The sequence below is a fragment of the Pseudomonas sp. GW823-FHT01D03 genome (assembly GCF_058798255.1).
The window spans coordinates 2224571-2282241 of record NZ_JBXAKK010000001.1; the positions used below are offsets into that span (position 1 = coordinate 2224571).

At 60.8% G+C, this 57671-nt stretch carries 41 protein-coding genes (1 of these 41 cut by a window edge); 14 read left to right on the plus strand and 27 right to left on the minus strand.

Annotated features, from left to right (window positions below):
- The first annotated feature begins 135 nt into the window (after positions 1-135).
- From AC1RBR_RS09790 to AC1RBR_RS09800, 3 genes are all read left to right on the plus strand, one after another.
- Positions 136-912: an AraC family transcriptional regulator gene (locus AC1RBR_RS09790; protein ID WP_492564067.1), complete on the plus strand. Its 777-nt coding sequence runs from the start codon at positions 136-138 to the stop codon at positions 910-912.
- Between the two features lie 437 nt (positions 913-1349).
- Positions 1350-1523, plus strand: a complete 174-nt coding sequence (locus tag AC1RBR_RS09795; RefSeq protein ID WP_095138741.1) for a DUF1427 family protein — start codon at positions 1350-1352, stop codon at positions 1521-1523.
- 32 nt (positions 1524-1555) lie between these two features.
- Entirely contained in the window at positions 1556-2512 is a 957-nt protein-coding gene (locus AC1RBR_RS09800) for a quinone oxidoreductase family protein (RefSeq protein ID WP_492564069.1), read from the plus strand.
- 121 nt (positions 2513-2633) lie between these two features.
- On the opposite strand, the gene AC1RBR_RS09805 is transcribed toward AC1RBR_RS09800, so the two are convergent.
- A complete protein-coding gene (locus tag AC1RBR_RS09805; RefSeq protein WP_492564071.1) occupies positions 2634-3656 on the minus strand; it encodes a purine-nucleoside phosphorylase in 1023 nt (340 codons plus the stop codon).
- 15 nt (positions 3657-3671) lie between these two features.
- The gene (locus AC1RBR_RS09810) at positions 3672-4631 is read right to left on the minus strand and encodes a nucleoside-specific channel-forming protein Tsx (protein ID WP_115985668.1); all 960 of its coding nucleotides are present in this window, start codon (positions 4629-4631) and stop codon (positions 3672-3674) included.
- Between the two features lie 454 nt (positions 4632-5085).
- Between AC1RBR_RS09810 and AC1RBR_RS09815 the strand changes: the two genes are divergently transcribed.
- A complete protein-coding gene (locus tag AC1RBR_RS09815) occupies positions 5086-15609 on the plus strand; it encodes an autotransporter-associated beta strand repeat-containing protein (protein ID WP_492564073.1) in 10524 nt (3507 codons plus the stop codon).
- 95 nt (positions 15610-15704) lie between these two features.
- Here the strand turns inward: AC1RBR_RS09815 and AC1RBR_RS09820 are convergent, their stop codons facing one another.
- The 3 genes from AC1RBR_RS09820 to AC1RBR_RS09830 all read right to left on the minus strand — a co-directional run bounded on the left by AC1RBR_RS09820 (position 15705) and on the right by AC1RBR_RS09830 (position 19725).
- Positions 15705-16943, minus strand: a complete 1239-nt coding sequence (locus AC1RBR_RS09820; protein ID WP_492564075.1) for a hypothetical protein — start codon at positions 16941-16943, stop codon at positions 15705-15707.
- A 117-nt stretch (positions 16944-17060) separates the two neighbouring features.
- Entirely contained in the window at positions 17061-18719 is a 1659-nt protein-coding gene (locus AC1RBR_RS09825) for a hypothetical protein (RefSeq protein ID WP_492564077.1), read from the minus strand.
- Positions 18720-18732: 13 nt separating this feature from the next.
- On the minus strand, positions 18733-19725 hold the full coding sequence (locus tag AC1RBR_RS09830) for a hypothetical protein (protein WP_492564078.1): 993 nt from the start codon (positions 19723-19725) through the stop codon (positions 18733-18735).
- Between the two features lie 153 nt (positions 19726-19878).
- Between AC1RBR_RS09830 and selD the strand changes: the two genes are divergently transcribed.
- Both selD and mnmH read left to right on the plus strand, forming a co-directional pair.
- Complete coding sequence (gene selD, locus AC1RBR_RS09835; RefSeq protein ID WP_456019151.1) at positions 19879-20913, plus strand: selenide, water dikinase SelD; 1035 nt, start codon at positions 19879-19881, stop codon at positions 20911-20913.
- On the plus strand, positions 20913-22016 hold the full coding sequence (gene mnmH / locus AC1RBR_RS09840; RefSeq protein ID WP_492564081.1) for a tRNA 2-selenouridine(34) synthase MnmH: 1104 nt from the start codon (positions 20913-20915) through the stop codon (positions 22014-22016). Before selD ends, mnmH begins: the two co-directional genes overlap by 1 nt.
- Positions 22017-22153: 137 nt before the next feature.
- Here mnmH and AC1RBR_RS09845 read toward each other — a convergent pair whose 3' ends face one another.
- Positions 22154-22828 carry a histidine phosphatase family protein gene (locus tag AC1RBR_RS09845; protein WP_115985664.1) on the minus strand — a complete coding sequence of 225 codons (675 nt, stop codon included), beginning with the start codon at positions 22826-22828 and terminating at the stop codon, positions 22154-22156.
- Positions 22829-23123: 295 nt separating this feature from the next.
- On the opposite strand from AC1RBR_RS09845, the gene AC1RBR_RS09850 reads away from it, so the two are divergent.
- A complete protein-coding gene (locus tag AC1RBR_RS09850) occupies positions 23124-23822 on the plus strand; it encodes a glutathione binding-like protein (RefSeq protein ID WP_492564083.1) in 699 nt (232 codons plus the stop codon).
- Between the two features lie 242 nt (positions 23823-24064).
- Positions 24065-25039: a porphobilinogen synthase gene (gene hemB, locus AC1RBR_RS09855; protein WP_041074196.1), complete on the plus strand. Its 975-nt coding sequence runs from the start codon at positions 24065-24067 to the stop codon at positions 25037-25039.
- Positions 25040-25163: 124 nt separating this feature from the next.
- Here hemB and AC1RBR_RS09860 read toward each other — a convergent pair whose 3' ends face one another.
- Positions 25164-26699, minus strand: a complete 1536-nt coding sequence (locus AC1RBR_RS09860; RefSeq protein WP_492564085.1) for an FAD-dependent oxidoreductase — start codon at positions 26697-26699, stop codon at positions 25164-25166.
- A gap of 210 nt (positions 26700-26909) precedes the next feature.
- On the minus strand, positions 26910-29114 hold the full coding sequence (locus AC1RBR_RS09865) for a TonB-dependent receptor (RefSeq protein WP_492564087.1): 2205 nt from the start codon (positions 29112-29114) through the stop codon (positions 26910-26912).
- A 277-nt stretch (positions 29115-29391) separates the two neighbouring features.
- Between AC1RBR_RS09865 and AC1RBR_RS09870 the strand changes: the two genes are divergently transcribed.
- Positions 29392-30474, plus strand: coding sequence for a DUF1615 domain-containing protein (locus tag AC1RBR_RS09870; protein WP_492564089.1), 1083 nt, complete (start codon positions 29392-29394; stop codon positions 30472-30474).
- A 7-nt stretch (positions 30475-30481) separates the two neighbouring features.
- On the opposite strand, the gene AC1RBR_RS09875 is transcribed toward AC1RBR_RS09870, so the two are convergent.
- From AC1RBR_RS09875 to AC1RBR_RS09925, 11 genes are all read right to left on the minus strand, one after another.
- Positions 30482-31174 (minus strand): anti-sigma factor, encoded by a 693-nt coding sequence (locus AC1RBR_RS09875; RefSeq protein ID WP_095138758.1) that lies wholly within the window; start codon positions 31172-31174, stop codon positions 30482-30484.
- On the minus strand, positions 31171-31707 hold the full coding sequence (locus AC1RBR_RS09880) for a sigma-70 family RNA polymerase sigma factor (protein ID WP_492564090.1): 537 nt from the start codon (positions 31705-31707) through the stop codon (positions 31171-31173). Before AC1RBR_RS09880 ends, AC1RBR_RS09875 begins: the two co-directional genes overlap by 4 nt.
- Before the next feature lie 165 nt (positions 31708-31872).
- Positions 31873-32394 (minus strand): DUF3455 domain-containing protein, encoded by a 522-nt coding sequence (locus AC1RBR_RS09885; protein ID WP_027613866.1) that lies wholly within the window; start codon positions 32392-32394, stop codon positions 31873-31875.
- 168 nt (positions 32395-32562) lie between these two features.
- Positions 32563-34197: an ABC transporter ATP-binding protein gene (locus tag AC1RBR_RS09890; protein WP_492564093.1), complete on the minus strand. Its 1635-nt coding sequence runs from the start codon at positions 34195-34197 to the stop codon at positions 32563-32565.
- 14 nt (positions 34198-34211) lie between these two features.
- The gene (locus AC1RBR_RS09895; protein WP_115985656.1) at positions 34212-35234 is read right to left on the minus strand and encodes an ABC transporter permease; all 1023 of its coding nucleotides are present in this window, start codon (positions 35232-35234) and stop codon (positions 34212-34214) included.
- Complete coding sequence (locus AC1RBR_RS09900; protein WP_492564095.1) at positions 35234-36298, minus strand: microcin C ABC transporter permease YejB; 1065 nt, start codon at positions 36296-36298, stop codon at positions 35234-35236. The genes AC1RBR_RS09895 and AC1RBR_RS09900 overlap by 1 nt, the downstream gene beginning before the upstream one ends.
- Position 36299: 1 nt before the next feature.
- On the minus strand, positions 36300-38165 hold the full coding sequence (locus AC1RBR_RS09905; protein WP_492564097.1) for an extracellular solute-binding protein: 1866 nt from the start codon (positions 38163-38165) through the stop codon (positions 36300-36302).
- Positions 38166-38350: 185 nt separating this feature from the next.
- Positions 38351-41062, minus strand: a complete 2712-nt coding sequence (locus AC1RBR_RS09910) for a TonB-dependent receptor (RefSeq protein WP_492564099.1) — start codon at positions 41060-41062, stop codon at positions 38351-38353.
- A gap of 207 nt (positions 41063-41269) precedes the next feature.
- A complete protein-coding gene (locus tag AC1RBR_RS09915) occupies positions 41270-41671 on the minus strand; it encodes an ExbD/TolR family protein (RefSeq protein ID WP_007918272.1) in 402 nt (133 codons plus the stop codon).
- Positions 41671-42378 carry a MotA/TolQ/ExbB proton channel family protein gene (locus tag AC1RBR_RS09920; RefSeq protein WP_095138764.1) on the minus strand — a complete coding sequence of 236 codons (708 nt, stop codon included), beginning with the start codon at positions 42376-42378 and terminating at the stop codon, positions 41671-41673. The genes AC1RBR_RS09915 and AC1RBR_RS09920 overlap by 1 nt, the downstream gene beginning before the upstream one ends.
- Positions 42379-42429: 51 nt before the next feature.
- Complete coding sequence (locus AC1RBR_RS09925; protein WP_492564104.1) at positions 42430-43254, minus strand: energy transducer TonB; 825 nt, start codon at positions 43252-43254, stop codon at positions 42430-42432.
- Between the two features lie 1152 nt (positions 43255-44406).
- On the opposite strand from AC1RBR_RS09925, the gene AC1RBR_RS09930 reads away from it, so the two are divergent.
- Positions 44407-45030 (plus strand): glutathione S-transferase, encoded by a 624-nt coding sequence (locus AC1RBR_RS09930; RefSeq protein WP_115985652.1) that lies wholly within the window; start codon positions 44407-44409, stop codon positions 45028-45030.
- A 135-nt stretch (positions 45031-45165) separates the two neighbouring features.
- Here AC1RBR_RS09930 and AC1RBR_RS09935 read toward each other — a convergent pair whose 3' ends face one another.
- Positions 45166-45606 (minus strand): CBS domain-containing protein, encoded by a 441-nt coding sequence (locus AC1RBR_RS09935; protein ID WP_064586891.1) that lies wholly within the window; start codon positions 45604-45606, stop codon positions 45166-45168.
- A gap of 329 nt (positions 45607-45935) precedes the next feature.
- Between AC1RBR_RS09935 and AC1RBR_RS09940 the strand changes: the two genes are divergently transcribed.
- The gene (locus AC1RBR_RS09940) at positions 45936-48296 is read left to right on the plus strand and encodes a DNA polymerase II (protein WP_492564106.1); all 2361 of its coding nucleotides are present in this window, start codon (positions 45936-45938) and stop codon (positions 48294-48296) included.
- On the opposite strand, the gene AC1RBR_RS09945 is transcribed toward AC1RBR_RS09940, so the two are convergent.
- The 3 genes from AC1RBR_RS09945 to AC1RBR_RS09955 form a co-directional block, all read right to left on the minus strand.
- Positions 48261-48731: a DUF1810 domain-containing protein gene (locus AC1RBR_RS09945; protein WP_492564107.1), complete on the minus strand. Its 471-nt coding sequence runs from the start codon at positions 48729-48731 to the stop codon at positions 48261-48263. The two genes, AC1RBR_RS09940 and AC1RBR_RS09945, sit on opposite strands and share 36 nt — an antisense overlap.
- 28 nt (positions 48732-48759) lie before the next feature.
- On the minus strand, positions 48760-49581 hold the full coding sequence (locus tag AC1RBR_RS09950) for an aldo/keto reductase (protein WP_492564109.1): 822 nt from the start codon (positions 49579-49581) through the stop codon (positions 48760-48762).
- A 178-nt stretch (positions 49582-49759) separates the two neighbouring features.
- Complete coding sequence (locus tag AC1RBR_RS09955; protein ID WP_204894876.1) at positions 49760-50908, minus strand: aldose epimerase family protein; 1149 nt, start codon at positions 50906-50908, stop codon at positions 49760-49762.
- Between the two features lie 344 nt (positions 50909-51252).
- Here AC1RBR_RS09955 and AC1RBR_RS09960 point away from each other — a divergent pair, with 344 nt between their 5' ends.
- Complete coding sequence (locus tag AC1RBR_RS09960; protein WP_492564112.1) at positions 51253-52002, plus strand: hypothetical protein; 750 nt, start codon at positions 51253-51255, stop codon at positions 52000-52002.
- A 211-nt stretch (positions 52003-52213) separates the two neighbouring features.
- Positions 52214-52999, plus strand: a complete 786-nt coding sequence (locus AC1RBR_RS09965) for a sulfite exporter TauE/SafE family protein (protein ID WP_064586898.1) — start codon at positions 52214-52216, stop codon at positions 52997-52999.
- A 40-nt stretch (positions 53000-53039) separates the two neighbouring features.
- Here the strand turns inward: AC1RBR_RS09965 and AC1RBR_RS09970 are convergent, their stop codons facing one another.
- Positions 53040-53513 carry a GNAT family N-acetyltransferase gene (locus AC1RBR_RS09970; protein ID WP_492564114.1) on the minus strand — a complete coding sequence of 158 codons (474 nt, stop codon included), beginning with the start codon at positions 53511-53513 and terminating at the stop codon, positions 53040-53042.
- A 209-nt stretch (positions 53514-53722) separates the two neighbouring features.
- Between AC1RBR_RS09970 and AC1RBR_RS09975 the strand changes: the two genes are divergently transcribed.
- Positions 53723-54295, plus strand: coding sequence for a DUF4174 domain-containing protein (locus tag AC1RBR_RS09975; protein WP_492564116.1), 573 nt, complete (start codon positions 53723-53725; stop codon positions 54293-54295).
- Positions 54296-54382: 87 nt separating this feature from the next.
- Here AC1RBR_RS09975 and AC1RBR_RS09980 read toward each other — a convergent pair whose 3' ends face one another.
- The 3 genes from AC1RBR_RS09980 to ampC all read right to left on the minus strand — a co-directional run.
- On the minus strand, positions 54383-55003 hold the full coding sequence (locus AC1RBR_RS09980; RefSeq protein ID WP_236177401.1) for a retron system putative HNH endonuclease: 621 nt from the start codon (positions 55001-55003) through the stop codon (positions 54383-54385).
- Positions 54996-56363 carry an AAA family ATPase gene (locus AC1RBR_RS09985; protein ID WP_492564119.1) on the minus strand — a complete coding sequence of 456 codons (1368 nt, stop codon included), beginning with the start codon at positions 56361-56363 and terminating at the stop codon, positions 54996-54998. The genes AC1RBR_RS09980 and AC1RBR_RS09985 overlap by 8 nt, the downstream gene beginning before the upstream one ends.
- 491 nt (positions 56364-56854) lie before the next feature.
- On the minus strand, positions 56855-57671 hold the 3' portion of the coding sequence (ampC, locus tag AC1RBR_RS09990) for a class C beta-lactamase (protein WP_492564121.1). 350 nt of this gene lie beyond the right edge of the window; 817 of the gene's 1167 nt are visible here — the last part of the coding sequence; the start codon falls outside the window, past its right edge; its stop codon occupies positions 56855-56857.

Sequence of the window (57671 nt, forward strand, 5' to 3'; positions counted from 1 at the left end):
AAGCCCGTATTCCTCCCTGTGGTATTAGAAGGATCGCGGCGCGTCGGGAAAATTCACTCGGATTGTCCGACGGTATCTATCGTTGTCGACGCTGTGACCGACTGGTTACCATGCGCCTTCCGCCAACCCCAATGAATGCTCGCCATGGCCCTCGCCGCACCCCCTGATCTCACGGATACCGATGTGCCGGTGCAACCGCTGGCGCGTACCTATCCGCGTGGGTTGTTCATCGAGCCGCACGAGCATGTCTGGGGTCAGTTGCTGTATGCGATGAGCGGGGTGATGTGGGTCGAGACCCCGCACGAGGCGCTGGTGGTGCCGCCGCAGCGCGCGGTGTGGTTGCCGCCCGGGGTGCCGCACGGGATTCGCGTTGTCTCGGACTTGCAAATGCGCAATATCTACCTGCGCCCGGCGCTGGCGGCGACGCTGGATCCGACGGTGCAGGTGATCGAGGTCGGTGGCCTGTTGCGTGAGTTGATCGTCGGGCTGGTGGAGCAGGGCGACAGCGGTGAGCCGGCTTATTACGACGCCTTGGTCGGGCTGGCGTTGCTGGAGCTCAAGCGCGCCCGGCGCTCACAATTGAAGATCCCGCTGCCGGACGATTCCGACCGGCGTCTGATGAACTTGTGTCAGGCAGTGATGGCGGCGCCGTCGCTGGACATTCCGTTCGAGCAGCACGCGGAAAACGCCGGGGCCAGTGTGCGGACGCTGGCGCGGCTGTTCAAGGACAGCCTTGGCATGGGCTTCGCCGAATGGCGGCGGCAGGTGCAACTGGCGACGGCGGTGGCGGAGTTGATTCAGGGCGTGCCGGTGAGCGCGATCGCTCGCGAGCTGGGATATTCGCCGAGCAGTTTCAGTGACATGTTCCGCCGCGAGCTGCGTGTGGCGCCTTCGCAATTTACGATCACCTGAACGCAACCCCTGTGGGAGCGGGCTTGCTCGCGAAAGCGGTGTGTCTGTGAAGCATAAGGTGACTGACCCGCCGCCTTCGCGAGCAAGCCCGCTCCCACATTTTTACCGTGTTGTACTCAGGATTACGGGACACCGTTTTCCCACACCGACCAGTGTTTCAGGATGTCTGCACCAGCGGACTGCCTGTGCGATAGAGGTTCTCCAGCTCCGGCTCCCCTGACACCGCAAAACAACTGTGGGAGCGGGCTTGCTCGCGAAAGCGGTGTGTCTGTGAAGCATAAAGGGACTGACCTGCTGCCTTCGCGAGCAAGCCCGCTCCCACAGGGGACGGCAGTGAACGCGGGGAATTGGCCGAAATTCAGAAGTCCTTGGCCGATACCTCTGCCGATCCTTCCCTAGACTTTGCCCATTCCTTTCACGCGGCGGAGTTTCCTCCCATGAACTACCTGATTTCGCTGGGCATCGGTCTCGGTGTCGGCCTGCTCTATGGCGCGCTGGATTTTCGTTCCCCGGCACCTCCGGCGATTGCGCTGGTGGGGCTTCTGGGCATGCTTGCGGGTGAGCAGCTGTGGCCGATGGGCCGGCAATTGGTCGCCGGTTGGCTGTCTTGAATGTCCTTTTTTTTCCTTTGGTGGATGTCCTCATGAAAGCACTGCAATTCGATAAAACCGGCGACCTGTCTTCCCTGCATTTCGTCGACGTACCGACCCCGGTGCCCGGCGCTGATGAAGTGCTGGTCGAGATCAAGGCGGCCGGTCTGAACCCCAGCGATGTGAAGAACGTGCTCGGGCGGTTTCCGTACACCACGTTGCCACGGATTCCCGGGCGTGATTTTGCCGGTGTCGTGGTCGAGGGGCCGCAGGCGTTGCTCGGTCAGGAAGTCTGGGGCACCGGGCGCGAGTTGGGCTTTTTCGCCGATGGCTCGCACGCGCAGTTCGTCAAGCTGCCGGCCAATGGCGTGGCGCACAAACCGTCGCACTTGAGTTTCGCCCAGGCCGCCAGCCTCGGCGTGCCGTACACCACGGCGTGGGATGCGCTGGAGCGTAGTTCGGTAAAGGCTGAAACCCGTTTGCTGGTGATCGGCGGCGGTGCGGTGGCCACGGCGGCGTTGGCGTTGGCCAAGGTACGCGGGGCGCAGATCCTCGCGGCCGCGCGTAGGCCGGAGCAGGTCAAGGAGTTGCAGGCGCAGGGCTTCCAGGCGATTCAGCTGGAGAAACCCGAAGACCTCGGCGCACAGGTCAACGCGGTGTATCGCGGCGGCGCTGACGTGATCTTCGACACCACCGGTTTCTGGCTGCCGGCCTCGGTCGCGGCATTGGCAGCGTTCGGGCGCATCGCGATCATCGCCGCACCGGTCGACGGCCATGTGCAATTGCCGGCGCTGGCGCTGTACCGCAAGGGCGGTTCGGTGGTCGGGATCAATTCGCTGCTGTACGGCGTGCAAGCCTGCGCAGCGATGCTGGAGCAATTTGGGCGGTTCTTTGATGAGGATCTGTTGCCGTTGCCGCAGGGGTTGGTGGAGGTGCCATTGGCGGAGGGGGTGGACAGCTACGCGCAGGTGAATCAAGGCAGTGGCGACAAGATAATTCTCATCCCCTGACACCACAAAACAACTGTGGGAGCGGGCTTGCTCGCGAAAGCGGTGTGTCAGCGAAGCAAATATTGACTGACACAGCGCATTCGCGAGCAAGCCCGCTCCCACATTTTTTACCGTGTTGTACTCAGGATTGCGGGACGCCGTTTTCCCACGCCGACCAGTTTTTCAGGATGTCTTGCACCAGCGGATTGCCGGCGCGATAGAGGTTCTCCAGCGCCGGCACGAACCCGCCCTGATCGGCGTACTTGAGCAGGTTGTCCACTTCGCTGCCGCCCGGCGCCGGACGATCAAAGTCAGAGCCTGCACGCACCACCGCCAGACGCTGCACATCCACCAGGCCTTCGCGACTGGCGCGCAACAAGGCCTCGTAGGTCGAGTTGTCTTCCTGTTGCGTGGTGCAATATTCACCCTGGTTGTCGGTCAGCAGTTTCGTCCAGACTTCGGCGCGTTCGCTCAGGCGTGTACCGGAGAACCAGGTGTTGCCCGCCAGTGTGTCGCAACGCGTGACCACTGGCGGCTGATTGGCCGGGGCTGACGGGTATTTCCGGCGCCAGGCCGCCGATTCCTTACTCTCGCTCAGTTCGACCTTATGGCTCAGGGCGAAGGCCTTGGCCTGCAATTTCGGGTTGAGTTCGAAGACTTCGGTCTTGTAGTCCAGCGGCGGTTTTTCGTTCGGTCCCTTGGTGTTGATGCCCAGGTAACCGGTCGGCCAGCTCGCCGGCGCGTCGCGCGAATCCAGCTCCCATTGGGTACCGAATTCCACCAGGTAGTGCGCCCACGCGGCGGTGCCGATGGTCCCGTGTTTGGGGCTGATGCCGGCGATCCCGGCGATCAGGAACCAGCTTTTGCGCAGGTCGAATTTCGGCGACAGCGCCAGTGCCAGGGTCGAGGCGGCGGCATTGGTCTGGCCCATGCCGGTGGTCAGCAGGCATACCTGTTGCGCGTTGCAGCGCACAGTCGGGTACTCGGCAGACAGGCCAGGCACGCGGATTTCCTGTTTCAGATCGAGGCGCTCGATCCAGTTCTGCGCCTCGGGGGCGAACATGGTGATCAGCACGACTTTCGGCTGGATCGGCGCTTCAGCCGCCCACGCCGTGGAAGAGAGCAGGGCCGCAGCGGCCAGGGTCAGACGCGTCATTGCTTGCATGAGAATCTCCTGAATTCAGAACTGGTAGCCGATGCCGGCGTAGTAACCCCAACCATTGGAGCGTGCGCGGAAATTGCCGTCGCCGAAGTTCAGCTCACTGCCGTCCTCCCAGTTGCCGCCGTTGTGGAAGTAACGGCCGACCAGGGTGAAGCGCAAGTGGGTGAACGAGTAGAGCAAGACGTTGGTCGCCACCGTGGCATTGGCGGTGCGCGCCGGGTTGTCCTTGTGGATGTCCGAGCCGAAGTCGAAGTTGGTGAAACCGATGTAGGTCAGCGACGCGCCGTTGCTGAATTTGTCGATGGGCACGATGTACTTGAGCTGCGCGCGGTAGCCGTCCCACGAATACTCATTGCTCGCGCCGTAGTTTTCCCACTGGTAGCGCCCGTACAGGTTGGCCGACAGGTTGACCCGCGAATGGGTGTCGATGTCGGTGCCGAAGCCGCTGTACAGGGTGTTGGCGCGGTTCTCTTTACGGCTGCCGTGATCGTAGATCCAGTCGAACGCCACGTACCATTCCTTGAACGGGCCGATGGCCAGGCTGCGGCCGGCGAGGTAGTCGATGGAGATGCGCGGCTCGTGCTCCATGAACACCGGTGAGCCGTGATCCCACACGCCTTTGTCGTGGCTGTTGCCGATGTTGAAGATTTTCGGAATGTCGACATAGCCGTACAGCTCGAACGGCCCCTTGCGCCCGAAGTACTCGTATTCCAGATAGATGTCGTCGGCCGGTTGCGGGCCGAAACTGATGTCTTTGCTGCCGATCAGCGTCAGGTCCTGGTTGTACCAGTCCGACAGATACGCACCTTGTTTGGGCGGGCTGGCCTCGGGGCTGAGGGTTTCGCCTTGCGCCGATTCTTCGGGAAGCGCCGGTTGCGCCAATGCGCTGTGGCTGAGAACTCCGGTAACGCCGGTCAGTAGCAAGGAAACAGCAAACGTGCGCGCAAACGGGGCGCGTAGAGGGGAAGCAGCGTGCATTCAAAGTCCTTTTTTTGCGGATCGAGGCCCGGGTTCTGCGGGTCTGTACGGTTTTGTTACGAAAAAGCGGTTATAGGCAGGTCGCAAACGTTTGCACAAGGCGTACCAGTTTCTTTTAAACGCTGAAATTCTCCTGTGGGAGCGGGCTTGCTCGCGAAGGCGTCGGGTCAACTGACACATCCTTCACCGATACACCGCTTTCGCGAGCAAGCCCGCTCCCACAGGGTTGGTCAGCCGTCGCCAGATCCAGTGTTTACTGGCCGAAACCCCCGTTCCAGACGGCCCTAGTATTAAAGTATTAACACCATTTAATCAGTGCTCCATGGCGGGGCGTCTACTAGCTTGTCACCCAGAACGCGGTTTTGTGATGACCGTCGCTGTCTTGATTCGCGTGTGGAATAAGTAGGGTTTGCACGCCTTCAAGGAAGAATTTGGCCACGACAAGGAGTAGCCCGTGGAAGCAAGGTTTGGTGTCGCCCTCGTTTCGCGTTTTTCCCCTCTTTCCCTTGCCGTGCACTTGAGCGTTGCCGGACTGTTGTTCGGCGGCGTCAGCGCACCTGCACTGGCCACATGCTCCACGGCGGGTTCCACAGTGACCTGTACCGGCGTGCCGAGTCTGCCGCTGTTTCTCAACAATTTCGCCAGTGCCACCAACGGCCTGACGGTCAACGTCAACTCCGGGGCGCAGATGAACGCGACGCTCGGCGGCCACGTGATGGACCTGACCGGGGTCAACATCAGCCTGAACAACTCCGGGACGATCGACCCGGCGCTGCTCGGGCTGGTCTCGGTGTTGAGCGGCGGCGCCTTCATCGGCACCGGCGCAACCAGTACGGTCAGCGTGCTCAACAATGCCAGCGGGATCATTCGCGGTACCGGCATGTTGCTCGGGCTCAACCTGACCAGCATCGACGGCTTGGCGATTGGCGTGAACAACGCCGCGGCCGGCACCACCAGCATCACCAACAACGGCACCATCACTTCGACCGGACTCTCGATCGGCGGCATCACCCTGGCCGATACTCCGGTGGTTGGCGTGTACGGTGGTTCGCAGGTCAACATGACCAACAGCAGCACCGGCGTGATCAACGGCCGGATTGCCTTCGAGACCTCGGCGGCGGGCAACACTTTCACCAACGCTGGTGCGATCACTGGCGGCGTGTCGATGGGCGCGGCCAGTACCAACACCTTCACGGCGGTAACCGGCTCCAGCGTCAACGTGGGTGACGGCGTACAGATCAGCGTGGGCCTCGGCGGGCTGATCGGCATCAACCTGACCTTCGCACCCACCGGTACCGTCGACGGTGGCGCAGGCGGCACCAACAGCCTGATTCTGCAGAACCCGAGCGGCGTCGGCGGCGGCATCACCGGGGTCGGCACGGCGTCCAGCGCGACCTACGTCAATTTCAACAACCTGACCATCAACAGCGGCACCTGGACCTTGCAGGGACCACTGGTCAGCGGCGCGACTACGCTCAATGGCGGTGTCGCCCAGTTCAACAACAACGCCACGTTCGGCAGCGGGGTGCTCACTTCCAACGGCGGGATCCTCCAGGCCAGCAACGCCGGGTTGAACCTCAACAACCAGATCTCCCTCGGTGCCGGTGGCGTGACCGTGCAGGGCACCAACGCGACGACCCTGAGCGGGGTGATTTCCGGCAGCGGCGGTCTGACCAAAATCGGCACAGGGCAACTGAGCCTCAGCGCCGCCAACACCTACCTGGGCAACACCACGCTCAACGGCGGCACGGTGCAGTTGGGCAACAACCTGGCGTTGAGCACCGGAACCCTCAACGTCACCGGCGCAACCACCTTGAGCGCGCCCGGCACGATCAACCTGAGTAATGCCATCAGCCTCAACGGTACCTTGACGGCCGGCGGCACGGGCGCGCTGACCCTCGGCGGCTTGATCAGCGGCAGCAGTGGCCTGACCAAAACCGGCAGCGGCAGCCTGACCGTCAGCGGCGCCAACAGCGGCTTCACCGGCACCACCACCGTCAGCGCCGGCAGCCTGCTGGTGACCAACAACAACTCGCTGGGCAGTGGTGCACTGAACACCGCCGCCGGCACCAGTCTGGACAGCACCGCCAACGTCACACTGGCCAACAACATCGGCATGACCGGCGCGCTCAACGTACTCGGAAGCAATGCGCTGACCCTCGGTGGCGTGTTGTCCGGCACCGGCGGGATTACCAAATCCGGCAGCGCCAGCCTGACGTTGACCGGCAACAACACCAACAGCGGCAACACCTTGCTCAATACCGGTAGCCTGTTGGTGGGCAGCAACACCGCGCTGGGCACGGGCGCGTTGAATACGGCCGCCGGAACCACGCTGGATGCGACGGCGGCGGTGACGTTGGCCAACGCCGTTGCGGTAACCGGGGCGCTGACCCTTGGCGGCACGCAGGCGCTGGGCCTGAGCGGCGTGGTCAGCGGCACCGGCAACCTGATCAAGAACGGCACCGCGAACCTCAGCCTCAGTGGCAACAACACCTTTTCTGGCGGCACTGCGCTGAATGCCGGTACGCTGATTGTCGGTTCCAACACCGCGCTGGGGACGGGTGCCTTGACCACGGCGGCAGGCACTACGCTCGATGCCAGCACGGCCGTTGCGCTGACCAACGCAGTCTCACTCGGCGGCAACTTGAACGTCGGTGGCAGCGCCAACCTGACCCTCGGCGGCATCGTCAGCGGCAGCGGCGGGCTGACCAAGAATGGCGCGGCCAATCTGATTCTCAATGGTGCCAACACCTTCCTCGGTGCCGTGGCTTTGAACGCGGGCACGATTACTGCCGGCGCGAATGCGGCGCTCGGCAGCGGCAACGTCACCGTCGGCGGCGTGGCGACTCTGGACAGCAATGCGGCGGTGACGCTGAACAACAACGTCATTCTCAATAACAGTCTGGGGATTGGCGGCAGCAACGCGCTGACCCTCGGTGGCGTGATCAGCGGCACCAGCCAACTGGTAAAAAACGGCGCCGCCAATCTCACCCTCAGCGGCACCAATACCTACAGCGGCGGCACCACGCTGAATGCCGGTAGCCTGACCGTCGGCAACGGCGCGGCACTGGGCACCGGCGCCTTGTCGGTGGAAGGTGCGGGCACACTCAACAGCAGTTCGGCCGTGACCCTGAACAACAATGTCATTCTCAACGCTAATCTGACTGCTGGCGGCGCCAATGCACTGACCCTCGGCGGGGTGATCAGCGGCGGCAACGGCCTGATCAAGACCGGGGCATCGAGTCTGACCCTGACCGGCAACAACACCTACACCGGCACCACAGCACTGAATGCCGGGTCACTTATCGTCGGCTCCAACACCGCACTCGGCACCGGCACACTCAACGCGTCGAACGGCACCACTCTCGATGCCAGCACCGCCGCGACCCTGGCCAACAACGTCAACCTCGCCGGCACGCTGGCCGTGGGTGGCACGAATGCGCTGACCCTTGGCGGTGTGGTCGCCGGCATCGGTGGGCTGACCAAGAACGGCGCGGCCGACCTGACCCTCAATGGCGCCAACACCTATTTCGGTAACACCGCGCTGAACACCGGCAAACTGACCGTCGGCAGCAACAGCGCGCTGGGCGCCGGTACGCTGAACGCGGCGGCCAACACCACGCTGGATGCAAACACGGCGGTCAGCCTGAACAATGCCGTGGCACTCGCCGGTGCCTTGAACATCGGCGGCACGGCGAATATGACGCTGACCGGTCTGGTCAGCGGCGCCGGCAGTCTGGTGAAAGACGGCGCGGCCAACCTGATTCTCAATGCGGCCAACAACTACCTCGGCGGCACCACCCTTAACGCCGGTACGCTGACCGTTGGCAACAGTTCGGCGCTGGGTTCCGGCGCTTTGACTGTCGCTGGCGCTGCCACACTGGACAGCAATTCGCCGCTGGTCAGCCTCAACAACGCGGTCGCCTTGAATGCGGCGCTGACCGTGGGTGGCACACAGAATCTCACCCTTGGCGGCGTCACCAGCGGCACCGGCCAGTTGATCAAGAACGGCGCGGCCAATCTCACCCTCAACGGCAACAACACTTTCAGCGGCGGCACCACCCTCAACGCCGGTACCCTGACCCTGGGCAATGCCAACGGTCTGGGCAGCGGCGGCTTGACCGTCGGCGGTGCGGCGACTCTGGATAACAGCGCCTCGTTCGGCATCGGCAACGCAATCACCCTCAACGCCGGCCTGACGGTGGCCGGCAATAACGACCTGAGCCTCAACGGCATCATCGACGGCGCCGGCAGCCTGACCAAAAACGGTTTGTCTGACCTGACTCTGGCCGGCAACAACACTTTTACCGGCGCACTGAACATCGTCTCCGGCAGCGTCACCACCCTCAACAGCAATGCGCTGGGCAGCACTTCCGGCGTCAACATCAGTGCCGGTGCCGGCCTGAATCTCGGTAGCGATGCCAGCCTCGGCGCGCTGACCGGCAGCGGCAGTGTGCAACTGACCGGCAGCAATACCCTGACTGTCGGAGGCGGTAACGTCACCAGTACGTTTGACGGTGATCTCAGTGGCAGTGGCGGCCTGACCAAAATCGGCACCGGTACTTTGAACCTCACTGGCATCAACGGCATCACCGGCAATACCGCGATCGATGGCGGTATCGTGAACCTGAGCGGTTCGCTGGGCAGTGCGCAGGTCAACGTCAACACCGGTGGCACGCTGACCGGTACCGGCTCGGCGCTCGGCGCGGTGAACATCAATAGCGGCGGTCATCTGGCGCTGTCATCGGGCAACACCCTGTCGGCGGGTGCACTGACCCTTGGGGCCGGCAGCAATGTCGATGTGGCGCTGGGGACACCGTCAACCGCGTCGCTGATGAACGTCGGCGGCAACCTCACCCTCGACGGCAATCTCAACGTCAGCGATGCCGGCGGTTTCGGCGTCGGCGTGTATCGCCTGTTCAACTACACCGGCGCCCTGACCAATCTCGGTCTGGACGTCGCCAGCGTGCCGGTCGGTTACGCCCTCGGCGATCTGGTGGTGCAGACTGGCGTGGCCAATCAGATCAACATTCAAGTGTCGGCACCGAACAGCAACATCCGTTACTGGGACGGCAGCCAGACCATCGCCAACGGCGTGGTCGATGGTGGCAGCGGCACCTGGAACGCGGTCGGGACCAACTGGACCGATGCCAACGGTCTGGTCAACCAGCCGTGGGCCGGTGACTTCGCGGTGTTCCAGGGCACCGCCGGCACCGTGACGGTGAACGGCACACAAGCGTTCACCGGCATGCAATTCCTTACCGATGGTTACAGCCTGGTCAACGGCGCGGCGGGGCAACTCACAGCGGTCAACGGCACCGGCGGCACTACTTCGTTGCGCGTCGATCCGGGTGTGACGGCGACCATCAATGCCAATATCGATGGCAGCGGCATTCTCAATAAACTCGACGCCGGCACCTTGGTGCTCGGCGGTGCCAACGCCTACACCGGCGGCACGCAACTGGACGGCGGAAAAATCATCGTCGGCAGCAACACCGCGCTCGGTACCGGCACGCTGACGGCGAATGCCGGCACACAGCTGGACAGCAACGCGGCGGTGACACTGGCCAACGCGGCGACACTCAACGGCAACCTCACCGTAGTCGGCAGCAATGCGCTGACCCTCAACGGCGTAATTGGTGGCACTGGTGGTTTGATCAAAACCGGCACGGCGAACCTGACCCTCGGCGGCAACAACGCCTTCCTCGGCCCGGTAGCCTTGAACGCCGGCGGGCTGATTCTGGCGTCGAACTCGGCGCTGGGTTCCGGCACCTTGAACGCGGCGGGCGGCACCACGCTGGATGCGAGCACGGCGGTTTCGCTGAACAACGCGGTCAACCTTGCGGGCAACCTCGGCATTGGCGGCACCGCAGATCTGACCCTGGCCGGCACGGTCAACGGCGCCGGCAGCCTGAGCAAAAACGGCGCAGCCAACCTGACACTCAGCGGCAACAACAACTTCCTCGGTGGCACCACCCTCAACGCCGGCATCCTGACCGCCGGTAGCAACTCGGCACTCGGCCTGGGCAACCTGACCGTGGCCGGCGCTTCGGCGCTGGACAGCAGCAGTGCGCTGAGCCTGGGCAACAACGTCGTGCTCAATGCCAATCTGAGCAACTCCGGCAGCAACAACCTGACCCTCGCTGGTGTGGTCAGCGGCGCGGGCGGGCTGATCAAGAATGGCGCGTCGAACCTGACGCTCAACGGCATCAACACTTACTCCGGTGGCACCACGCTGAACGCCGGTACGCTGACCCTCGGCACGGGCGGCTCCCTGGGCAGCGGCGCGCTGACTGTGACCGGCGCTTCGACCCTCGACAACTCCGCGCCTCTGTTACTGGCCAACAACCTCAACGTCAATGCCAACCTGAGTCTGGCTGGCAACAACAACCTGACCCTCGGCGGCGTGATCGCCGGGGCGGGCACCCTGACCAAGAATGGTCTGGCCGACGTGACACTGTCCGGCAGCAACACCTTCAGCGGCACTTTCGATGTGCTCTCCGGCAGTCTGACCACCCTGAGCGGCACGGCATTGGGCAACAACGCCACGGTCAATCTCGCGGGCGGCGCGGCGCTGAATCTCGGTGCTTCGGGCAGCCTCGCCAGCCTGACCGGCAGCGGTACCGCGCTGGTCGGCACCGGCAACAACCTGAGCCTGGGTGGCAACAACGTCAGCAGCACCTTCGCCGGTATCCTCAGCGGTGACGGCGGGCTGACCAAACTTGGCTCGGGTACGCTGACCCTCAGCGGCATCAGCGATCTGACCGGCGATACCAACGTCAACGCCGGCACCTTGCAGGTCAACGGTTCGCTGGCCAGCGGCAACGTGCTGGTCAACAGCGGCGGCACCCTCGGCGGCAGCGGCACCTTGACCGGTGCGGTGACGGTGGCCGATGGCGGGCATCTGGCGGGCGTTACCGGCAGTACGCTGAACGTGAGTTCGCTGGTGTTGAACGGCAACTCAAACTTCGACGTCGGCCTCGGCACACCGGTGTCCGGTGGCGGCAATGCGCTGGTGAATGTCGGCGGCAACCTGACCCTCGACGGCAACCTCAATGTCAGCGACATCGGTGGATTCGGTAGCGGCGTGTATCGGCTGATCAACTATACCGGCGGCCTGACCGACAACGGCATGCTGATCGGCACGGTGCCGGGCAGCGTCACCCCGGGCGATCTGACCCTGCAAACCGCGCTGGCCAATCAGATCAACCTGCTGGTCACCGCACCGGGCGTCACCGTGCAGTTCTGGGACGGCAACCAACTGGTGGCCAACGGCTCGGTGGAGGGCGGCAGCGGTACCTGGGGCACCGGCACCACCAACTGGACCGACGTCAACGGCACCACCAATCAGGCCTGGACCAACAACTTCGCGGTGTTCCAGGGCGCGGCGGGCACGGTCACCGTCAACGGCGCACAAACCATCACCGGCATGCAGTTCGTCACCGACGGCTACAGCCTGGTGAACGGCACGGCGGGTTCGCTGAATCTGGTCAACGGTTCGCTGGGCAATGCCACGGTGCGGGTTGATCCGAACGCTACCGCGACCGTCGGCGTTGCGCTCAACGGCAGTGGCACGCTGGGCAAATACGACAGCGGGACACTGGTGCTCAACGCCGCCAACGGTTACACCGGCGGCACCGCGCTCAATGGCGGCAAGATCGTGGTCGGCAATAACGCGGCGCTGGGCACTGGCGTGTTGACTGCCGCTGACGGCACCGCACTGGACAGCAACGCGGCCGTCACGCTGGGCAACGCTGTGGTGGTGAACGGTGGCCTGACTGTCGCCGGCAGCAACGCCTTGACCCTCGACGGTGTCGTCAGCGGTGCGGGCAGCCTGATCAAGACTGGCGCATCGAGCCTGACCCTCAACGGCAGCAACACCTACAGCGGCGGCACGCAACTGGCTGGCGGCACCCTGGTGCTGGGCAACAACAGCGCAATCAGCAGCGGTGCATTGAGTGTGACCGGCAACGCCAGCCTCGACAGCAGCGCGGCGCTGCAACTGGCCAATGCCGTCAACCTCGGTGCGCAACTGACCCTGGCCGGCAATCAGAACACCACCCTGCTCGGTGCCATCACTGGCACCGGCAGTCTGGTGAAAAACGGTGCCGGCGATCTGGTGCTCAGCGGCGCCAATACCTACAGCGGCGGTACCACGTTGAATGCCGGCACTACGCGCGGTGACACCAGCAGCCTGCAAGGTGCGATCGTCAACAACGCGACGCTGACCTTCGAACAAAACGCCGACGGCAGCTACACCGGTAACCTTACGGGTGCCGGTACGCTGAACAAAACCGGTACGGGTGAGTTGCTGCTGACTGGCAATAACAGTTTCACCGGCAACACCTCGGTGCAGGCCGGCAACCTGATCGTCAACGGCGTGCTCAACAGCGCCAATGTCAGTGTCGCCAGCGGCGCGAGCATCGGCGGTGGCGGTCAGCTCGGTGGCGCCGTGCAACTGGCCGACGGTGCGACGCTGGCCGGTGGCGGCACCGCGACGCCGTTGTCGGTCGGTTCGCTGGCACTGTCCTCGGGGACCAATCTGGACTTCAGCCTTGGCTCGGCAACCAGTTCGACCACCGTGGTCAATGTCGCTGACAACCTGACCCTCGACGGTACGCTCAACGTCAGCAATGCCGGCGGGTTCGGTACCGGGGTCTATCAACTGTTCAGCTACGGCGGCAGCCTGACCGACAACGGTCTGGTCTATGGCAGCCTGCCGGTGTCAGAGGCCAATCTGACCCTGCAAACCGCGATCGCCAATCAGGTCAACCTGCTGGTGCAAGGTACGCCGGGTGAGGTGCAGTTCTGGAACGGTGGCAAAACCAATCCGGACGGCAGCATTGGTGGCGGCAGTGGCGTGTGGGGGCCGGGGACCAACTGGACTGATCCGAACGGCACCCAGGCACTCGTTTCGAATGGCCAGTTTGCGGTGTTCGGTGGTCAGGGCGGCACGGTCACCGTGCAGGGCAATCAGAACTTCACCGGCCTGCAATTCCTCGCCAATGGCTACAGCCTGACGCCGGGCGCCGGTGGCTCACTGACCCCGATCAACGGCACGGACGGTAGCCTCGCACCAGTACGGGTCAATGCCGGCGCGAGTGCGGAAATCTCCGCGCCGCTGGTGGGCACAGGGGGTATCGAGAAGCTTGATTCCGGCACGCTGGTATTGAGCGGCGCCAACACCTACAGCGGTGGCACCACGGTCAGCGGCGGTACGCTGGTCGGTAACACCACCAGCCTGCAAGGCAACATCCTCAACAACGCTTCGCTGTTGTTCTTGCAGAACTTCAACGGTCAGTTCAACGGATCGCTGCGCGGACTTGGTGCGATGCTCAAACGCGGGACCGGCACCTTGCTGTTGACCGGTGACAATCCATTCAGCGGCACCGTTTCGGTCGATCAAGGCGTGCTGCAGGTGGGTAGTCGTGCCGCGCGCGCCTCGCTGGGCGGACAAGTCACCGTGGCCAACGGTGCGGGTCTGAGCGGTAATGGCAGCGTCGGTTCGGTGGTCAACCATGGCGTTGTCGCCTCGGGTTCTGAAGCGGGCACCTTGAGCGTGGCCGGTAACCTGACCAACGCCAGTGACGGTGTGCTGGCGCTGACCGTCAGTTCGCCAACCGCAACGCCACTGGCAATCGGCGGCACGGCGACCCTGGGCGGCGGCTTGCAAGTGAACTCGCTGGCCCCGTTCACCGGCAACACCACGTATTCGCTGATCACGGCGGGCGGCGGTGTAAACGGCACTTTCAGCGCTGCAGACCTGCCGCAATACGCGTTCCTCAACAGCGCACTGGTGTATGACGCCAACGCGGTGAATCTGGTGGTCAGTCGCAATGGCAATTCCTTTGCCGATGTCGCCGCCACCGGCAACCAGTTCCGGACCGCCACTGCGCTGTCGAACAACGGCCCGGCGGGCGCAGCGTTGCAGAACGAAATCGTCAATCTCAGCGTGGCCGGTGCACGCAATGCCTTCGACAGTTTGTCCGGTGAGATCCACGCCAGCACCGCCAGCGCCATCCTCGAGGATTCGCGCTACGTGCGTGAGGCCGTCAACGACCGCATGCGTCAGCCATCGTGCAGCGCGCCGGATGATCCACGCCGTGCTCTGGCGCCGAGCGACAACCAACTGAGCAGCAACGGTTGCCACGGTGAAATGGTCGGCTGGGCGCGCGCACTCGGCGCCTGGGGAGAATCGGATGGTGACAGCAACAGCGCCAAGCTTGATCGCAACCTCAGCGGCTTCATGCTAGGTACCGACAAGCAACTCGATGACCAGTGGCGCGTGGGCATGGCCGCCGGTTACACCCGCAGCGACCTCGATGCGCATGATCGTCGCTCGGATGCCACTGTCGAAAGCTACCACCTGGCGGCCTACCTCAACTCGCAGTTCGATGCCTTGGCGGTGCGCCTCGGCGCGGCTTACAGCTGGCACGACATCGAAACCAAACGCGACGTCAGCGTCGGCGGCTACAACGACCGTCTGAAAGCCAACTACGACGCACGCAGTGCGCAGGTGTTCGGTGAAGTCGGTTACACGATTGAAGCTGGCGGCATTGCGCTTGAGCCGTTCGCCGGGCTGGCCTACGTCAATTACGACACCGACAAGGCCAAGGAGAAAGGCGGAGTAGGGCGCCTGGAGGCCGATGCCGATCAAGACATCACCTTCTCGACCCTTGGTGTGCGCGCCGGCAAGGTCATCACTCTGGCCAACGGTGGGCAATTCACCCCGCGCGCGGCCATCGGCTGGCGCCACGCGTTTGGTGACACCAAGCCTGACGCTGATCTGACCTTCATCGACGGCGGCGCGTCGTTCAGCACTCAGGGCGTGCCGATCGCCAAGGACAGCGCCATCGTCGAAGCGGGAGTGGACTTCCAGATCAGCCCGACCGGCAAACTCGGGGTTGGCTACTCGGGTCAACTGTCGAACGACAGCAACGACCATGCGATGACCATCAGCTTCAGCCTGGGCTTCTGAATTTAGGGTCGAAGTACTTTTAGCCGCCCGCAAGGGCGGTTTTTTTTAGGGCAAAAGGGTGGCTCATTCCTCAATCAGGAATCTGGGTGTAGCGCTCATTTTTTCCTGTCTTTGATTTGAACTTTCAGTTCGATTTCAACCCGTCGATCGACCGCCAGACATTCCTTCTGTTCTGGAAGTGACAGGTCTCTGGGGCAGTTCGATTTAGGCACTAGAGAGCCTTGGCCCAATCGTTTCACCTGTGCATCCGACAAATCGGCAAACAGATCCTTGATCTCGGTATACACACTGTCAGCACGTCGAATAGACAGGGCCATGTTGGAGTCTCCGGTTTTTAGCACTGGAATTCTGTCGGTGTGACCGGTGATGGTGGCAGACAGGATTTGCAGATTGTCGGCTTCCAGTTTGTGTTTGGTTTCCTGAGTAAAATTGGCAAGCTGGAGCTTTCCGTTGTCGCTGATTTTGTCTTCGTAAATATCGAAGAGCGTGTCGGTATTGACTGTCAGGCAGGTTTTGAAGCTGTTCTTTTTATCGGCAGGGGTGAGAACATTCAAACCACTACGGTCCAGCTCTATCTTGGCCTTAGCTACCCAGTTGTTTTTTTCATATGCAAGTAGTTGTACCAGGCTACGCTCGCCCAAGCCGTGCCAAAGAACATTGAAATGATGAACTATATTGGTTTTGTCACCGTCTTTGACGCAGCCGTAAATTGAAAGGTTGAATTCCTTTGCTACATCGCTGACGATTTTTTGATTGCTTTCGTTCAATGCGAGAGAGACATTTTTTTGTTGGATTCCGATTAGTCCGAAGCTCCCATCGATGAATTTTCCAAATACTGGAAGTGCAATTGTTGGAACTATGAAGATGGCAGTAAAAATTAATGCCCCTCGCATGCGTGCGCGACTTTGCTTGTTTTTGTCATCAATATCGGGGGCATCCGGCTTCCATTGGACCACCGCAAAATGCAATAAAAAACCACTAAGTAAAGGCGCGATGGTGGCTTCCAGACTACCCAGCCAGTAAGCGATAAAGAATACAATTGACAAAAATGAAAGGCAGGCGGCACCGTCGAGAAATCGAGATGTTCCCTTTTCGGTGAAAGCGGAGTGACCAAAGTAAAAAGACATGAATCCGAACAATAACCAGGTGCAATACAGTAAGCCGAACCCCAGTGCGATGAAGATAAATACCAAGCTGTCTGCAAGGTTAAGACCTGTGGGGAAAAAATTTATAGAAAACGCGCAATATCCCCACGTGACTAAAACGCCAAGGGTAATGATGGCTTTCGCTGCAAATGAGCCTTGTTTATTGATGTAGTCCAGTAATTCAGACACTGTGTTTCCTGCCATGGATTGTCGGTGGGGTAAGTTGTCCAATCCGCAGATGCGAAGAGGTAACGAACGATCCGGAAGAAGTGATGACTCTCCATCCCGGATCGCTACAGCAAGTGTTCAAGTCGCCAGACTGCTTTCCAACTCAAGCAGCAACCGGTCATTTTCTTCCATCGCCTGCGCCAGACTCCGGTCAAGCCTTTCACCCACCTCGATGATTTCGCGGTCGCGGTTCACGCCTAGAGGATCAAGCCTGTCCACCAGGTAAACAACAAAAGTGCTGGCTAGCCCTGTCAGTGCGCCGACGATGACCGCAGACAAAATCGCCCCCACAGTGCCGAGCCCGGTAATCAGCAGCATTTGTTTTTCGATGACTTCTTCAAGTGCGACACCGGCAATGATCACACCTCCGGCGCAAGTGATCTTGATCGCCTCGTGTGCTGCCTGACGCAGGGTGAGTCCCTCAGGAGGCAGCAACAGTGTCTTCAGTGCCTTGAGCAACGACAGGAACCCTTCACGGAACATGCGCACAGCACGTTTGCCCGTGGTGACAAAGACGTTGATCAGGGTGGTGACCAGGTTGGCCAGTACGCCGGCCACGAAGCCTGCGCCACCGGCAGCCAGCGCCGTTTGCCATTGATTGCCGACTCGTTTGGCAACGCGCCCGAGGCGCGCGCGTAGCTCCGGGACCAACGATTCGTGGCTTCGGCCATGGCGGTACAGGTCCATCAGTTCGTCGAACGTTGCGCTGAAAAACTCGATCAGCATGACGCCGAAGGCTTGTTGAAACGCCATTTTGCCGCCTTCCTTGAGGCTGGTCCTGGCAAGGTCCGCTTTGAACTTGTCGCTTTTGTAATAGGCGTCGTTGAGTTTCTTTTCATACTCGGCACGTGCTGCCTTGTCCTTCGCCAGCAGCAGATCAGGATTCTGCGCGATGGCTTCATGCTGTTTGAGCAGATTGAGGCGATTTTCTTCTTTAGGCGTCAGTTCGGTTTTCTCCGACAGCCGCTGCATTTCCTCCCGACGACTGACCGACTGCGTCTGCAGCTTTTCAACAAGTTCGGTGGCACTCAATTTACCTTTTGACTGGTTAAGCGCTTTCTTCGTCGGATTCAGATTGGAGTCGACATTTGCCAGTTTCGGTGCATCGAGATCGGCCAGCACTCGTCCCGGATCGGTATAAATTTCATTGGCTGAAATGGTGTGGTCGAGGTTGCGCGGATCCTGCTTCTTGTTCTGGCCGAAGGTCTCGTTTGTGTAGGCGTCCTTGAGGGTGCCCGATTGCTGAGCCAGAGTGTCTTTGGCGTTTTTGTCGGTGTAAGCCTTGTCCTTGTGAAATTTGTCCGAATCATAAGCAGGCAAGTCGGTGTACTTCCTGGCAGCAGCATCGCTGGCGTACACCTCATTCCTCGCGTTATTGATGGTGTCGACGTTGCCGCCTTTTTTATCGTAAACCGCGAGCACTCGACCCAACCCGAAAGGTACCGCAATAGCCTGCAACACCTCGCGTCTACTGTCCCCGATGAGTTGCTCGAAACGTTCCTGATTGAACGCTTGCGAGTAGCCTTTGAGCGCTTCCTGGGCTTCATCATCCGTGACGTCAAGCTCCACCGAAAAATCAGCGGCAAGAAAATCGTCCTCCAACAGCAGAGGGCTCAGGGGCTCCTCAAGCAATTGTCGAGCAAGGTCAGCCTCGGGCAACCCGACAAGGCGGGTCGCACTGGCAACCGTTGCTTGCTGGCGTTGCCGGGCTTTGAAACGTTCGATTCGATCCGTCATGGCAGTTCTCCTATCAAGCAGCGGCAGACAGCTGTGCCCATCCCGAGCGAAACGCTTTCTGCGGCTCACTCATTTCACCGTTCAGGGTCGTGACGAAATCGATGATTTCATCGAACAACGCTTGCGCCTCGATTCCGGTTTCTCGTGCTCGGATGAAAGCCTCCTTGAGCGTCGGAGGATTGTTAGCGAGCAGATTCATCGCTGCTTGAACTTTGGCGGGCAGGAAGTCGCCACCCATGCCCAGCAGGAACTCATTGATTTGCTGCTTATCCTCTTCACTGGCGCCGCCATTGCACGCGGCGCTCGCCTGTGCAACGGCTTGCATGGCAATCAGCATGCGGAAATAGGCTTCATGGCTGTCAATGCACGCCTTGGCTTTTGCGAGCGCCTCGCAGAAGCGCCTTTCCCTGACCTCACTCTTCGCCTTTTCGCGGTTCTCGCCGCGAGTTTCAGCATTTTTTTCCTTGCGCTCTTCCAGTTCTTTTTTGGCATTCCAATAGGTCGCCATCGAGGTTCCGAAGTCGGCTACATAGTCCCGGGAACTGTCGTAACCGCTGGTGATGGTTTCGCGGGTGAAATCGTAAGCATCACTCAGGACATCGCCCACTTTGTCAGCAGCGTCCACAACGGATTCAACGGCTGTGGTGTAAACGTCTGCCACAACGTCGGCGGCATTGGAGGCGGTTTCGACAGTGGAGTTGTAGGCATCGGATACGGCATCGCCAACCTTTTCGGCTGCTTCAGTCACGACGTCAGTCACCGCATCGGCGGCATCGGAAATCGTTTCGACGGTGGCGCCATACAGATCGCCGACTTTGTCTCCAACGATGTCAGCGGCTTCTGCAACGGTCTCGCGGGTCGCATCGAATGCGCGGCCGACCGCGCTGGTGATAGAGGAGAAAATGAATGTCGTGTTGAAACTTTCTGGACAAAAGGGCTCGGGTTCGCGTCGCCAAGAATCAATAAAGGAGCCAGTTTCGGTTGGTTTGGAGGCGCGTTGTTTCATAGTAGTCCCTGACTTTGAATGAAGCGTTGCGCGATTCTCCCTGGTTGAAGGGTGATGTCAATATGCCTTCAGTTATCTTAAGAGGGATTGACACCGCCGAGCTGATTTGGACCTCTGCTAGAATCGCCCCCATCAACTGCCAGAGACTCCCCCATGAGCGAGCCGATTCGTCTGACCCAATACAGCCACGGTGCCGGTTGCGGCTGCAAGATTTCCCCGCAAGTACTGGAAGTGATTCTGGCCGGCAGCGGCGCACAGAACCTTGATCCGAAGCTGTGGGTTGGTAATGCCTCGCGTGATGATGCGGCGGTGTACGAGATCGACGCCGAGCGCGGTGTGGTGTCGACCACGGACTTCTTCATGCCGATTGTCGACGATCCGTTCGACTTCGGCCGGATCGCTGCGACCAATGCGATCAGCGACATCTATGCGATGGGCGGCGATCCGTTGATGGCGATTGCGATCCTCGGCTGGCCAGTGAATGTGCTGGCGCCGGAAGTGGCGCGGGAAGTGATTCGCGGCGGGCGCGCGGTGTGTGACGCCGCCGGCATTCCGCTGGCCGGCGGGCATTCGATCGATGCACCGGAGCCGATCTTCGGCCTGGCCGTGACCGGTCTCGTCGAAAAACGCCACATGAAACGCAACGACACCGCCACCGCCGGTTGCCTGCTGTACCTGACCAAGCCGTTGGGCATCGGCATCCTCACCACCGCCGAGAAAAAGGGCAAATTACGCCCCGGCGATGTCGGTGTGGCCCGCGACTGGATGTGCACCCTGAACAAACCCGGCAGCCGTTTCGGCAAACTCGCCGGGGTCACTGCGATGACCGACGTCACCGGTTTCGGCCTGCTCGGGCATCTGGTGGAAATGGCGGATGGCAGCGGCCTGACGGCACGCATCGCCTATGCTCGCGTGCCGCGTCTGGACAGCGTCGAGTATTACCTCGATCAGGGCTGCGTGCCCGGCGGCACGCTGCGCAACTTTGACAGCTATTCGAGCAAGGTCGGCCGCGTGCAGGAGCTGCACAAGCGTGTGCTGTGCGACCCGCAAACCAGCGGCGGTCTGCTGATTGCAGTCACTCCCGAAGGCAACGACGAGTTCCTTGCCGTCGCTGCTGAACTGGGCCTGGACCTGATGCCGATCGGCGAGCTGGTTGAGCGACAGACCCACGCAGTCGAGGTGATCTGATGTCACGCGACTGCACTGATTACCGCGATATTTTCCTCAACGACCGGCCGATGATGGATGCCCGTGCGCCGATCGAGTTTGCGCACGGCGCGTTTCCCGGCGTGGTCAACCTGCCGCTGATGAACGACCGCGAGCGCGAGCAGGTGGGGACTTGCTACAAGCAGCATGGGCAACAAGCCGCCATCGCCCTGGGTGAGCGGCTGGTGTCTGCCGACGTGCGTGAGCAGCGCATTCAGGGCTGGGTCGAGTTTGCCCGGGCGCACCCCGACGGCTACCTGTATTGCTTTCGCGGCGGCTTGCGCTCGCAGATCGTCCAGCAATGGATCAAGGAAGAGGGCGGGATCGATTACCCGCGGGTCGGCGGTGGCTACAAGGCCATGCGCACGTTCCTGCTGGAGACGATCGATCAGGCCGTGGCCGAGTGCGATCTGGTGCTGCTGGGCGGGATGACCGGCACCGGCAAGACCGAACTGCTGGTGCAATTGCGCAACGGTCTGGATCTGGAAGGTCACGCCAATCATCGGGGATCGAGCTTCGGCAAGCGCGCCACCGGGCAACCGACCAACATCGATTTTGAAAACCGTCTGGCCGTTGATCTGCTGAAAAAACGCGCCGGCGGGATCCAGCAGTTTGTACTGGAAGACGAGAGCCGGGTAGTCGGCAGTTGTGCCTTGCCACTGCCGCTGTACCGAGGCATGCAAGTGGCGCCGATGGTCTGGCTCGAAGACAGCCTGGAGCAGCGGGTCGAGCGGATCCTGCAGGACTATGTGATCGACCTGCACGCCGAGTTCGTCGCCGTACATGGCGAGCAGGGCTTTGCGCTGTATGCCGAGCGGTTGATTGCGAGTTTGAACAATATCCAGCGCCGGCTGGGCGGCGAGCGCCATCAGCGGATGTTCCTGCAGATGGAAGAGGCCCTGGCCGAGCAGGCGCGCAGCGGTTCGGTCGAGATGTTCCGGGACTGGATCAGCGTGTTGCTGCGCGAGTATTACGACCCGATGTATGCGTTCCAGCGTGAGAAAAAGGGCGGGCGGATTGAGTTTGCCGGGGAGCGCGGGGCGGTGCTGGAGTATCTGCGTGAGCGAGCCAGCCAGAAAGATTGAGGTTGTAGCGGCTGGCCTCTTCGCGAGCAAGCTCGCTCCCACAGGTGATCTTCACTGGGCAGAAATTTTCTGCCTGACGCAGATCCCCTGTGGGAGCGGGCTTGCTCGCGAAAGGGTCGGCACAGGCAGCCAATCACTCAAGTCGGACAGGTCGCCTTGCCGTTATCCAGCCCCTGCTTGTAGCTGTGGCTTTGCAGGCTGGCCTTGCCGTTGTGCCAGGTCAGGGTCAGTACGTACAGCGAATCGAAATCACCTGAGGCCCAGTCGTCGGTGATGGTCTGCTTCTCGCCGACGGCCTTGCCCGCGACCTTGTTGATCAGCTCCGGCAAGTAGCCGTGCGACCAGGCGGTGTAGATCGTCGCGTTGTGGTACTTGTCCTCGATCAGTTCGCGCGCCAGGTCACTGGTGTCGTTGGCGGAAAACTCGATGTTCACCGGCAGGCCGAGCTTGATCGCGGCGGGGCTGATGGTCATCAACGGACGGATGTAGCTGTAGGAGTTGTCCAGTTCGCCTTCCTCGACATTGCGCGTCGGGTTGGCGGCGAACACATAATCGGCCTTGCCGAATTTTTCCGGCAACAGGGTCGAGAGGTCGATGGCGCGATTCAGGCCCTGACAATTGAGCTGGCCGAGACCGCCCTCGGGCTTCTCCGCATGGCGCAGGAAGACCAGCGTCTGCGTACCGTCCACCGGTTGCGCGCGAATCTGGCTCGACTCCAGCGACAGGAACAATGCACTGACCGCCAGCAGCGAAGGCAGGGCCACGTAGGCGCGATGTTTGAAACGTTTGGCGAAACTCATGAGGTTCGTCATTGAATATAGGTTCTTCAGCAAATTCGGTTGGGGCTGACCAACCCTTACACCACGGGCTCCCAGCACCGGATGTTGTCCATGTCGTGTGTCGCGCTTCCTTTGCGAAAGGCATAGCTCAGAGTCCTCTGAGGCCGGTTTGGTTCATGCACAGTACCCGCAAGATGTTACGGTTCGTGTAGGAGCTGCCGCAGGCTGCGATCTTTTGATTTGGTTTTTAGAAGCCAGATCAAAAGATCGCAGCCTGCGGCAGCTCCTACATTATGATCAGCGCTTCCCATGTGACTGGATGTTTCCAATGACCGATCTGTCCGCGTTCCCCATTACCCAGAAATGGCCGGCGCAGTACCCCGACTGGATTCAGCTCTACTCCCTGCCGACCCCCAACGGCGTCAAGGTCTCGATCATGCTCGAAGAGATCGGCCTGCCCTACGAGCCACACCGCGTGGGCTTCGATACCCAGGATCAGCTGTCCCCCGAGTTCCTGTCGCTGAACCCCAACAACAAGATCCCGGCGATCCTCGACCCCCACGGCCCGCAAGACCAGCCGCTGCCGCTGTTCGAGTCCGGCGCGATCCTGATCTACCTCGCAGACAAGAGCGGCCAGTTGCTGGCCCAGGAAGGCGCGCTGCGTTACGAGACGATTCAGTGGCTGATGCTCCAGATGGGCGGTATCGGCCCGATGTTCGGCCAGCTCGGTTTCTTCAACAAATTCGCCGGCAAGGACTACGAGGACAAGCGTCCGCGTGACCGCTATGTCGAGGAGAGCAGACGCCTGCTCAACGTGCTCGACAAACGTCTGCAAGGTCGCGACTGGATCATGGGCGAGCGCTATACCATCGCCGACATCGCCACGTTCCCGTGGGTGCGCAACCTGATCGGGTTCTATGAGGCGGGAGATCTGGTCGGGATCAGCAACTTCCCGAATGTGACCCGGGTGCTGGAGCGCTTTCTGGCGCGCCCGGCGGTCGTCCGAGGCCTGACCATTCCTTCCTGAGGCCACACATAACCCTGTGGGAGCGGGCTTGCTCGCGAAGGCGTCGTGTCAGTCAACACGTCTTTTTCTGATAGACCTCCTTCGCGAGCAAGCCCGCTCCCACAGGAATAGTGATGACGCCCGCAGATTATTGCGTCCTTGGTAACGCACTCTTGATTGATCCAGGTTTGTACCTGCGCCCACCGAAGGCATAAGCTTCGCCCCTACGACTTTCGTCTCATCTGCCGTTTTCAGGAAGCGCCATGTCCAGCCAGTTCCCCGAAGCACGTCCCCGCCGTCTGCGCCGCAATGCGAGCCTGCGCAGTCTGTTCCAGGAAACCGAGTTCAGCCTGAATGATCTGGTGCTGCCGATTTTCGTCGAAGAAGAAATCGATGACTTCGTACCGATCAAGAGCATGCCGGGGGTGATGCGCATTCCCGAGCGCAAGCTGGCCAGTGAAATCGAGCGTTATGCCCGTGCCGGGATCAAGTCGGTGATGACTTTCGGCGTGTCCCATCACCTGGACGCCAACGGCAGTGACACCTGGCGCGAAGACGGTCTGGTTTCGCGCATGTCGCGGATTGCCAAGGACGCCGTGCCGGAAATGATCGTGATGTCCGACACCTGCTTCTGCGAATACACCGATCATGGCCACTGCGGGGTGATGCACAACCACGAAGTCGACAATGACCAGACCCTGATCAACCTCGGCAAGCAAGCCGTGGCGGCGGCGCGTGCCGGTGCGGACGTGATCGCGCCGTCGGCGGCGATGGACGGCCAGGTGCGGGCGATTCGCCAGGCGCTGGACGCCGCCGGTTTCACCCAGATTCCGATCATGGCCTACTCGACCAAATTCGCCTCGGCGCTGTACGGCCCGTTCCGCGAGGCCGGCGGCAGCGCGCTGAAGGGTGATCGCAAAAGCTATCAGATGAACCCGATGAACCGCCGCGAAGCCCTGCGCGAATCGCTGCTCGACGAACAGGAAGGCGCCGATGCGCTGATGGTCAAGCCGGCCGGTGCGTACCTCGACATCATCCGCGACATTCGTGAAGCCTCGAACCTGCCGCTGTCGGCGTATCAGGTCAGCGGCGAGTACGCGATGATCAAGTTCGGCGCCCAGGCCGGTGCAATCGACGAGGACCGCGTGGTGCGCGAAAGCCTGGGCGCGATCAAGCGCGCGGGTGCGGATCTGATCTTCACCTACTTTGCGATGGATCTGGCATTGGCCGGGATCTGACGAATACCGCACAACCCCCTGTGGGAGCGGGCTTGCTCGCGAATGCGGTGTATCAGCAACGAATAGGTTGACTGACACGACGCCTTCGCGAGCAAGCCCGCTCCCACATTGGGACTGTGTAGTGTCAGGGGCCGTTAAAGTAGGGCCGGATCCCGTGATCCCGGAAGTACCGCTCGATCACCTTCGGATCCGCGCTGTTATCGGCAATCGCCACATAGGTATCCGGGCGCAACAGGTAAAAGCCGTTACGCCCCAACCCCGCCGTTTCAAACGCCGGCCGCCAGTCGAACACGTGCAGCGGCAGATGGTGTTCATTGCACCAGGCGATCATTTCGTCGCTGGTGTCGCCATACACGTGCACCTGCCAGCACGGCTGGCGCAGCGGCTCGAAATTATCCCCCTCACCATCATGCGCCCACGGCAAGCGGTCGCCGCCGTGGACGTGGCCGGCCGTGCCTTGGCTCAGCGGCATGCCGCGATAGTTGAGGGTGACCTGTGAGACGGTGCGAAAGAGGAATTCGCGGCTGGCCTCGAACGTGGCCATTTTCGGGATCAGAAACGGTGCCAGGCGCGTGCGCAGCAGATCGGCAATGCGCCCTTCGGCGGTGACGAAGCTGAACACCTTGTCGGTGGTTGACACCAGCCTGTGGGCGAAGGCGATGCGCTCGGTTTCGTAGGTGTCGAGCAGTTGCGCCGTGGCGCTGCCGTTGAGCACCGCGGCGAGTTTCCAGGCCAGGTTGATCGCATCGCCAATCCCGGTGTTCATGCCCTGGCCGCCGGCGGGGCTGTGCACATGCGCGGCGTCGCCGAGGAGAAACGCCCGACCGCTGCGAAAGTGTTCGGCCACGCGGTGATGCACGCGGTAGGTGGAGAACCAGTTGACCTCGTCGATATGCACTTTCAAATGCTCGATAGCGCGGCTGCTGACGTCGGCAAATTGCAGGGTTTCAGCACGGTCGGCACGTTCGTCACGCACCGTGCCGATCAGCCGGGCGCGGCCTTCACCGGCCAGCGGGAACACCGCGAGAAAATCCGCTTCGTCCAGATCCAGATGCAGCTCGCCATTCAGTGCCGGGCCGCTGGCCTGCACATCCGCGACGTAGAAAATCTGCTGATAGGTGCCGCCCGGGAATCCGGTGTCGAGGGTTTTGCGCACCACCGAGCGCGCGCCATCGCAGCCTGCCAGAAAGCACGCCTGACAGATTTCCTGCTGCCCGTCCGGCAAGCGCAAATGCGCGCTGAGGCCGTCGCCGGTTTCTTCGAAACTCTCCAGTTCGGTGTTGCGCTCAACCGTCACGTCATAGTCTTCGAGGCGTTCGAGCAGCAGCCGTTCGTGCAGGTCCTGGGGAAATATTTCGATGAACGAGTAGGGCGTCAGGCCTTCGCCGATGCGCTGCAACGGTAACTGCGCGACCGGTTTGCCCTTGACCCAGAAATTCGCCGCCGCGACCTTGTGACCGTTGCGCACCACGGTATCGGCCAGGTCCAGCTGGCGGTACAACTCCAGGGTGCGCGCCTGCACCGCCAGTGCCCGTGAGGTGGTGCCGGGCGCAGAGGTCTTGTCGATGATGCGCACGCGCACGCCCAGTTTGCTCAGCCACAGGGCCAGCACTAGACCGGTCGGGCCGGCGCCGATGATCAGTACGTCGCTGCGGTTCATGGGCCTGTCCTCCGTTTGCTGTGGAGCAAGTATGGATCAGATGGAAAGGGTAGCCAGTACCGGCCCCTTCGCGAGCAAGCCCGCTCCCACAGTCGAACGCATTCCAATGTGGGAGCGGGCTTGCTCGCGAAAAGGCCTTTTCAGGCACTCAAAAACCAAAAAGGCCCCACAGCGGTAAAGCTGCGGGGCCTTTTTCATTTTGGCGGCGGGTTAGAAATCGATCGTCCCCGACAGCTTCGCCACTCGTGGCTCACCCTGGGTCAAGTAGCCGCCCTGCGCCGATTCCCAGTATTTCTTGTTGGCCAGGTTTTCGACGCCCAGACGCAGGGTCACGTCTTTCTGCGAGACCTTGAACGCATAACGCGCACCCGCGTCAAAGCGGTTCCAGCTCGGCAGGCTGAGGTTATTGGCCGCGTCGGCGTACTGGCCACCGGTGCGCAGCATCCGCGCATTCAGCGCCACGCCTTGCAGGCCCGGTACATCCCAGTCGGCACCAGCGTTGAACTGGAAGCTCGGCACGCCAATGGCGCGGTTGCCGTCGTTGGCACCGTTCTGGGTGTTGCGCAGTTCAGTGTCCATCAGGGTCAGGCCGCTGATCAGGCGCAGGCCGTTGATGGGCTCGCCGAACACGTTCATCTCTACGCCTTTGTTGATCTGCTCGCCTTCACGCACGTAGGTGCAGGTGGTGGCGCTGTTGATTTCGCAGTAACCGTCGCTCGGCTGCTCGATGCGATAGACGCCCAGGCTCGCGCCGTAAGTGCCCATGTCGACCTTGACCCCGGCCTCGGTCTGCTTGGAGCGTGCTGGTGCGTAGACTTCGTTGCCGTTGGTCACGCGTAAGCCGCCGGCGCTGGTCGGCGAGGTCGGGCCTTGTGCCAGGCCTTCGATGTGGTTGGCGTAGAACGACACGTGCTCCCACGGCTTGAACACGATGCCGTAGACCGGCGTGGTGATCGATTCGTCGTAGCTCGACTTGCGGCTGCCGCTGCCGTAACTGGCGTAGTTGTAGCCTTGCACCACCAGTTGCTGACGACGCAGGCCGGCGGTGATCAGCAGGCGATCATCGAAGAAACCGAGGGTGTCGGAGAGCGCGAGGCTGCGGTTGAAAGTCTTGCCGACAATGCCCGGATCGCTGACGTCGCCGCCGGCAAAATTGCCGACCGGCGACGGCGTTTGCACCGGGTGGTAGATATTGTTGGCGTACTTGGTCAGGTCGAAATCATAGGCGCTGCGCTGTTCCGCCCACAGACCGCTGAGGCCGAAGTTGAGTTTGTGGCTGACCGCGCCGGTGTTGAACTTGCCGTTGAGGCCGGCCATCAGGCTGGTGTTGTCCTCATCGTGGGGGATGAACGAGCCGGTGGTGTAGGAGGCGCCGTTGTTGCCCACCAGCGTGGTCGAATTGTAGCGGCCGACTTCGCGGGTGTGCTTGGCGCCGCCGGCGACGTACGCGGTCCAGTTGTCGTTCAGGTCGTACTCGGCGCGGAGCATGCCGAAGGTGTCTTCGATGTCGGTGTAACCCCACTTCGGCGCGTAATTGGTGTCGGCTGACGGCGCGTCCGGAATGTGCGTGGCGGTGCCGAGGTTGACCGAGTTGCGGCCACCGTTGACGCGTTCTTTCTGGTAGGCGAAGTCGCCGGAAACACGCAGCGCGTCACCACGGTAGTCAAGGCCGATGCTGAACAGTTTCGAGCGCTGGTTTTCGTGATCGATGCCGGTGTCGCCCTCGCGCTGCGACAGGTTGATCCGTGCGCCGACGCGGTTGTCTTCGCCGAAGCGCTGGCCGATATCGAAGTGCTGACCGATGCGACCTTCGCTGTTGATCTCGGTGGTGTAGCGGCGCAGCGGCTCGTCGCCGGCGCGCTTGGGCTGCAGGTTGACGCCGCCACCGATGCCGGAGCCGGTCGGGGTCACGCCGTTGATGAAGGCGTTGGGGCCTTTGAACACTTCCACGCGCTCCAGCGCATCGGTGGAAATGATCTGCCGGGGCAGCACGCCGTACAGGCCGTTATAGGAAATGTCGTCACCGTTCAGCGGCAGACCGCGGATCATGAACACCTGCGCCTGGTTGGAGAAACCCGAAGCCTGACGCACCGACGAATCGTTGAGCAGGACGTCGGCAACGTTTTCCGCTTGCTGGTCCTGAATCAGTTGTTCGGTGTACGACGCGGCGCTGAACGGCACGTCCATCATGTCCTGATTGCCGAGCACGCCGAGTTGACCGCCACGGGCGACCTGACCACCGGCGTAGACCGGGGGCAGGGCGTCGGGCGTCGGTGCCTGGGCGTTGACGTTGACATTGTCGAGCACCAGCGCCTTGCCGTTTTCATCGGCAGCATGGGCGGTGACGGTCAGGGAGCACAGCAGGGCGAGAAGCGTCGGGCGGAACGGGACGGCGAGTCGAGCTGAAACGGGCATGTCGATACCTGGAGGCGTACGGCCGGTGAGAAAATTAGAACGGCGCGGGGAACTCCTTGCGCAAATACGACTCCAGGCACAAATGATAGGAGTTCGCAGTAACGTTTTGCAATCAGTTTGTCATCAACCCGGAAAACTCATTCACCTGTAGGAGCTGCCGCAGGCTGCGATCTGTTGACTTGGTTTTTAAAAGACAAGATCAAAAGATCGCAGCCTGCGGCAGCTCCTACAGGGATTGTGTATGGTGGTTCGGGCTTACTGGATTGGATGAAGCAACATGCGATTACTTATTACCCTCGCCGCGCTGTTGGTGCTCGCCGGTTGCGCCGGCCAGCGCAGCCAGGAGCCGGCGCCGCGCGCACCCGCCGAAGTGAAGGCCGAAATCGTCCGGCTGATGCCGGCCAAAACCGCTGATCGGCAAGGCTGGGCCACCGACATCTACGCCGCGTTCGCCGCGCAGGGCATCAGCCCGACCACGCAAAACCTATGTTCGGTGCTGGCCGTTGCCGAGCAGGAATCGACCTTCCAGGCGGACCCCACCGTGCCGGGCCTGGGCAAGATCGCCCGCGACGAAATCGACCGTCGTGCCGCCAAAGTGCATATCCCCGGCCTGCTGGTCAGTGGCGCGCTGCAAGTGCGCTCCACCAACGGCAAGACCTACAGCGAACGCTTGAACGCGGCACGCAGTGAAAAAGAACTCAGCGCCATTTTCGACGACTTCATCGGTAGGGTGCCGATGGGCCGCACCTTGTTCGGCGGCTTCAACCCGGTACACACCGCCGGACCGATGCAGGTCAGCATCGAATTCGCCGAGCAGCACGCCAAGGATTATCCATACCCGGTAGACGGCACGATCCGCCACGAAGTGTTCACCCGCCGTGGCGGCATGTACTTCGGCATCGCGCACTTGCTTGGCTACCCGGTGAGTTATCGCGAGCCGCTGTACCGCTTCGCGGACTTCAACGCCGGCTGGTACGCCAGCCGCAATGCCGCGTTTCAGAACGCCGTCAGCCGAGCCTCGGGCATCCCGTTGGCGCTGGATGGCGACTTGATCCGCTACGACTCGATCATGCCCGGCGGTACCGAACTGGCGGTGCGCACCCTCGGCAAGTCGCTGGGCATGCGCAACCCGACCATTCGCGATCAACTGGAGAAAGGCAAGACTCTGGAGTTTGAAGACACCAAGCTTTATCAGCGGGTGTTCGAACTGGCGGAGCAAGCGGAGGGAAAAAAACTGCCGCGTGCGGTGTTGCCGGGGATCGTGCTGCAGAGCCCGAAAATCACGCGCAAACTGACCACGGCGTGGTTCGCCAAGCGCGTGGATGAGCGCTACAAGCGTTGCATGGCCAAGGCCGGTTGATGCCGGTTCAAAGCACTTTGACGGCTCGGCCAATCGCCTGAATCGGTCCGGTTGGTTTGCCGATCGGCGAGCCATTGGCGCCTTCCAGCGTCAGCTCGAACAGCTGATTCGGTTGCAGCGGCGGCAATTTGTCCAGCGGCACCGACAGCGTCTGCCCCGGTTTGACCAGCCCCAGCGACACCGGTCCTTGCCAGCCGTCAGCCTTGGTCCAGAACTCCAGCGCCTTGTCTGCCGGCACTTCGACCACGCCCAGCGGGATCAACTGGATTTCACGCGGATTGCTGGCCTGGATCACCCAGCCCGGCGCCTTGTCCTGCGGGGCGACCAGCACCACCAGATAATTCGGTTTAGGCGGGGTCTGGGTCAGCAGAATTGAACCCAGGACCAATGTCGCAGCCAGTCCGGCAGCGCTCAGCCCGCGCCACAGCGGCAGCAGATTCCACCACGAGGTGGTGGACGTTTCAGGCGTCAGTCGCTCGACGCTGCGCTCGATTCGCGGCCACAGGAACGCCGACGGTTGCTGCGCTTCGGCATAGTCCGTCAGCTCCAGCAGCCGCCGTTCCCAGGCGTCCACCGCTGCGCGCAGATCCGGCTCATGCGGCAGACGTTTCTGCACCTCGATCCGCTGTTCAGCAGAGAGTGTGCCGAGCACGTATTCGCCGGCCAGTTCATCACGTTCCTGCGCCGATTCAGTGGTCATCCCATGCACTCCCGCAAAGCGTTGAGGCTGCGTTTGATCCAGGCTTTGACCGTGCCCAGCGGCGTGCCCAACCGTTGGGAAATCTGCGCGTGGCTGTAGCCATCGACATAGGCGTGGAGGATGCAGCTTCGGCGTTGTGGGTCGAGTTGTTCCAGGCAGCGATGGATGCGCCCCGAATGCGCCTGGGCATCGAAGCCGTCATCTTCTTCGGCAGGCATTTCATGATCTTCGCTGAACGGGGTTTCCCGAGGCTGATTGCGCAGCAGATTCAGCGCCAGATGCCGGGTCACGCTGAACATCCAGCCCCGCGCCGAGCCGCGCGCCGGATCGAACTGCGCCGCACCGTTCCAGATCTTGATGAACGCCTCATGCACGATGTCCTCCGCCAGCGCCGTGTCACGCACCAGCCGTTTGGCCACGCCGAGCAGGCGCGGTCCTTCCTGCACGTACAAATCGCGCAGGGCCTGACGCTCGCCGCGGGCACAGGCAGCGAGGCGGGCTTCGTAATCAAACACGGATTCGGTCAAGGACATGTGGTGCAATCTAGCTCACATTCCGCAAACATCCAGACAACCCGATTCCCCTTGTAGGAGTGAGCCTGCTCGCGATGACGGTGTATCAGTGGAGCAGTTGTTGGCTGACACACCGTCATCGCGAGCAGGCTCACTCCTACAGAGGCTTTGTGTTGAGTCGGGAACTCAGTTCGCCGCCCAGAAAATGTAGTCCGCCTGATACTTCACCACTTCCTGCTTGCCCTTGTTCGCCGCCGTGCATTCGCTGCCTGGCGCTACGCCGCCCTTGAGCGCGACCCGCTGGATGTAACTCACGCCGCTCATCGCGCCTTTGCCTTCAGCCGGGTTGGCCTTGACCAGTTGATAGGGCAGGTTGCCCGGGCTCGACGGAGCGACGGCCAATTGCGTGCCGGTGACTTTCGATCCGTCCTTGGCCTGCCAGGTGGCTGGCGGGCCGAAGTAGGTGCCGACCTGCTTGCCGCTGCGATCATTGAGCACCGCTTTAGGGCCGACGAAGGTCCATTCGGTCTGCCCGGCGGCATTGGGCTTGTCGCGGCATTCGTAAGTGATCTCGCCGACGCCGGTGGTTTCCATGGCGATCTTGTGGCCTTCCGGGACTTTGATCGCATCGGGATAGCTGCTTTGGGCGAAGGTTGTCGAGGACAGGGCGAGCAAACCGGTGAGGCCAATCAGTTGAGTGATGTTCATCAGTGTTATCTCCGAAAGGGGTAGATCGCTGACAGCCGAAGAGGGCTGTTACAGGGACTACCCGTGAAGGAGGCGTTTGGATGCAGTGCCCGAAAAATATTTTCCACCTCCACCGATCTCCCCCTGTGGGAGCGGGCTTGCTCGCGAAGGCGTCCTGTCAGTCGATATTCATGTCACAGGCATATCGCATTCGCGAGCAAGCCCGCTCCCACAGGGATTTGCGTCGGGCTTGAGGCCGGAGGCTTTCAGCAGTTCCTGGGTGTAGGGGTGGGTTGGCGCAGCAAAAATCTCCCGCGACGAACCCTGTTCCACCACCTTGCCATCCTTGATCACCAGCAAGTCATGGGCCAGCGCATGCACCACCGCCAGGTCATGGCTGATGAACAGATACGTCAGCCCATGCTTGATCTGCAGTTGCCGCAACAGATCTACCACTTGTTTCTGCACCGTGCGATCCAGCGCCGAGGTCGGTTCGTCGAGCAGAATCAGCGCTGGCTCCAGCACCAGCGCGCGGGCGATGGAGATGCGCTGGCGCTGACCGCCGGAGAATTCGTGGGGGTAGCGATGACGGCTCTTGGGGTCAAGGCCGACTTCCTCCAGCACGCGAATCACCGCCGCCTCTCGCTCCGCCTCAGTGCCGATGCCGTGGGTCAGCAAGCCTTCGGCAATGATCTGCTGCACCGACATCCTTGGACTCAGGCTGCCGAACGGATCCTGGAACACCACCTGAATCTGTCGCCGCAAGGGGCGCATCAAACGTTGATTGAGCAGGCTCAGCTGCTTGTTGCCGAAGCGGATATCGCCCCCGGATTCCACCAGCCGCAGGATCGCCTGACCCAGCGTCGATTTGCCCGAACCGGACTCGCCGACAATCCCCAGGGTCTTGCCGCGTTGCAGGCGGAAACTGACCCCGTCCACCGCTTTGACGTACGCCTGTGAACGACTGAACAGCGTCTTGGGCAGGGCAAACCAGACCTTCAGATCATCGACTTCCAGCAGATTGTGTTCGTACGGGCTCGGCACCGGCGCACCGCTCGGTTCAGCTTCGATCAGCAAGCGGCTGTAAGGATGCTGCGGCGCGCGAAACAGTGTCTCGCAGTCGGCCTGTTCGACGATTTCGCCGTGGCGCATCACGCACACCCGTTGCGCGATGCGCCGCACCAGATTGAGATCGTGACTGATCAGCAGCATCGACATGCCGAGCCGCTGCTGCAACTCGATCAACAGTTCGAGAATTTTCTGCTGCACGGTGACGTCCAGCGCCGTGGTCGGCTCATCCGCGATCAGCAGTTCCGGCTCATTGGCCAGCGCCATCGCAATCATCACCCGTTGCCGTTGACCGCCGGAAAGCTGATGTGGATAGGCTTTCAAACGCTGCAGAGGTTGGCGAATACCCACCAGTTCGAGCAGCTCCAAAGTGCGCGCACGGGCGGCGCGACCCTTGAGACCCTTGTGAATCTCCAGCACTTCGCTGACCTGTCTTTCCACGGTGTGCAGGGGATTGAGCGAGGTCATCGGCTCCTGGAAAATCATTGCGATCCGGTTGCCGCGCAAACCACGCATCTGCTGCTCGCTGGCGTGCAGCAGGTTCACCCCGTTATAAGCAATCGACCCATTGCTGCTGACGGTTTTGCCCGGTAACAGACGCAAAATCGAATGCGCCGTGACCGACTTGCCCGAGCCGGACTCACCGACCAGTGCCAAGCATTCGCCACGCCGAATATCGAGGTTCAGACCGTGCACCACTTCCTGCCCGGCGAAGGCGACACGCAGGTCGCGGATTTCAATCAGGTTGTCGCTCATGTCAGCTCCTCGGATCAAGATCTTGGATCAAACGCATCACGGCAAGCCTCACCGATGAACACCAGCAACGACAGAATCAGCGCCAAGGCAAAAAATGCCGTCAGCCCCAGCCACGGCGCTTGCAGATTGCGCTTGGCCTGACCGATCAATTCGCCCAGCGAGGCGGTGCCGGCGGGCATGCCGAAACCGAGGAAATCCAGGGCGGTGAGGGTGGCGATGGCGCCGGTCAGAATGAACGGCAGGTAAGTCAGGGTGGAGGTCATCGCGTTGGGCAGGATGTGCCGCAGCATCAGTTCGCTGTCGGTCAGCCCCAGCGCCCGCGCGGCTTTGACGTATTCCAGATTGCGTCCACGCAGGAACTCGGCGCGCACCACGTCCACCAATGCCAGCCAGGAAAACAGCGCCATGATTCCCAGCAACCACCAGAAACTTGGTGAGACGAACCCGGACAAGATGATCAGCAGATACAGCACCGGCAGCCCCGACCAGATCTCCAGCACCCGTTGCCCGAGCAGGTCGACCCAGCCGCCGTAATAACCCTGCAAGGCCCCGGCAACGATGCCGACCAACGCACTGATACCGGTGAGGATCAGCGCAAACAGAATTGAAATCCGTGTGCCGAAAATCACCCGTGCCAACACGTCCCGCGCCTGATCGTCGGTGCCCAGCCAATTGCTGGAAGAGGGTGGGCTGGGTGCCGGTTCAGTCAGGTCGTAATTGACCGTGTCGTAGCTGAACGGGATCGGCGGAAACAGCATCCAGCCGCCCTGATCCTCGATCAGCCCGTGCACGTAAGCGCTGGCGTAATCCGGCTGGAACGGCAGTTCACCGCCGAAATCGGTTTCCAGGTATTCGCTGAGAATCGGGAAGTACAAGGCGCCGTGGTAGCGGATCACCAACGGTTTGTCGTTGGCAATCAGTTCGCCGCCGAGGCAGATCAGGCACAGGCCAATGAACAGCCACAGCGACCAGCGTCCACGGCGGTTGGCCTTGAACTGCGCGACCCGGCGCTGACCCAGAGGAGAAAGTGTGAACATCAGGCAGTCCTCGCCGAGAAGTCGATACGCGGGTCGAGCAGGGTGTAGCAGAGATCACCGATCAGCTTGATCAGCAGGCCAAACAGGGTGAACAGAAACAGCGCGCCGAACACCACCGGGTAGTCACGCGACACCGCCGCCTCGTAACTCATGCGCCCGAGGCCGTCGAGGTTGAAGATGGTTTCGATCAGCAAGGAACCGGCGAAAAACACCTCGATCAGCGCCGAGGGCACACCGGCCACCACCAGCAACATGGCGTTGCGAAACACGTGGCCGTAGAGCATGCGGCGCTCGGTCAAACCCTTGGCCCGCGCGGTGATCACGTATTGGCGGCTGATCTCGTTGAGGAAGCTGTTTTTGGTGAGGATGGTCAGGGTGGCGAACCCGCCGATCACCAGTGCCGTGACCGGCAACACCAAGTGCCAGAGGTAGTCGCCGACCTTGCCCAGGGGGCTGAGGCTGTCGAAGTTATCCGACACCAGGCCCTGCACCGGAAACCAGTTGACGTAGCTGCCGCCGGCGAACACCACGATCAGCAGCATCGCAAACAGAAACGCCGGCATCGCGTAGCCAATGATGATCGCGGTGCTGCTCCAGACATCGAACGCGCTGCCGTTTCTGATCGCCTTGCGGATGCCCAGCGGGATTGAAATCAGGTAGGTGATCAGCGTTGCCCAAAGACCCAGGGACAGTGACACTGGCAGCTTCTGCATGATCAGATCGGTGACCTTGGCGCCGCGAAAGAAACTGCTGCCCAGATCCAGCTGGGCGTAGTTTTTAAGCATCAGCCACAGGCGTTCGTGCATCGGCTTGTCGAAGCCGTAGTGGTGTTTGATTTCCTCGATCAGCGCCGGATCGAGGCCACGGCTGCTGCGCCCGGCACCGCCAATCGCGGCGACTTCGCCACCACCGCCCATGCCGTGCCCGCCGAAACCTTGCAGGCGCGCAATGGCTTGCTCGACCGGCCCCCCCGGTGCGGCCTGCACAATCACGAAGTTGACCACCAGAATGCACAGCAGCGTGGGGATGATCAGCAGCAAACGTCGACTCAGATAACGCAGCATGTCACTGACCCCCTGCGAGCTGGGAGTGCATCTGTTGCGTGGTCAACGGCTTGGCCGAGACCTCCCACCAGGTGTTGAGGCCTTCGTCGTACGCCGGTTGCACCGCCGGCATGCCGAAGCGGTTCTGATACACCGTCGGCGTGCCCTTGGAGTAGTAGTTGGGAATCATGTAGTAACCCCATTGCAGCACCCGGTCGAGGGCGCGGGCGTAATGCACCATGGCGTCGCGGGTATCAGCCTTGACCAGCCCGTCGATCAGTTGATCGACCGCCGGGTTGGCCAGCACCATCGAGTTCGAACTGCCGACTTGCGTGGCACTTTGCGAGGCATACAGGCTGTACAGCTCGCGGCCGGGGGAGACGATCGGATCGCCACTGCGCGGGAAACTGGTGACGATCATGTCGTAGTCGCGGGCGTTGAGCCGATTGACGTATTGCGCCGAGTCGATCCGCCGTAGATTCAGGGTGATGCCGATCTGCGCGAGGGTGCGTTTGAACGGCAGCAGCATGCGGTCGAAACCGCCCTGACCGTCGAGGAAGGTGAACTCCAGAGGCTCGCCGGCGGCGTTGACCAGTCGGCTGTGTTGCGGCGTCCAGCCGGCCTCGGCGAGCAGCTTGAGGGCTTGCAGCTGCTTGTCGCGGATGTAACCGCTGCCATCGGTTTTCGGCGCCTGATACACCGTGGTGAACACCTCGTCCGGAATCTGCCCGCGCAACGGCTCAAGGATCTTCAGTTCCTCGGCGTCGGGCAGGGCGGTCGCGGCCATTTCACTCTTCGGCCAGAAGCTGTTCTGGCGCACGTAGAAGCCACGCATCATCTGCTTGTTGGTCCATTCGAAATCCCACAACAGGCTGATCGCCTGACGCACGCGGCGATCCTGAAAGATCGGGTTTTGCAGGTTGAACACGAAGCCTTGAGCCGCGGTGGGTTTCTGCGGGGCGAGGATCGCCTGTTGCAAGCGACCGTCACGCAGTGCCGGGCTGTCGTAGCCGACCACGTAGCCGGACGAGGAAAACTCGCGGTTGTAGTCGAAAGCGCCGGCCTGCAACAGTTGGCGCGCGACGTCGGTATCGCCGTAGAAATTCACCGTGAGCGTGTCGAAGTTGTACATGCCGCGACTGACCGGCAGGTCCTTGCCCCACCAGTCCGGGTCGCGCTGGAAACTGATGCTGCGTCCGGCATCGACTTTGCTCACGCGGTACGGGCCGCTGCCCAGCGGCGGTTCGAAGCCGCCGCCGTTGGCGAAATCGCGCGTCTTCCACCAGTGTTCGGGCACCACGCGCAGTGTCGCCAGATCCAGCGCCAGGGTGCGGTTGAGGTTGTTCTTGAAGGTGAAGCGCACCTGCCGTGGGTTTTCGATCAGCACGTCCTGCACGTCGGCGTACTGCTGACGATAACTGAGGCTGCCCTTGGTCATCAGCAGGTTGAAGGTGTAGCGCACGTCTTCGGCGGTGATCGGCGTGCCGTCGGCGAAGCGTGCCTTGGGGTTCAGGGTGAAGCGCACCCAGAGACCCTCGGGATCGCGCTCGATCTGCTGCGCGACCAAGGCGTAAACGGTGTAGGGCTCGTCCAGCGAACGGAACGCCAGCGGCGCATATACCCAGTCGTTGACCTGCACCACGGAAATGCCCTGATCGGCATACGGAGTGATGTAGTTGTACTGGCCGATCTCCATCGACGCGCGGCTGAGCGAACCACCCTTGGGCGCCTTGGGATCAACGAAATCAAAATGCTCGAAGTTCGCCGGATACTTCGGCGCCTCGCCGTATACCGTCAGTGCGTAGCTGCCGGCGGCCAGTGCCGGCACGGCGGCGCAGAGCAAAGCGCCGCCGATCAGCAGGCCTGCCATGTTGCGCAAAACACTCATGCATTCACTCCTCAAAATCCCTGGAAAAGCTCAGCTCAACCTGTGGGAGATCTACTGTGGGAGGGGGCTTGCTCCCGAAGGCGGTGTGTCAGTCAACACACCCTTCACGGATATACCGCCTTCGGGAGCAAGCCCCCTCCCACAGTGGAAACATCTCCCACAGGAGAGACATCCGGTGCTCTCGGTCAGAAGTGATACGTCATGCGCGCGAACAGCGTGCGGCCCAGCGGGTCGGTGTAACGCGGGTCATAGCCGCTCTGGAAGTTGTAGGCCTGGTTGGAGAACGGTGGGTTGCGGTCGAACATGTTCTTCATTCCGGCATCGACATCCAGCACCTTGTTGAAGGTGTAGCCGGCCGACAGGTCCCACACCGAATACGAGGCCACGCGCGCATGGGTATCGCGGTCGTAGTCGTTGTAACCGGTGGTGAAGCGGTTGGTCAGCGACGCCCGCGCCGCGCCGAAAGTCCAGCTGCCGGTCAGGTTGTGTTTCCAGCGCGCGATCACGCCGTCACCCTGGAAGTCGCCGACCTTGTCAGTGAACGGGCCCTTGATGGTGCTCTGGAAGTCGTACTCGTCCACGTAGGTGCCTTGCAGGCCCAGACCGAACTGGCCGTAAGGCATGTTCGGGAAGCGGTAGTCCAGCGACACATCGACACCGTTGGTCTCGACGATGCCCAGGTTGGCGTTGCCGGTGACGATGTAGTTGAGCGTGCCGTCGGCGTTGCGCACGAAGCGATCCGGGTAGCTGCCGGCCTGATCGAACACGGTGGATTCAGGGAACGGCTGGATCTGGTTGGAAATGTGAATCCACCAGAAATCCAGACCCACCGACAGGTTGTTGACCGGTTGATAGACAAAGCCCAGGGTCACGTTACGCGCCTTCTCCGGGGCCAGATCTTCGTTGCCGCCAATCTGGTTGAGGAACTGCTGGCCGCAATCGCGCCCGCCGTTGCCGCCCGGTTGCACCACGCCACCGGTACACAGCACCGGGTCGTTGTAATAGCCCTGAGTGAAGGTGATGCTGCGCGGCGAATACAGCTCGTACAGCGACGGCGCACGGAAGCCTTCGCTGTACGCGCCGCGCACTACCAGCTCTTTGAGCGGTTGATAACGGAACGAATATTTCGGGTTAGTGGTGCTGCCGAAGTCGCTGTATTTGTCGTGACGCACGGCGGCGGACAGTTCGAGGCTGTCGAGCACCGGCACGTTGATTTCGGCGTACGCGGCTTTCACGCTGCGGTCGCCCTCGACGCTGCCGGCCGGGTCGATGCCGAGGCTCTGAATGTCGCCGGCAAACTCTTCGAAGTCCTGATGGAATTTCTCTTTGCGGTACTCGCCGCCCAGCGCCAGACCGGAGGGACCGGCACCGAACCAGTCGCCGATTTCGCGGCTGATGCGTCCGTCAAACCCGGCGACCCGACCAACAGCGGTGGAATAGGCGCCGTGGTAAGCCGCTTGATCGATGTATTGCTGACCGGCCGCCGACTGCGGGCCGAACGGGTTGAGCAGACCGCTGGCCAGCCCATCGATCATCGCCTGATCGCTGACATAACCGCTGGTGACGCTGGAGACGATTTTGTTCTGGTTGTACGAGGCGCCGACGTTGTAATCCCAACCGCCGACCAGACCGTCAAAACTCAGCAGAAAGCGCTGGCTGGTGTTCTGGTCTTTCGATTCACGCGGGCCGGCGGCGGTTTCGCGCCAGTTCACATCGACCGGTTGCGTCGGGTCGAGGGCGAAATCGGTCGGGGCGGGGGTGATGCCGTTGCCCGGGTAGTAGGGCGACGAGGAATCCAGGCTCAGGCCGGTGAGTGGGGCCGGGCCGACTGCGGTGGCGTTATTGTTGCGTGACCAGAAGTATTCGAGGTTGACGTTGTGATCGTCGCCGAGCTTGCCGGTGGTCTTGCCGAAAAACGAAGTCTTCTCGGTTTGCGGCACCAGGTCGATGTATTCGCGGGTGCTGAAGCGGCATAGGCCATCACGGGCGACCAGGTTGGGGCCGTTGCAATTGCTGTTGGCCAACGGGTTGGTGGCGTTGCCGTTCTGGCTGTAATTGCCGGGGAATGCGGTGCCGGAGGTCTGGTCCAGGCCACGACCAGGATCGTAGTCGCGGGCGAAGGAGCGGTCGTTGGCGTCGAGGTTCTGTTGCTTGTTGTAGTTGAATACGCCGAGCACGTTGAAGCGGTCTTGCTCAAGGTCGCCGTAGCCCCAACTGGCGCTCATGTCTTTGGTGGCACCGCCGCCGCTGTGGGTCGGGGTTTCGCCACCGAGGGTGAGCTGGCCGTCGGTCAGGGATTTTTTGGTGATGAAGTTGATCACGCCGCCGATGGCGTCGGTGCCGTACAGCGCTGATGCGCCGTCGCGCAGCACCTCCACGCGCTCGATCGCGGCAAACGGGATCATGTTCAGATCCACCGCGCCGCCGGCCGAGTTGGTGCCCGACAAGGCGCTGTTCGCCAGGCGTCGACCGTTGAGCAGCACCAGGGTCTTGTTCGCGCCGATGCCGCGCATGTCGGCAAACGAAGCGCCGCCAGTAGCCGCGCCCACCGAGCCGGCGCTGTTGTTGATCGACTGGCTGCCGGTGATTCGCTGCACCAGTTCGGCGGTGGTGGTCACGCCCTGTTTGCGCAGCTCATCGGCCTTGAGAATGGTGATCGGCACGGCCGTTTCCGCATCGACCCGGCGAATCGCCGAACCCGTCACTTCCACCCGTTGCAGTTGCGTGGTCGGCGCCACCACCGCTGCCGCAGCGGGCACGGTGGCGTTGTCATCCTCGGCGGCTTGCACAGTCCCGGCGCCCATCCCCATGGCCACCAGATACAACGGAACAAAACGGTGGCGAGAGATCGATGCCACCAAAGGTTTGAGCGTGAAGCGTGGAGTTTTCATCAGCATGGTTATTTCCGACTTTTTAGACGTTATCGAATTGGCCTTGTGAGCCCCTCATTGCTCCGCTTTCGGTGATACCGCGTGCGGAAAACCACTTTCTTCAAGCAAGCCGATCCCCTCCGAAGACGCGTGGCGTTTTTTCGGTCGGCTGGTTGCGACGGGAGTCAGCGAACGGTGGCGGACGTGTCCCTCAATGCGCGCCCGCCACCGCACTCAATGGGTGGTCATCACCGAAATCTTGGTAATGCCCGAGCGTTCGATGGATGCCATGGCTTTCGCCACCTGGCCGTAATTGACGGCGGAGTCGGCCTGCAACTGCACGCGAACTTCGGCGTCCTTGGCCTTGACCTCCTTGAGGCTGGCTTCCAGCGATTCCGGCGCCAGTTCGGTTTTCGCCAGGTAGAACTTGCCGTCCTGATCGACGCTGACCACCACCGGGTCTTTCTTTTCAGCGGGGGCGACGGCGTCGGTTTTCGGCAGATTGACCTTGATCGCGTTGGTCATCAGCGGCGCGGTGACGATGAACACCACCAGCAGCACGAGCATCACGTCCACCAGCGGCGTGACGTTCATTTCGCTGAGCACTTCATCGCTGTCTTGGGTAGAAAAGGACATCAGCTGGCCTCCCGCACGGCGGCTGTGGTTTTGCTGGCGATGGCCTGACGGCTGATGGAAAACGCACTGCGCGAGGCGAGGGCATCGAAGTCGTGGGCGAAGTCATCCATGTCCGCCGAGGCGAGTTTCAGGCGGCGCAGGAAGAAGTTGTAAATCAGCACTGCCGGGACCGCGACGGCGATCCCCACACCGGTGGCAATCAGTGCATGGCCGATCGGGCCGGCGACCGCTTCAAGGCTGGCCGAACCGGTTTCGCCGATGCTTTGCAGGGCTTCCATGATTCCCCACACGGTGCCGAACAGACCAATGAACGGCGCGGTGCTGCCGATACTGGCGAGGATCGCCTGACCGTTTTCCAGCGAGCGGCGTTCCTTCTGAATCTGCTGGCGCAGGTTGCGCTCCAGGCGATCGGAACGGTTGATGGTGTGCGCCAGTTGTTGCGTGGTACGTGGCGATTCTTCCACCAGCAAGGCTTCGAAACCGCTGCTGGCGATGCGCGCCAGCGAGCCCGGATACTGGCTGGCGTGTTCGGCGGCAGTCAGCAGATCCGGCGCGCCCCAGAAAGCTTTGCTGAACTGTTTGTTCTGGGATTTCTGGCGCAGGTATTGCGCCGACTTGACCAGCAGGATCGCCCAGCTGACCACGGAAAACAGCACCAGGCCCCAGAGCACACCGGGGACAATCATCGAAGACAGTGAATTGTTCATCGCTACACCTCGCTTGCATTAAGTCGGTTGTGAGTTCGTCGGGTTGTGCCGTTATTGCGGCAATTTGAAATCGATGGTCTGGGTGGCGAAGCCGTCAATCGGCGTGTCACCGCGTTTGGCCGGGATGAACTTCCAGTTCTTCACCGCCGCGACGGCGGCGTCATCCAGTTGCGGCTTGCCGCTGGACTTGGTCACTGCCACCGTGCCGGCGCGACCATTGGCCAGCACCTGAATGCGCAGCACCACGCTGCCTTCCCAATTGCGCCGCAGCGCCAGCGACGGGTACTCCGGCGGCGGGTTGCCAAGGCTGGCGAGACCGGAAATCGCTGCCGATTCCTTGACCGGGCCAGGCGCGGCGGCCGGGGCCGGTGGCGCGCTCGGTGTCGCCGGCGCAGCGGGAGCGGCCGGTTGTGCCGGGGCGGGCGGAGCTTTTGGCGGCTCGACTTTCTTCACCGGTTTGGGCTTCTCGACCGGTTTCGGTTTTTCGATCGGCTTGGGTTTTTCCACCGGTTTTGGCGGTGGCTTGACCGCGTCTTCGTCTTCCACCGGTTGTTCCGGTTCCGGAGGTGGAGGGGGCGGCGGAGGCGGCGGCGGTTCCGGTGTGGGCGGTGCCGGCGGCGTCGGGCTGGTCAACTCAACGGTCATTTCCGGAATCTGCGGCGGAGTCGGCAGTGGCTCGGGTCGGGTCTGCTGGAAAAACCACCAGGCGCCGCCGTGTATCAGCGCCGACACAGCCACCAGCAACAGCATCTGCTGTTTGTTCAACCCGCCGGGTTGCGAGGTATTGGCCGTGAAGGCTGGCCTGTCCGGTGACAGCGGGATTGGCGCTTCCCGTAACGACCCCGGCAGGGTTCTGTGCTTTACCGCATCGTTCATTAAAGCTCCCTCGGGTTGATGAAGGGCAATAAGGTGCCGTCCGAACATTGGGGTGATGTTCGAGTGGGTGGGTGTAACTTTCTTCAAGGTGTGCGCAGGCCGATAGTTGAACTATCCATTGAACAGGGCTTGCTTACAGTTACTGGCTTAGAGCCATCGACTTCGAATATTCATTATCCATTCCTTGGTGTTCTTCAATGTAGGAGCTGCCGAAGGCTGCGATCTTTTGATCTTTATCTCTAAAGGCAACATCAAAAGATCGCAGCCTGCGGCAGCTCCTACAGATCTTGTGTTCGATTCTGTTTTGCAACCGCTGTGCCAGATATTGCTGAAATGTAGAGCGCTTATTTCATCAGTGTTACCCATGTCGCATTTATATAAGTTTTGCCTTGATCGTGTATTCCTCCGGCCAACAGTTTCCCGAAACTCCCGTGAGTGGAGTTTTTTCAGAGGCGAGTCAGGCTCTACGCGGTATCACGCTGATCGGCGGGATAGAGCGGCGGCTTGGCTAACGGCCGGGGCACTTGCTGGTGCGCGGCGGACTGATTTGGTGCGGGTCTTTGTTTTAGCGGATCACGGCGTTTATTCCTTGTTCTTGTTTAAATGAAATCAGTGTTTTCAGTGTTGAGTAGTTCAGGTTCCTGGAGCCGTTTTGGTGCACTTGCGAAGTCTTTGAAAGTTATTGTCCGACAATCTCGTCTACGCTCATTTAATACGGCGCTCGGGCAGTAACTTTTGCAGTTGTATTTAAAAAATAAATACACGCCATTGTCGGCGAAGAGCTCATCGCCAATCACGGTATGCGGTCATGCAGTCAGGTAATAAAGTACAGGCGCTCGCCGCCAGGACTGTTCGAACGAACGCGGCGTTGTGGATAAACAAGCAAGCAGAGGTTGATGCGGCAGAGCGTTTGAAGATTCACGCGGTGAACTCCTTGTTGCCAGCTCGGATACGCGAACTTTTGGTTCGGTATCGCACCTTACAAGAACGCGGATAGCGCTCGATGATTGCTCTTGGTGCGGGATGGGCACCGCCAGCGCTGTTTTGCGAGGTTTGAATTCGCAAGTCGCCAATGCATGGGAAAAACGTGCCAAAGCGGATACACCCGCTATAAATAGGGCTACACAGATCTGTCGAGATCGAGGAGGGGGCATGTATCAACTGTACGGACATCGCAATTCAGGTGCCGCAGCCATCGAGGCGGCGCTGGAGTTATGCCAGATCGCCTATCGCTTTATCGATATCGAAGCCTCGACCGAGGCCGCGGAGGCACTGGCGCGCCTCAATCCACTGAAGCAGGTGCCGACCCTGCAATTGCCCGATGGCAGTGCGATCACCGAGAGTGTGGCGATTCTGATTCATCTGGGCCTGAGCTTTCCCGAGTCCGGCCTGTTGCCGGCCAAGGCGGCTGATCGCGATCAGGCGATTCGCGGCATGGTCTACATCGCCAGCAATTGCTATGCGGCCATCGGCGTCATCGATTATCCCGAGCGCTGGCTGGTGATGCCGGACGAAGCCTCACGGCAGAACCTGATGGCCGGCGCACGTGAGCGCCTGCACTGGAGTTGGGAAGTGTTTGCCGACCAGTTTTCCGCCGAGTTGTACCTGGACGACGAAACGCCCGGCGCGCTGGACGTGCTGGCGGCAGTGGTGACGCGCTGGGCGGGGAGCCGCGAGCATCTGCGCCAGACCCGTCCAGGGTTTTATGCGTGGCTGCAACGCATCGATCGGCACCCGGTGCTGGCGCCGGTGTTTGCCCGGCATTGGCCGTCCTGAACACCCGGTAAACCAATGTGGGAGCGGGCTTGCTCGCGAATGCGGTGTGTCAGTCAGAGATGTTTCGACTGATACACCGCATTCGCGAGCAAGCCCGCTCCCACAGGGGATTTGCGGTGCTCGGACGGAAGGAGATCACTCCCCGCGAATGTACTGCTCCAACTGCTTGATCAGCTCTGCCTGTTCGGCAATCGCCTCTTTCACCAGGTCGCCGATCGACAGCAGGCCGATCAGCTTGCCGTTCTCCACCACTGGCAAGTGGCGCAGGCGTTTGTCGGACATGATGCCCAGGCAGGTGTCGACGGTCTGGTGGGTGTCCACGGTGATGACATCCTTGACCATGATGTCGCGCACCGGTGTGCCGACTGACGAGCGCCCGTGCAACACCAGTTTGCGTGCGTAATCACGCTCACTGATGATGCCGACCACCTTGTCGTCTTCCACCACCAGCAAGGCGCCGACGTTTTTCTCGGCCATCTTCATCAGCGCTTCGAGCACCATGTGATCAGGTTTGATCTGGTGTACTTCCTGATTTTTCTGATCTTTGAGCTTGAGCAGTTGGGCGACGGTCTTCATGGCGGTTACTCAGGTGTTGTCGTTGTTCTTCAAGCATCGTAGACCCTTGCGCGCAGGGCAAGGTGGCAAAGCGGCAGATAGCACGCAAAAAACGTCATTTGGCGGTTTTTCCGGGTTGGCTCTAATCCTGTGGCGAGGGAGCTTGCTCCCGCTGGACTGCGTAGCAGGCCCAAACCCTGAGAATTCGGTTTGTCTGATACGCCGCATTGCCTGGTTTTGCGACTGCTGCGCAGCCGAGCGGGAGCAAGCTCCCTCGCCACAGGGGATGGGGTTATCTCGGACGATGCCGCGTAGAATGCCCCTCTGATTCAATTCCTGAGGTTGCAGTGGTGGATTTACAGCAGGGCTTCGTCCTGACCCGGCATTGGCGCGATACCCCGGCCGGCACCGAAGTCGAGTTCTGGCTGGCGACCGACGCCGGGCCGCGCCGTGTGCGCCTGGCGCCCCAGACCTCGGTGGCGTTTATCCCTGCCGCACAACGCGAGGCGGCCGAACGTCTGCTGCTTGACGAAAAGAACGTCGAACTGCGACCACTGGCCTTGCAGGATTTCGAACATCGTCCGGTGTTGGGCCTGTATTGCCAGCAACACGGCCAGTTGATGCGCCTGGAAACTGCGCTCAGCCGGGCCGGGGTCGACGTCTTTGAGGCCGATGTGCGCCCGCCCGAGCGCTACCTCATGGAGCGTTTCATCACCGCACCCGTGCTGTTCGGCGGTAGCGCCGACGCTGACGGCGTATTGCTCAACGCCCAACTCAAACCTGATCCGAAATACCGACCGCAACTACGGCTGGTCTCGCTGGATATCGAAACCACCGAAACCGGCGAGCTGTATTCCATTGCCCTCGAGGGCTGCGGCCAGCGTCAGGTGTACATGCTCGGCGCGCCCAACGGTGACGCCAGCATTGTCGACTTCGATCTGGAGTATTGCGACTCTCGCACGCTGATCCTGAAGAAACTCAACGACTGGTTCGCCCTCCACGACCCCGACGCAATCATCGGCTGGAACGTCGTGCAGTTCGACCTGCGCATCCTCCACGAACACGCGCGGCGCCTCGGTGTGCCGTTGAAAATCGGCCGTGGCGGTGAAGAGATGCAGTGGCGCGAACACGGCAGCCGCACGCACTTCTTTGCTTCGGCGGCGGGGCGGCTAATCATCGACGGCATTGAATCGCTACGGTCGGCGACCTGGAGTTTCCCTTCGTTCAGCCTGGAGAATGTCGCGCAGACCTTGCTCGGCGAGGGCAAGGCGATCGACAACCCGTACCAGCGCATGGATGAAATCAACCGCATGTTCGCCGAGGACAAACCGGCGCTCGCCAAGTACAACCTCAAGGACTGCGAGCTGGTTACGCGGATCTTTGCCAAGACCGAGTTGCTGACGTTTCTCCTCGAACGCGCCAGCGTTACCGGCCTGCCGGCGGATCGCAGCGGCGGCTCGGTGGCGGCGTTTACCCATTTGTACATGCCGCTGATGCACCGTCAGGGTTTCGTTGCGCCAAATCTGGGCACCAATCCACCACAGGCCAGCCCCGGCGGTTTCGTCATGGATTCGCAGCCGGGGCTGTACGAGTCGGTGCTGGTGCTCGATTACAAGAGCCTGTATCCGTCGATCATCCGCACTTTTCTGATCGACCCGGTGGGCCTGATCGAAGGCCTGCAACACCCGGACGATGCCGATTCGGTGCCGGGCTTTCGCGGCGCACGGTTTTCGCGCACCCGGCATTGCCTGCCGTCGATTGTCGCGCGGGTCGCCGAGGGCCGCGAGACCGCCAAGCGCGAGCACAACGCACCGTTGTCGCAAGCGCTGAAGATCATCATGAACGCCTTCTACGGCGTGCTCGGTTCCAGCGGCTGCCGGTTTTTCGATACGCGGCTGGCGTCGTCGATCACCCTGCGCGGCCACGAGATCATGCTGCGCACCCGTCAACTGATCGAAGCGCAGGGCCACGCGGTGATCTATGGCGACACCGACTCGACCTTCGTCTGGCTGCGTCGCGCGCACGGGCAGGAGGAAGCGGCGCAGATCGGTCAGGCGCTGGTCAAGCACGTCAACGACTGGTGGCGCGAGCACGTGCGTAAGGAATACGGCCTGCAAAGCGCCCTCGAATTGCAGTACGAGACCCACTACAAACGCTTTCTGATGCCGACTATTCGCGGCGCCGAGGAGGGCAGCAAGAAGCGCTACGCCGGACTGGTGACACGCGCCGATGGCAGCGAAGAAATGGTCTACAAGGGCCTGGAAACCGTGCGCACCGACTGGTCGCTGCTGGCCCGGCAGTTCCAGCAGGAACTCTACGAGCGGATCTTCCAGCGCAAGCCGTATCAGGATTACGTGCGCGATTACGTGCGCAAGACCCTGGCCGGCGAATTCGATGAGCGACTGGTCTACCGCAAACGCCTGCGTCGCACCCTGGATGACTACGAACGCAACGTGCCGCCGCATGTGCGTGCGGCGCGGCTGGCCGACGATTACAACGCGCAGCAGGGTCGCCCGCGGCAATACCAGAACGGCGGCTGGATCAGTTACGTGATCACCCTGGCCGGGCCGGAACCGTTGGAAGTGCGCCGCGCCGCGATTGACTACGACCACTACATCACCCGCCAGCTGCAACCGGTGGCGGATGCGATCCTGCCGTTTGTCGACGACGATTTCTCAACCTTGATCGGGGGGCAACTGGGCCTGTTTTGAGTCCAGCAGTTGCAGGGTCCATTCATCGAGGATGCCGTGGAAGTAGCGCTCCAGTGCCTGAGCAAACGGGCAATCTTCGGCGCTGAACTGCGCAAACAGGGTCATCGAGGAGTGGAATTTCAGGTCATCCGGGTGGCCGAAAACCTCGGCAATCGAACGCTGGCGGAGGTTCAGCACCAACTGCGTGCAGGTACGCAGCCGCGCACCGAGCAGGTCGTGGGCCAGATAGGCCCGCGCCTCGTCGGCGGATTGAATGGCGAAGCGCCGGGACGTTTCGCTGCCGCCCAGCCCGGCGAACTGCGGGAACACAAACCACATCCAGTGGCTGCGCTTGCGCCCCTCGTTGAGCTCACGCTGGACCCGTTCGAACACCGGGTCCTGGGCCTGGACGAAACGCTGCAGATTGAACGGGTCGTACTGATCAGTGCTTCTCATGACGAAGCCCTCGCCAGCAGCCAGCGACTCAGACCATCGCCAGCCGCTGCTTGCGTTGTGGCGCTTTGAATACCTGATCCAGCGCCGCCAGATCCCCGGCATCCAGTTGCAACTGCGCCGCTTGTGCATTGAGTTGCACGTGTTCCGGTCGCACAGCCTTGGGAATCGCAATTACATCATCCTGACGCAGAATCCACGCCAGCGAAACCTGCGCCGGGGTCACGTTGTGACGAGCGGCAATCTCTTTCAGCACCGGTTCGGCCAGCATCGCACCGCCCTGGCCGATCGGGCAGTACGCCATCAACGGCATGCGGTGTTGTTGGCACCATGGCAGCAAGTCGAATTCGACGCCGCGCTCTTCCAGGTTGTACAGCACCTGATTGGTCGCGCAGGCCGGGTTGGCCAGTTCGTCGAGGTCATCGACGTCGAAATTCGACACGCCCCAACGGCCGATCTTGCCGTCCTCGCGCAGGCGTTCGAAGGCTTCGACGGTTTCTTCCAGCGGATACTGGCCGCGCCAATGCAGCAGATAGAGGTCGATGTAATCGGTATCGAGCCGGCGCAGGCTGCGCTCGCAGGCTTGCGGGATGCCTTTGCGGCTGGCGTTGTGCGGATAGACTTTGCTCACCAGAAACACCTGATCACGCAGGCCGGCAATGGCTTCGCCGACCACGCTTTCGGCACCGCCCTCGGCGTACATTTCCGCCGTGTCGATCAGAGTCATGCCGAGTTCGATGCCTTGGCGCAGCGCGGACACTTCACGCGGGTGCGCCGAGCGATCTTCGCCCATGCGCCAGGTGCCCTGGCCGATCACTGGAACCTGCACGCCTGCCAGTTCAAGGGTACGCATTCAAACCTCCTGTGCTGATGGTCATACCTTAGTGGGCAGCAGGATAGCGCAGGGGTTCCAATGGAGGTCGATGAACCTGTGGCGAGGGGATTTATCCCCGATGGGCGCGTAGCGCCCCCAAGAAGCAGGGTTGCTGCGCAATCCATCGGGGATAAATCCCCTCACCACAAGACCGGTGTTATTTAGCGGAGAACTTCAACACCACGCTGTGATTGTAGGTCTGCCCTGGATCCAGACGCGTGCTCGGGAAGTCCGGCTGATTCGGCGCATCCGGATAGTGCTGGGTCTCCAGGGTAAACGCGCCCCAGTGCGGATAGACCTTGCCACCCTTGCCCTTGACCGTGCCATCAAGGAAGTTGCTGGTGTAGAACTGCACACCCGGCTCGCTGGTGAACAGCTGCAGATGCCGCCCTGACTGCGGATCGCTGACCTCGGCGGCGACTTTGCTCACATCACCTTTGGTATCCAGCACCCAGTTGAAATCGAAGCCACCCTGTTTCGGCTCGGCGAATTTCAGCTGTGGGTGATCAGCCTTGATGTGCGTGCCGATCGCGGTGGGCTTGGTGAAGTCCATCGGTGTGCCGGCCACTGGCGCCAGTTCGCCGGTCGGGATCAGTTTGCCGGTGACCGGGGTGTAATGGCTGGCGTGCAAGGTGGCAACCTGCTGGAGGATGTCGCCATTGCCGGCGCCGGCGAGGTTGAAGTAGCTGTGGTTGGTCAGGTTGAGCACCGTCGGTTTATCGGTGCTGGCCTTATAGTCGATGCGCAACTCGTTGCTGTCGGTCAGGCGGTAGGTCACTTCGGTGGTGAGGTTGCCGGGGAAGCCCATTTCACCGTCCGCCGACAGATAGGTCAGGGTCACGCCGACTGAATCCTTGTCCTTGGTTTCCTGCGCTTTCCAGACCTTCTTGTCGAAGCCCTGAGTGCCGCCGTGCAAAGCGTTGGACTTGTCGTTCTGCGGCACCTGATAGCGCTTGCCGTCCAGTTCGAAGGCGCCGTCGGCGAGGCGATTGCCGAAACGGCCGATGGTCGCGCCGAAATACGCGGTGCCTTTCTGGTAGCCCTGGACATCGTCAAAGCCGAGCACCACGTCAGCGGCTTTGCCGTGTTTGTCCGGCACCAGCAGTGATTGCAGGGTGGCACCGTAGGTGATGACAGTCGCCTGCATGCCGTGGCTGTTGCGCAGGATGTATTGCTCGACGGGCGTGCCGTCGTTGGTTTTGCCGAAGGCTTTGTGTTCAGCGGTCAGGCCCGCCGCATTGGCGGAAAGGGTGGCAATCATCAGAGACAGTCCGAGGCCGGATAGCAGGTGACGGGATTGAAGCATGGTTGACCTTCCTTTTTGTTGTTGTTTTGAAAACACCACAATTCCCCTGTAGGAGCTGCCGAAGGCTGCGATCTTTTGATCTTGATTCTAAAAACGAAGGTCAAAAGATCGCAGCCTTCGGCAGCTCCTAAACGGTACTAGTCAATCTATTTGTGCAGGTGAAGAGGGTTTATAGCTGATTTATCGTGTATATCAACAATAAAGACTGACTAATTGGCTTGACGCTCCTTCGCCGCCAATCAGCCGGGCACATCCGCCACTGCACTTTTTCGCAATTGCCGGCTCTATCCATGGCCAGGATGCGGCGACGCCCGCCGCACAGGAATGTGCCTGTTCGAGAATTCATGCCGAGAGTTTTTCATCAGATCGCCCGATTTGTTCACCGCCCGTGCCTGGTGCTGGCCTGTCTGTCATTGCTGTTTGTCAGTGGTTGCTCGCATCAGGACGGCAATGGCTTTATCGCTCAGATGCGTGAAGGACAACCGCAGGAATTCCTGCAGACCAGCGTCGACCGCATGGCCACGCTGGCGATGCGTGACAACCTCAACAGCCTTTATCGGTTGATGGGCAAGCTGTATTTGCGCAACCCGGAAGAGCTGCGCAAATCGGGTTTCCTCGATATCAACACCGCGGTGAAACAGGTGCGCCTGGCGGTCGAGCAGCAGCAACCGTTGCCCGTGCTGGGCGGCCGCAAGGATCTGGCGGCGCTCAGCTATGCGATGAGTCCGGAGTTTCTCGGGGATCGGGTCGGCGCTTTCATCTATGCCATCGGAAGCATGCTGCTTACTGCCCATGGCAATCGCGTCGAGTTCTACATGACTGATGCGATCAACCCGACCTTCGTCCACAACGCCGCGCGCAACATCGAAAAAGCCACATGGATTCTGGCCCAGCGCCAGAACAAGGAAGGCCAGCCGCTGCTGTTCTCCAACGAAATCTCGGAGGAGGGCAGCAACCTCAGCTTCGCCACCGAGTTCGGCAAGATCGTCGCGCGGCTCGATCTGCTGACGCAGATGCTCGACGAGCGCTACCGGCGCATCGGGTTGAATTACGCGCAGAGTCTGTTGTTCCTGAATTTCCTTCCCGTGCAATAAGCCGCCCCGCAACCTGTAGGAGCTGCCGCAGGCTGCGATCTTTTGATCTTGATCTTAAAAAATAAAGTCAAAAGATAGCAGCCTGCGGCAGCTCCTACGTTGTTAAATGTGATTGTTGGGCATAACGATAGACCGCATCGATATATGTGGTTATATGAAAAATCGCTATGCTGCGGGCCAGATTTTTCCTGTCGTTTTTCTGGACGTCTTAATGGAATTGGCAAATTTCGGCCTGGTGATTGCCGGGCTGGTGGTGGGTTTTATTGTCGGCATGACCGGTGTCGGCGGCGGTTCGTTAATGACGCCGATCCTGCTGTGGTTCGGCATCAACCCGGCAACAGCAGTGGGCACTGACCTGCTGTATGCGGCCATTACCAAATCCAGTGGCGTGCTGGTGCACAAGAAGAACAACAACATCGACTGGGCCATCACCGGCTGGCTGACCCTCGGCAGCGTGCCGGCAGTCGCCATGACGTTGTGGTTTCTCAGCACCCTGCACACCGCGCCCGAAGCGATGAACGCGATCATCAAACAAGCCTTGGGCTTCGTGCTGTTCGCCACGGCGCTGGCGATTCTGTTCAAGAAGCGCCTGCTCGAATTCGCCCACAAGCGCGCGGGCGGCAACTACAACCCGAGCGGCGCGCGCCTGAATGTGATGACGGTGATCACCGGGTTGATCCTCGGCACCATGGTCGCCCTGACCTCGATCGGCGCTGGCGCCCTCGGCACGGTCGCGCTGTTCATCCTTTATCCGCTGCTGCCGACCCGGCGCCTGGTCGGCACCGAAATCGCCCACGCCGTGCCGTTGACGCTGGTTGCAGGTCTGGGCCACGCGAGCATGGGCAACATGGACTGGGGCGTGCTGGGCTTTTTGCTCATGGGTTCGTTGCCGGGCATCTGGCTCGGCAGCCACCTGACCGGACGCATTTCCGATGAATTGCTGCGCCCGTGCCTGGCGACCATGCTGCTGTTGATCGGCTACAAATTGGCGTTCTGAACCAGCCCTTTCGAGACGCCGCAGTCCCCTGCGGCAGCTCCTACAGTGGGTCTTGAAGGATGTTGAATTTCATGACGGTCACTGGCAGTTCTTCGTAAACCAGATCCTCGACCACCTCCCACCCCAGCCGCGCATACAGCGATTGCGCGGCGTCGGTGTACAGATACAACTCGGTCACGCCCAGCGCCGCCGCTTCATCGACGATCCTGTTGACCAACTGCGAAGCAACCCCGCGTCCACGCTCCTCGGCCTTCACATAAACCCCGGCCAGCCAAGGCGTCAGCTCGGGACGGATCTTCATGTCGCTGTCGATCAACAGCGCGCCACCGAGCAATCGGCCGTCTTCAATGGCCACCACCGCGCTGGGAACCGCACCCTTGCCGCAGGCCGCGCGCATTCGCTCGGTGCGGGCTTCAAGGGTATCGCCGTCACGGAATTCGCCCCATTCCTTGAAATTGAGCGCAGCCAGTTCCTCAATCAAATGCGGGTGATCGCAAAGGTAGTCGATGTGCATGGGTTGAACTCCATTTCGTGGGCAGAACGACCACCCTAATGCGCTCATAAAAGGTAATCAAATCCGCGTCACGATTACGCCGATGCGGTTGCGCAATGACGCGGCTGACCTAAGCTTCTGACAAGGCGAAACATATTTGCCGGGCACAACCCCGGAACAATCGCCGCGATGCGCAATCATTAGAGCGTGGATATCAAAAGGAGATGCGCATGCTCATCAGGTCACTGACCCTGACACTCTTGCTGGCGATTGCCGGCCCCTTGTTCGCCGCTGACAACGATTCGCCCATAGCCGGGGACATGGGGCGGGCCCGACCGTTGATCGTGATCGCGCAAAGCACCGTCGACCCGGTGTGGGTGGGGCTGAAAAAGTCGCTGGAAGATCCGGCGAACAAGAAAGGCGTCACCGATCGCAACATCAAGGTCTACACCATTCTCAATATGGCCGGCCAGCTCGACGGCAAGGATCTTGGTCAGCAGGACACCATGGCTTTGCTGCGATCGCTGAAACTCGGTGCCGGCGCGTACCCGAAGGTTTTCCTGCTGGGCAAGGATGGCGAGATCAAGCTTTCGGTCTCGGGTGATGAAGCGAAATCGGTGGATCTGAAGAAAATCTTCGACACGGTTGATGCGCTGCCGGCGAGCGAGAAAGAAATCAGCGCACCGACAGTCGCAGAAACCGCCGCCGCTGCCGCCGAACCGGCAGCCAAGAAAGGCGAGAAGGGCGCCAAGGCGAGTAAACCGGTGAAACCGAGCAAGCCACCGCAAATGCCGGATGATTGATTGAGGCAGGCTCTGAATAAAAAATGGCGAACGTTTTAAACGTTCGCCATTTTTTTGTCCGCGGGAATGATCACGATACTTTGAATGTCAGGGCAGGAGCTGCCGGATGACATTGACCAGAACCGGAGAGAAAGCCGCAAGCTGGCCATTCTTGGGAGTCAGCATGTCATCAAGGAGAATGCCCAGAAGCTCTTCATCTTCAAGGTCATCGGGTTGCATGCCTCCTGTAAAGATCAGCTGATCAACCAGCTGTTTCCGCGCCCCTATGAGTCCGCGATTGCTTTCTTCGGTATGACCGAGATTCAAAATTTCCAGAGCTGAATTTGCCCGTTCAGTTTTGCCGGTCACTCTGCCGGACAGATAAAACTTCAATTCCGACTCGCACTCCTCCATCAACGGCGTCAGATCCAGTGGGCGCGTGCCTCGATGATGTCCACATTGATTCTGGCGCTGGCAACTGGCGACGATGTTGGTGAACTCCAAGGTGCGATTGGGAGCTTTATCCTGGGCCTCAACGTGCTCGTTATGTGAGTTGTCGCCTGCAATGGTCTGGCAGCAATAGGCGCAAAGGCTGAACTGTTCCGCTATACAGGCCGTGCGCACGCTCACGCGTTCTTCGCTGGGCAGGTCCCGGTAACGTAATGTTGTGTTGGCGCGTTTCCATCTGATGAGTTGTTCCGGCTCGGCGCCCTTGGTGATTTTACGCACGGCGCAACTCCAGTTTGCGCAGCAATAGCGCGGCTTTCGCCAGCTCGATATGACCGTCCGGAAGTTCTTCTGCCAGTTCGGCGAATAGTTTTTGTGCGGTTTCCAGATCACCGTCCTGCAAGCGTTCGAGCAGTGCGTTCAAGCGTTTTTGAACGTCGCTGTTGCGGATATCGGTGTTCATGACTTCCAGCAGCACCTGATTGGCATCAAGTCCGTACAGGCCTTTGTGTTCGTGGATTTCACCGTCATTGAGCACGTAAACCAGCACATCCTTGGCGTCGCTGATGACCAGTGGCGAGTGGGTGGTCAGTACGAACTGGCAGTTGGGGAAAGTTTCGCTCAGTTGGCGGATCAGACTGCGTTGCCATTTCGGGTGCAGGTGAAGATCCACTTCGTCGATCAGCACGATGCCGTCCCCGTGGAGCGGGTTATCCAACGACTGGTTCATCATTGCCAGGCGACGGGCGATATCACCGACCAGCGCCATCATCGACTTCTCGCCTTGCGAGAGTTGGGCGACGTTGAGGGTGACGCCGTCCTTGTCGATGGCCATGTGCAGGCGCGGCTTGCGTTGCACGCGCAGGTTGGTGAAGCCGGGCATGAAGGCGGCGATGGCGGAGCGGACGGCGGTTAGCTGACGGTCGCGGGAAGATGCTTTCAGGTTGGATAGGGTTTTCCAGACGTCGCTATCCGGTCCGAATTTCTCGGAGATTTCAGCCAATGCAGTGTCGGAAATGCCGGTTTCGTTTTCGCTGTCTTCCCTTTCGCGGAACCATTCGAAGAACCGGCGGAAGTCGACGCCTCTGTTGAGTGAGTTGTCGTAGCCGTCGAGTTGGTCGAAGGTGTGTTTGGTGCGGATTTTTAGCGGTATTTCGAGGACGGAGCGTTCGACAGGATAGTAGGCGATTAGGGGAAGAGATGCTTTTTCATCTTCCGTCAACTTTGTTCGGTAGCGGTCTGCCAAGTGGCTAGCTTGAGTCAGCTCACTATGAACACTCGATTTTCTTCCTTGTTTGGCTCTGGCTACAGTCCAAACATATAGGATTTCTTCTGCCACCTCTCTGGGAACATTTGCGCGTGCTTTGGATCCGTCTATCAGAGCCGCGGTAACAAAAGCAAATGAGGCGCCGGTACGAATATCATCGTTTATTAAATGGCTACCAGTGCCTCTTTCGGTACGAATTCTGGAGACCAACCAGCTCAGCGAGGTGGCAAGTGACTTCAATAGTGTGGTTTTCCCAGCACCGTTATTTCCCACGATCACCGTTACGTTCGAGGAGTTTTTATTCGTGGGGGCGAAGTGAATGGTCAGGTCGGCAAACCGACCTACATCCTTTAGGCTTAAGTTGAGAATTTCCATTACAACGCCCTTTAAGAATCAGTTGGTTTAAATACTTCGGCGCGCATTATGTCATCCCTGGCCAAGGATTGATTCGTTGCAGTGTAGATACAACAAATTCACTCGCTCCTCAAAATTCGTTGCAGCATATTCCTACGGAAATGTCTGAGACAAAGGCCTTCATGCACTGCGGATATTTCCTGCAGGGCGCGGCGAATTCGGTGAACTGGTGCGTTGTGGGGCAGAGGGATAACCTTCGTGAACCGCTGAAAAAAAACAGTGGCCAGATATGGAAGTCCGCTGGGTAGGGAATTAAGCAAGCTTCCATGAAACGCAGGTAGTTGGCGATTCTGTTGCGTGACAGCTGTGACCTGATGGATGTCATCGGGTGGAAGTTGCAGGCGCAGCTTCAAGCGCCAAAAATAACAGATCGCAGCCTGCGACAGCTCCTGCAAGATCGGATTTTCACTCGGTCAATATAGGAGCTGCCGCAGGTTGCGATCTTTTGATTTTCAGTCGGCTAAAGCGCTGAGGATGTTGTGGGCAATCTTTACCCGTTCAGGAATCGGGAAGTTCTTGTTGGCCATGATCACGATGCCAACATCCTTGCTCGGCACAAACGCCACGTAGGTCCCGAAGCCACCGGTAGAGCCGGTCTTGTTGATCAGCACATTTTTCGCCTGCGGCTGTGGCGGGTTGAGCCATTGCACCTTGTGCGGCTGCATGGCCATTTCCGTGCTGTTACCGGCCAGCAAGCGGTCGAGGCTGATCGGGTAACGGTACATTTCCCAGCCCAGACCCTGGGTCATGTCGCCGACGCTGTAATAACCGGTGTGGGTGTTGGCGATGGCTTGTTGCAGCGGGGTTTCGAGGCTTGCCGGTTTCAGGTTGGCCTGCACGTATCGCAGCATGTCGGCGGCGCTGGTTTTCACGCCGTAGGCTTCTGAATCCATTGCGCCCGGGGTGACGCGCACCGGTTGGTTATTCTTGTCGTAGCCCTGCGCGTACAGGTTCATTTGTGCTTTCGGCACCTGCAGGTAGGTGTGTTGCAGGCCGAGTTTCGGCAGCAGGGTTTCGCTCATCGCCTGATCATATGACTGACCGAGGGTCTTGGCGGCCAGATAACCGAACAGACCCAGGCTCGGGTTGGAGTACAGACGCTGGCTGCCGGCCGGGAAGCTCGGTTTCCACTGTTGGTAATAGCCAAGCATCTTCTCCGCCGAATCCCACGGAGCAGGGAATTGCAGCGGCAGGCCGCCGGCGCTGTAGGTGCCCAGTTGCAGCACGCTGATGCCATCGAATGCGCTGCCCTTGAGCTCTGGCCAGAGC

What these genes read in the sequence shown, in the direction of transcription:
- AC1RBR_RS09790 (WP_492564067.1), top strand. Translation starts at nt 136, where the DNA reads ATGCTCGCCATGGCCCTCGCCGCACCCCCTGATCTCACGGATACCGAT.
- AC1RBR_RS09795 (WP_095138741.1), top strand. Translation starts at nt 1,350, where the DNA reads ATGAACTACCTGATTTCGCTGGGCATCGGTCTCGGTGTCGGCCTGCTC.
- AC1RBR_RS09800 (WP_492564069.1), top strand. Translation starts at nt 1,556, where the DNA reads ATGAAAGCACTGCAATTCGATAAAACCGGCGACCTGTCTTCCCTGCAT.
- AC1RBR_RS09805 (WP_492564071.1), bottom strand. Translation starts at nt 3,656, where the DNA reads ATGCAAGCAATGACGCGTCTGACCCTGGCCGCTGCGGCCCTGCTCTCT.
- AC1RBR_RS09810 (WP_115985668.1), bottom strand. Translation starts at nt 4,631, where the DNA reads ATGCACGCTGCTTCCCCTCTACGCGCCCCGTTTGCGCGCACGTTTGCT.
- AC1RBR_RS09825 (WP_492564077.1), bottom strand. Translation starts at nt 18,719, where the DNA reads ATGACGGATCGAATCGAACGTTTCAAAGCCCGGCAACGCCAGCAAGCA.
- AC1RBR_RS09830 (WP_492564078.1), bottom strand. Translation starts at nt 19,725, where the DNA reads ATGAAACAACGCGCCTCCAAACCAACCGAAACTGGCTCCTTTATTGAT.
- selD (WP_456019151.1), top strand. Translation starts at nt 19,879, where the DNA reads ATGAGCGAGCCGATTCGTCTGACCCAATACAGCCACGGTGCCGGTTGC.
- mnmH (WP_492564081.1), top strand. Translation starts at nt 20,913, where the DNA reads ATGTCACGCGACTGCACTGATTACCGCGATATTTTCCTCAACGACCGG.
- AC1RBR_RS09845 (WP_115985664.1), bottom strand. Translation starts at nt 22,828, where the DNA reads ATGACGAACCTCATGAGTTTCGCCAAACGTTTCAAACATCGCGCCTAC.
- AC1RBR_RS09850 (WP_492564083.1), top strand. Translation starts at nt 23,124, where the DNA reads ATGACCGATCTGTCCGCGTTCCCCATTACCCAGAAATGGCCGGCGCAG.
- hemB (WP_041074196.1), top strand. Translation starts at nt 24,065, where the DNA reads ATGTCCAGCCAGTTCCCCGAAGCACGTCCCCGCCGTCTGCGCCGCAAT.
- AC1RBR_RS09860 (WP_492564085.1), bottom strand. Translation starts at nt 26,699, where the DNA reads ATGAACCGCAGCGACGTACTGATCATCGGCGCCGGCCCGACCGGTCTA.
- AC1RBR_RS09865 (WP_492564087.1), bottom strand. Translation starts at nt 29,114, where the DNA reads ATGCCCGTTTCAGCTCGACTCGCCGTCCCGTTCCGCCCGACGCTTCTC.
- AC1RBR_RS09870 (WP_492564089.1), top strand. Translation starts at nt 29,392, where the DNA reads ATGCGATTACTTATTACCCTCGCCGCGCTGTTGGTGCTCGCCGGTTGC.
- AC1RBR_RS09875 (WP_095138758.1), bottom strand. Translation starts at nt 31,174, where the DNA reads ATGACCACTGAATCGGCGCAGGAACGTGATGAACTGGCCGGCGAATAC.
- AC1RBR_RS09880 (WP_492564090.1), bottom strand. Translation starts at nt 31,707, where the DNA reads ATGTCCTTGACCGAATCCGTGTTTGATTACGAAGCCCGCCTCGCTGCC.
- AC1RBR_RS09885 (WP_027613866.1), bottom strand. Translation starts at nt 32,394, where the DNA reads ATGAACATCACTCAACTGATTGGCCTCACCGGTTTGCTCGCCCTGTCC.
- AC1RBR_RS09890 (WP_492564093.1), bottom strand. Translation starts at nt 34,197, where the DNA reads ATGAGCGACAACCTGATTGAAATCCGCGACCTGCGTGTCGCCTTCGCC.
- AC1RBR_RS09895 (WP_115985656.1), bottom strand. Translation starts at nt 35,234, where the DNA reads ATGTTCACACTTTCTCCTCTGGGTCAGCGCCGGGTCGCGCAGTTCAAG.
- AC1RBR_RS09900 (WP_492564095.1), bottom strand. Translation starts at nt 36,298, where the DNA reads ATGCTGCGTTATCTGAGTCGACGTTTGCTGCTGATCATCCCCACGCTG.
- AC1RBR_RS09905 (WP_492564097.1), bottom strand. Translation starts at nt 38,165, where the DNA reads ATGAGTGTTTTGCGCAACATGGCAGGCCTGCTGATCGGCGGCGCTTTG.
- AC1RBR_RS09910 (WP_492564099.1), bottom strand. Translation starts at nt 41,062, where the DNA reads ATGCTGATGAAAACTCCACGCTTCACGCTCAAACCTTTGGTGGCATCG.
- AC1RBR_RS09915 (WP_007918272.1), bottom strand. Translation starts at nt 41,671, where the DNA reads ATGTCCTTTTCTACCCAAGACAGCGATGAAGTGCTCAGCGAAATGAAC.
- AC1RBR_RS09920 (WP_095138764.1), bottom strand. Translation starts at nt 42,378, where the DNA reads ATGAACAATTCACTGTCTTCGATGATTGTCCCCGGTGTGCTCTGGGGC.
- AC1RBR_RS09925 (WP_492564104.1), bottom strand. Translation starts at nt 43,254, where the DNA reads ATGAACGATGCGGTAAAGCACAGAACCCTGCCGGGGTCGTTACGGGAA.
- AC1RBR_RS09930 (WP_115985652.1), top strand. Translation starts at nt 44,407, where the DNA reads ATGTATCAACTGTACGGACATCGCAATTCAGGTGCCGCAGCCATCGAG.
- AC1RBR_RS09935 (WP_064586891.1), bottom strand. Translation starts at nt 45,606, where the DNA reads ATGAAGACCGTCGCCCAACTGCTCAAGCTCAAAGATCAGAAAAATCAG.
- AC1RBR_RS09945 (WP_492564107.1), bottom strand. Translation starts at nt 48,731, where the DNA reads ATGAGAAGCACTGATCAGTACGACCCGTTCAATCTGCAGCGTTTCGTC.
- AC1RBR_RS09950 (WP_492564109.1), bottom strand. Translation starts at nt 49,581, where the DNA reads ATGCGTACCCTTGAACTGGCAGGCGTGCAGGTTCCAGTGATCGGCCAG.
- AC1RBR_RS09955 (WP_204894876.1), bottom strand. Translation starts at nt 50,908, where the DNA reads ATGCTTCAATCCCGTCACCTGCTATCCGGCCTCGGACTGTCTCTGATG.
- AC1RBR_RS09960 (WP_492564112.1), top strand. Translation starts at nt 51,253, where the DNA reads ATGCCGAGAGTTTTTCATCAGATCGCCCGATTTGTTCACCGCCCGTGC.
- AC1RBR_RS09965 (WP_064586898.1), top strand. Translation starts at nt 52,214, where the DNA reads ATGGAATTGGCAAATTTCGGCCTGGTGATTGCCGGGCTGGTGGTGGGT.
- AC1RBR_RS09970 (WP_492564114.1), bottom strand. Translation starts at nt 53,513, where the DNA reads ATGCACATCGACTACCTTTGCGATCACCCGCATTTGATTGAGGAACTG.
- AC1RBR_RS09975 (WP_492564116.1), top strand. Translation starts at nt 53,723, where the DNA reads ATGCTCATCAGGTCACTGACCCTGACACTCTTGCTGGCGATTGCCGGC.
- AC1RBR_RS09985 (WP_492564119.1), bottom strand. Translation starts at nt 56,363, where the DNA reads ATGGAAATTCTCAACTTAAGCCTAAAGGATGTAGGTCGGTTTGCCGAC.